Genomic DNA, 53,762 nt, shown 5'->3' on the forward strand with positions numbered 1-53,762 from the left:
CCGAGCGAATCGATGACGCCTCCCTCGAGAAGCGGCGTGTCGGCCGAAAAAGGTGCATAGGCAGGGAAACGGTCCGAAAGATAGGAGTGAATGGTATCAGCAATCTCTATTTCGCTCGTTTTTGCTGCAAGCATGTTCATTCCCCGATCTCCCCGTATATTTTCCATGGCTCCCGCACCGGAACCCCGTTTATCTGTAAAGGCCAGGTTTCGGTCAGGACAACCCCAGCACCACTAAAATACCTATGGTGGCAATAACACCAACTCTGAGTATGTTTCGTTAATAAATTGTGGGTTCCATGCGCCTTTTACTTGTATCGGCGCAGATTTATGTGCAGCGAAGCCGCCCGCGTTTCGTTCACCCTCGAGTGCAGCCATCGTCATGGCAAATCTGCCGTGGCGAAGGAGATGGCGGGCGATCGCGGAAATGTGTCTTTGTACGACTGCGCGGTCCTCGCAATAGATGAGGCGCGCGGAGGGCGCCCTTTTGGTCGCCGTTTTCAGAAAGACCAGCGGGTAATGACGGCCATCCGCCTGCATGATGGCGACGATGCAGCCGAGGCGCGCGTGATCTTCAAGCATCTCACGCGTCTCGCTGGTCAGCGTACCGGGTTGAGCGGAGGCAAGCGTTATGAGGCGGGCGCTCGAGGGGCGCAACGCCTTCAACGGCAGGGGATAAAAAAGCGTGCAATCCGTCACCGTGTGAAAGCCCAGCCTCTCATTCAGCCTGCAGGCTTCGGCCGAGGGGGTGAGGTCGGTGAAGACCTCATCCTCTGAAGACGACGCCATTTGCAGCATGCGCGGCGCGAACCATCTGCAAGCCGGCTCGACATACCAGCTGGACAGATTGACGACGACAGTGCCGGTATCCGGCAGGCGGCTTTTGATTGTCAGCAATACACCGGCGGCGGCGTCACCTTTCATCAGCAATTGCCCGACCGGACCGAGTTGCCGGCGTTCGTGATGTTCGGCGATCAGCGCAAGCCCGCGGGACCAGAAGGCCTCGCTCTTTTCAGGGAAACCTTTCGTCAGAAGACTGATGGCGGCGGCGCGGTTTCCGTTATCGATCGATACGATTTTCAGGGGCGCTCTCCGCTGTCTGGCGTCACTCGGCCTGAGGAAGAGATTTTTCAACCCCACCGCGCGTTATGGGATTACAACGATAGATTTACCGTCCCGTTAATCGCGCTGGCTGCAAGGCCGAAGGAGCGATCACATTTGCATGAATGGGCAGGCGCGCGTGCTGCGCGCCTGCTGATGTTGCCGGCCGATCAGTACACGACGACGCCGCGGATGCTTTCGCCCCTGTGCATCAGGTCGAAGCCCTTGTTGATGTCTTCGAGCGGCATGGTGTGGGTGATCATCGGGTCGATCTGGATTTTGCCTTCCATGTACCAGTCGACGATCTTCGGCACATCCGTGCGGCCGCGCGCGCCGCCGAATGCGGTGCCCATCCAGTTGCGGCCGGTGACGAGCTGGAACGGACGCGTGGAGATTTCCTGGCCAGCACCCGCAACGCCAATGATGACCGACTTGCCCCAGCCGCGATGGGAGGCTTCCAGCGCCTGGCGCATGACCCTGGTATTGCCGGTGCAGTCGAAGGTGTAATCCGCGCCGCCGATCAGGTCGCCGTTGCGCTTCGTCATGTTGACGAGATAGGGCACGATATCGTCGCCGACTTCCTTCGGGTTGACGAAGTGGGTCATGCCGAATTTTTCGCCCCAGGCCTTGCGGTCCGGGTTGATGTCGACACCGATGATCATGTCCGCGCCGGCAAGACGCAGGCCCTGCAGCACGTTGAGGCCGATGCCGCCGAGACCGAAGACGATGGCCGTGGAGCCGATTTCGACCTTGGCGGTGTTGATGACCGCACCGATGCCCGTGGTGACGCCGCAGCCGATGTAGCAGACCTTGTCGAAGGGGGCGTCCGGGTTGATCTTGGCGACGGCGATTTCCGGCAGAACCGTGTAGTTCGAGAAGGTCGAGCAGCCCATGTAGTGATGGATCTTGTCCTTGCCGATCGAGAATCGCGAGGTGCCGTCCGGCATCACGCCCTGGCCCTGCGTGGCGCGGATGGAGGTGCAGAGATTGGTCTTGCGCGAGGTGCACGAATAGCACTCGCGGCATTCCGGCGTGTAGAGCGGAATGACATGATCGCCCTTCTTGACGGAGGTAACGCCCGGTCCGACATCCACGACGATGCCGGCGCCTTCATGGCCGAGAATGGCCGGAAACAGGCCTTCCGGATCGGCGCCGGAAAGGGTGAAGTCATCGGTGTGGCAGATGCCGGTCGCCTTGACCTCGATCAGCACTTCGCCGGCCCGGGGACCTTCGAGCTGAACGGTCATGACCTCGAGCGGTTTTCCTGCCTGAATGGCAACGGCGGCGCGGACGTCCATATCTTATCTCCTGGCATTGTCTCGTGATTGGATGGGGCTGTTTTGCCCGAGCTTGGCTGGAGGGACAAGGGGCAAGCCCAAGTTTGTGTTTACGCATGTCACCGTGGATGCAAATCCTATACCGGCGTCACACGCTCATGCGCTTTTATCGAAGATAGCTAATTTATTAATAAATAAACTAAGCATATGAATTTACGTCATATTTTTCAGTTCCGATTGAGCTTTGATTTACGGTTTGCGTGTTAATTGACCCCTGTATTTTCAGTGCTCAGGCGACGTTGCCCGAAAAGCAGCGCCGCAGGCGGCCAAAGAGCTATTTTCAATCAACCGGCGTTAGCCGGACATATTTAGCGTCGCAGAAAGCCAGGCCAGTCGCTTTTCACAGCGCGCCTTTCCCATGGTGATCAGCGACATGAGACGGTGTTTTGATGACGAGCAGGCCGATAAAAAAAGCAGCACGGGAAAGGGGAGCGTTTTTCTCGCTGCTCAAGGACCGCAAGGGCGCTTTCGCCATTATGACCGCACTGTTGCTGCCCCTCTTCGTCCTTCTGTTAGGGGTGCTTTTCGAAGGCGGCCGGGCGCTGGTCTATTACAACCAGTCAAAGCGCGTCATGGCGCTGGCCTGCGAACGATCGACCAAGCCCACGCGTACCGATACGCCTGAAGATGAGGACCGCCGGGAAGCCGTGCTTACAACCTTCGATTCGATGATCCAGTCTACAAAACAAAAGGTGATCACCCGCGATGTTGTCATTGACTGGCTGCGCACGGATATGAGGGCGGAGTTCGGCTATAATCTGCTGTTTGCCAAGATGCTCAGCCTCGACGAATTCAAGTATCGTTTGAACTACACTTGCCAGGGCATCCCGCCTTATCCCTATGATGGTGAAGTGCTGGTCAATAATGATTTTGAGAAAACGTCACTCGATAAAGAGCGCGTTCTAAAAAACGGGGTCACCGCAAGGACCCCCGGCGGTTGCTGGGGGGTCTATCGCTATACCGAGATCCGCTGGGACGGCGGGACAGACCCCGGTATCGAATTGCAGGACTGGAGCAGCCCCTGCTGCCGCAAGAACCACGACTGGGATGGCTATCCGGACGGGTTTGCGCAGAAAGTTGAGAAAGACAAGGAAACCCTCAACGACAAGGCCTGCGATATCAAAGACACAGACAAGGCGGCCAACACGCCCAGAGATATGGTCGACGACTCCATGGGCAATAATGCGTCCTTGCCGACGCGCTACGTGATCGAACTGGACAGCGACTGGGGCGCGGTGAGGCAGGGAGGTAAAAAGCCCATGAACGCCAACAGCTCCATCTTCAAAAAAGTGGAGCTTCATCCCGGCTACTATGAGATATCCGTGTGGTACAACGGCCGTAAGAGTCATTTCAAGGACCCTTCCAATCCCGGCAAGCTGATTACCGCTGAGCAGACGAACGGCATCGATGTCACCCTGCAGCAGCTTCTGCCACAATTGGGCACTGTAAAACCGGTCTTCAACATGCGGCAGGGACCGGGCATGGAAAATCCCGTCGATCAGGCCATCAAGTGGCGCTATTACCAGAAGAAATTCACGGTCGACACCTACTCCGTATACAAGCTCACCATCGCCGCATCGGGTTTCAGTGACAGCGTCGGCGGCATCATCACCGGGTTCGAACTGAGATATATCGGAAGGTACGGCGATGAGCGCCGGTAACCGCGTCGAAGCTCGACGGCCAAAAAAACGTCCAACGTCCTCTCGTTTCAATAACCGGTGGCTCGGGCATTATCGGCGTTTTGCCGATGACAGGCAGGCGGCAGCAGCGATTGAGGTCGCGATATTGATGCCGTTCTTCCTCATTCTGATCTTCGGGATATTGGAAATCGGTCTGTTGTTCCTTTATCATCTCAACCTGTCGACGGCCACGACTGCAGGCATAGAATATCTTCGTAAAGCGGCGATGCAGCGGGAGCAGGTGACTGCGGACGCGCTTCGGCGTGCGATCGCGGCCAAGTTTATCGGGGCGACGGACACGGAAACCCTGAAGATAACGCTTGTTCCTATAGCCGATGACGACATCGTCGCGACGCCGATCTCCTTCCCCATCGTCAACCGCTTTCAGGCGCCGAACAGTTCTGCCGGTCAATATATACTTGCGATCGGCTACAACTGGAATTTCGTCATGCCGACGACAGATCTGCTTGTGCCCAAGTTCGGAGGCGTTCGTCAGCTGCAGAATGTGTCGCTGGCGGTCACGGCCGTACGGGTGACGGAATGATCGGCATGGGTTCACACCGTATCTTCCGGCTCTTCTCCTGCCGATCCGGCGCCGCTGCCGTCGAGATGGGACTTCTGGCGCCGGTCCTCATTCTTTTTCTGGCAGTCATTGTCGAAGTCGGACGAGGCTGGATCAGTTATGATCGTTTTGTCACCGTGATCGATAATGCGGCCAGATGGTCGGCACGATTTCCGGAGTTCGAGACACGGGTCAGAACCGGTGTGTCCCAATTCGCGATCATCGCGGGCAACGGCATCCTCGCAACGGATAAGCTCAATCTGACTTTGCGAAGCGTTGAGCTGACCGGCGGCACGCCTAAAGAACAATTCAGGCCGTATAATTTCTTTGGATCGGCCGAGGACGTGCGATGGCAAAAGGCAGTGACTGACGGTGGATTTGGCCCCAAGGAAGCGATCATCGTTGTCTCCGGCCGCTACAGCTACCAGCCGCTGTTCTCAATCCTCTTTGGAACGACGATCACCTTCGAGCACGTTGCCGCAGTCAATCCCTTCTTCTCAAGGCATTATCCCTATCAGACCGGCAAATCCGATTTTGGTAAATGGAACGTGATGTAACGACGGCGGTCATGCCAGGTTGCCATGTCTCGGCGTCAGTCAGGTCGCCGCGCCGCCTTTGGGCGTCGCGAGCCACGCCGCACAATCCTTCAACGCCCGCGCCGCGATCAGCTGACGTTTCATGATCGTCTTGTCCTTGCCGCGAAAACGCTTGACGCCTTCTGGCTTGACGATCGAGCCCGGCTCCAGTTCGGGGAAGAGGCCGAAATTGATGTTCATCGGCTGGAAGGAGCGTTTGCCCGGTTCATCATCGGAAGACAGGTGGCCGCCGGTGATGTGGTTGAGCAGCGAACCTAGCGCGGTGGTAGCCGGCGGCAGGCTCGGGGTTTCGCCCTTTTGCTCGGCGGCGGCGAAGCGGCCGGCGAGGAGGCCGACGGAGGCGCTTTCCACATAACCCTCACAACCGGTGATCTGGCCGGCGAAACGCAGGTCCGGCCGGGATTTCAGCTTCAGCGAGCGGTCAAGCAGGGCGGGGGAATCGATATAGGTGTTGCGGTGCAGGCCGCCGAGGCGCGCGAATTCCGCATTTTCGAGGCCGGGTATCATGCGGAACACATCCGCCTGAACGCCGTATTTCAGCTTCGTCTGGAAACCGACCATGTTGTAGAGCGTGCCGAGCGCATTGTCCTGGCGCAGCTGGACGACGGCATAGGCCTTGACGGTGGGGTTGTGGGCATTGGTGAGGCCCATCGGCTTCATGGGGCCATGTCGCAGCGTTTCGCGCCCGCGCTCGGCCATGATTTCGATCGGCAGGCAGCCGTCGAAATAGGGCGTGCCTTCCCATTCCTTGAAACCGACCGTGTCTCCCGCGATCAGCGCGTCGATGAAGGCGTTATATTGCTGCTCATCCAGGGGGCAGTTGATGTAGTCCTTGCCCGTGCCGCCGGGGCCGACCTTGTCGTAACGCGACTGGCACCAGCAGATATCCATGTTGATGCTGTCGCGGTGGACGATCGGGGCGATGGCGTCGAAAAAGGCGAGCGCATCCTCACCCGTCTCGGCCTGGATGGCGGCGGCAAGATCCGGCGAGGTAAGAGGCCCGGTCGCGATGATCGTGTTGCCCCACTCCTTCGGCGGCAGGCCGTTCACCTCTTCGCGGACGATCGTCACCAGTGGGTGACCCTCCAGCGTTTTCGTCACGGCCTCGGAAAATCCGTCGCGGTCAACGGCAAGCGCGCCGCCGGCCGGCACCTGGTGTTTATCGGCGCAGGCCATGATCAGCGAGCCGGCAAGCCGCATTTCCGCATGGATGACACCGACCGCGTTCGCCGTCGCATCGTCGGAGCGGAAGGAGTTGGAACAGACCAGTTCCGCCAGCGTATCGCCCTTATGCGCATCCGTACCGCGCACACCGCGCATTTCGTGCAGGATGACGGGAACGCCGCTCTCCGCAATCTGCCATGCGGCTTCCGAGCCGGCCAGCCCGCCGCCGACGACGTGAATGGGAGAAATGGTCTTGTCTTGCATTTCGGTGTCCATGGGCGGCCGCGGGGCCAAGGCTCCCGTCCGGCGGCCGTCATTCGAGTGAGTGTTCCGCGCGGGTCCTAAAAGGACGCGGCATTGTTTGCCGATGCACTAGCATGCATGGCGGGGGCAGCCAAATGGTTTTGGCGGATGGAGGCTAGTGGGCTACGAAGCTCCCGCCGGGATCGAGGAGCAGGCGCGCATTTTGAAGCGGGCGGATGCTGCCTGCTTCTTCTCCCCGCCGGGGAGAAGGTCGCGGCAGCGGGATGAGGGGGCGAGGTTGGAGATATCAGGGGAGCTGGCCCCCTCGGGGAGAAGAAACAAGCGGCGATCTCGAACCCGATGTATTTGGCCTAACGCCCGTATCCGAAATGCCGGCCGGCCCTGTAAAACCGAATGGTGGCGGAAGCCAGGAGTGCATCTTCGAAAAATAGCTGCTTGCAGCGGAAACTCCAGAATCAAAAACGGCGCCAGAGGCGCCGCTTTCTTAACCTGTCGCTCAATCGTCGCGCCCTGGAGGTCGGGCAGCGGGACGATCGTTTACGCCTTAGCGGAACGAACGGGCTGCTACGTTACGGATGTCGTAACGGGTCAGGCCGATGTCGCTCAGAGCCTGGTTGGAGAGGCTGCCGAGTTCGTTGATCGTGCGGCGGTAGGAGATCCAGTTCTTTGCGATGCGGATAGGGTTCATGGTCGTTTCCTCAATCTATCTCTGTTGATTTCGTCTGCCGGCTCAGCGGTTTCTCTGTGCTCTCGGCTGTTGAGGTTTATATATAGACATGAAGCCATGTTGTGCAGTGCAGAATTTAGGCTACTGCCATGCATTTGTGCAGTATGTCGTCTAAATTTGCGGCTTTGGGTATCATATGGGCAAAATATGAGCGGAAATGCCTGCCTTTGAGGCGGCTTTGAGGATATGGCGGCCTTAGATGGCTTTCGAAAGGGCTCTGCGGCGTGAGAGGGCAATCGGAGCAGGCCCGGACATCATCCTGCCGTACGCCAACACTCGGCATCAATGCATTTATCCGTCGGCCCAGCAGGCGGTACAGACGAATTGCTTGGAGTTGGGGCGCCACCCAAAACGAAAAAAGGCCAGAGGCGGAAGCCTCAGGCCTTTTGGGTAGGTCGTCTCGCATCCGCCGCAGAGCGGCGGGGCGTCCAATTAGAAGCCGACGGCGGTCTTGGCGACGCGGCGGATGTCCTGACGGCCAATGCCGAGGTCATTCAGTTCGCGGTCGGTCATGCGGCCGAGTTCGGTTACGGTCTGACGATACTTGCGCCAGTTGGTGAGCGAGCGTGCAATGTTCATTTTCATCTTCCTCTTCGTGCTGTTCAGTCGCCGCGGCCAGTCTTGGGAGGCTTTGGTCCGGGGCTGAACTCGATGTCTGTATGACCACGAATATAATCGGTTTAATCAAAACAAAAACAGACAAAGCAAGATGCCACCTATGCATTAAACGCAATGCAATCCGGTAAAATGCCCCGATTGCGGCGATTCATGCATAATTTGTGACCAATTTGTGTGCTTTTGATGGAGTTATCCGCTGCAGCCTTGCGGCGGTGCGTCATGCGGCGGCTGCGTGCGGCGGTACCGGCGCCATCATGTGCCCGCCGTGCCATATTATATATAATGTCAATGCGGCCGCGTGTTAGCGTGAAGCGGCCATATGATAGGGGGGTCGGTAATCGGGGAGGACGATGGCGCGCTACGCCGCTTTCGTCCCTGTATCCTGAAGGCTTGCCGGTCTTTCGTGTTCCGAAAATCCGTTGGCCGGTCGCGAAAGCGGGCCGGGCCTCCTTCTGCCCAGGCCGGCTGGCAAGAAAAGTCCGGGCGAAACGAAAGGCAGCGGAACGGCGTGCTTGACCCTTTCTGAACATTGTGACATACCGCCGCCCAACGTGCGGGTATGGCGGAATTGGTAGACGCATTGGTTTTAGGTACCAACGCTTCGGCGTGGGAGTTCGAGTCTCTCTACCCGCACCACAAGCAAGGCATGGCTGTGCCACGCTTGCGCCAGAGTGCATCCTTACAGGATGCGGGGAGCTTCGGGGTTCATTTCTCCCCTTTGGTCTTTGTTCTCCGGTGCAGGCGTAACGGTGTCCGGCAGGCGCTTGTGTAAGAAATAAGGGAAGCCACGGCCGGGGAACGATGTTTCCGGCGCAGTGCTCGAAAGTAAACCAACGGCTGTCTGAGCACCGCCGCCATGATGTGAAGGTTAGGAAAATGCAGGTTATCGAAACGCTCGCTGAAGGGCTGAAGCGCGAACTCAAGGTCGTTATTCCGGCTGCCGACATGAAGGCCCGTCTGGACGAGCGCCTGGTCGACGCCAAGGACAAGGTTCGCATCAACGGTTTCCGTCCCGGCAAGGTGCCGGTTGGCCACCTGAAGAAGATGTACGGCAAGTCCATCATGGCCGACCTCGTCAACGAGCTGGTTCGTGAAAAGCCGTCCGAAATCCTCTCCAGCCGCGGCGAGAAGTCTGCAACGCAGCCTGCGATCTCCATGACCGAAGACGAGCAGGAAGCTGAAAAGATCCTGTCGGCCGAATCCGACTTCGAATTCACCGTTGCCTACGAAATCATTCCGGCCATCGAACTGAAGGCGAATGACGGCATCAAGGTTACCCGCGAAGTTGTGGAAGTGACCGAAGACGAAATCAACGAGCAGATCCTCAAGATCGCCGAAAGCGCCCGCACCTACGAGACCAAGAAGGGCAAGGCCGCTGAAGGCGACCGCGTCACCATGAACTACCTCGGCAAGGTTGACGGCGTTGCCTTCGACGGCGGCGCTGCTGAAGACGCTGAACTGGTTCTCGGTTCGGGCCGCTTCATCCCCGGCTTCGAAGACCAGCTGGTTGGCGTCAAGGCCGGCGACGAAAAGACCATCACCGTGACGTTCCCGGCCGATTACCCGGCGGCGAACCTTGCCGGCAAGGAAGCCAACTTCGACATCACCGTCAAGGAAGTTGCTGCTGCCGCTCCGGTTGAAATCAACGACGAACTGGCCGAAAAGCTTGGCCTCGAATCGGCTGAAAAGCTGAAGGAAATCGTCAAGGGTCAGATCGAAAGCCAGTACGGCAACGTCACCCGTCAGAAGGTCAAGCGGCAGATCCTCGACCAGCTGGACGAGATGTACAAGTTCGACACGCCGGCTGGCCTGGTTGACGCCGAGTTCGACAACATCTGGCGCCAGATCAACACCGATCTCGCCCAGTCCGGCAAGACCTTCGCTGACGAAGACACGACCGAAGAAGAAGCCCGCGAAGAATATCGCAAGCTGGCTGAACGCCGCGTCCGTCTTGGCCTCGTTCTCTCCGAAATCGGCGAAAAGGCCGGCGTCGAAGTGACCGAAGAGGAAATGCAGCGCGCGCTGTTCCAGCAGCTGCAGCAGTTCCCGGGCCAGCAGAAGGAAATCCTCGATTTCTTCCGCAACACCCCCGGCGCTTCCGCTTCGCTGCGCGCTCCGATCTTCGAAGAAAAGGTCATCGACAAGCTGCTCACCGAAATCTCGGTAACGGACAAGACCGTTTCCAAGGAAGAGCTGCTGGCTGACGACGGCGAAGAAGCCACGGAAACCAAGAAGAAGGCGCCTGCCAAGAAAAAGGCTGCTGCCAAGGCTGACGACGCCGCTGAAGGCGAAGAAGCCGCTCCGAAGAAGAAGGCTCCGGCCAAGAAGAAGGCCGCTGAAGGCGACGCCGAATAATCTTCTTCAGCGCAAGCTGATTTGAATGGAAGGGCCGTGGCGAAAGCTGCGGCCTTTTTGTTTGGGAAGATGCGAGTGGTTCCGCCCTGAGCGACGTAGCCAGTGGCACAAATCAGCGCCACTGGCAGGTGCAGAATGCTAGAACTGGTTCCGGCTATCGCTTCTAGGATCGTTATCCACCTGGTGAGGTGCATATAGATCGCCACGCGCTTTTTGCCGCCATGGTCGCGCGGGATGTTCTCGATTGATGATGACGTCCGCCACCGCAATGGCCGGTAAACCACTGACCGGGCATTGCGCCGCCCATTGACCATCCGGCGCTGCTATTGCCGATGGGGCGCCGGGACTTTGGGTAGCAAGTGTGGAATAGCTGGCCCAGTAGGTATTGCTCGCTGCATGCCCCAATATCTCGGCGGCAAATGCAGGGGCATTTGAAGCGTCTTCGCCTGCGGTAGAAAACAGCATGCAATCAACACTGAGCTTCTCATATTCCATGAATATTTCCGGGTAATGCGCCTCCATGCCAAGCGCGCAACCGAAGCGGAACCCATCGACGTCGAACGTCACGGGGAGGTGTCCCGGCGAGTACATGAACGAGATTTTGGTTTTCGACAACAGACGTTCATCATAGCGGGTTATAATCGCGCCACGATCTGAGATGACGTACAGGCTGTTATATGGTCTGTGCGGCGGCGTCAGTCGATGGACGGCACCGAGAACTGTCCAGAGTTTCAGCTTGCGCGCCAGTTTTCTGGTCGCCTCCAGTTCTTTGCGCAGAGTGTCCCATTCAAAGCGTGTCCAGTCGGAAGGGCCTATTTTTCGCGGACCAGTCTCTGACATGATCCGTTTATGCGGCCAGCACGTTGCCCCTTCAGGGAAGTGTATGAGACGTGCGCCAGCAAGATGGGCATCGTTCATAAGACGGCGTATTTCCTGTCCGCAGGTTTTTAGGGCGGAGATATCACGAGGATCGTTGATCAAGGATGTCTGCGCGACCGCCACCCTTATTGAGTTGCTCATAGGAGCGTCCGGTATTCTGCGAATATGCTGGAGAGCAGCTGTATAAGATTCGCCTGTTTTGGCCGCGCGAGCTCTCACCCGACGTTTTAAATTGCTATTTTGCGTCATTGTCAGGCCTTTCACGTCTCAGACGCAGTTCCCCAGCAACCCGCCCGAAACGATCGGACCAAGACAATTGCCTGAGACACTAGTCCCTTTGCCTCCGTGGAAGACCCTGCTGGGGAAGGTCGTGGAGGTTAGGCGCAGGCCACGCGCTCACGAATATCCGTTGGAAAACGCCGATTCGTCAAGCGGCCGGGATACCTGGCCATGTGAAGCTTCCCGATCACAATGCAGTGCAGCATGATTTTTTGCTGCATATGCTCTTGTTCATCTCCCGTTCATCTGGCACCCTGCGCAGCATGATTTGCCTGGTCGTATCAAGCGGCCGTTCGGGCATTGCGCCGCTTGAATGTGGCTTCATCGCAGCCAAACCATTGGCCTTAGCTTTTACCGTGCTTGCCGGGTTCTCCCGGTGCGCCCTTAATTTGCCAGGGGACAAGTATGTCGCTCCGAACGGGTTCTGCCCTTGTATTATTGTTCTTCACCGCAGCCGCGGCCGCCCATGCCGATGAGGCGGGGCTGATCTGGAAGCCGGTCAAGAATTCCGATCGGTCCTATACGGCGCGCATCGGCGCGAAACTGCCGGTCGATACCCCGATCCGGGCCGGGCTGGAAATGGGCATGAATGCCTCAAAGACGGGGCAGGTGGTGGATACGCCGGTGCGGCTGTGGGGTAATGTCACGTTGCTGGCCGAACAGCTGCCGGGCGTCTCGCTTGCGCGGGATGTCGGCGTCATGTTCAACGCCCTGACAGGGTCGAGCAGCGTTTCCATGACCTCGCAGCAGAAGCGCATCGTTACGCCGGAGCTGGATATCGAGGCGAACCGCAATTTCACCGTGCGGTATGACGGCACGGCGCAGCAATGGAACGGGCTTGATGTCTCACAATCGCTGCGCCTGTCCCGCTCGGAAACCGGCACGGCCTTCGTGCTGACGGGGGCGAGCCGCAACAGTTTCAACGAGTTCAGCAGCGGTGTCGCGGTGGAACAGAAGCTGGGCGATCACCTGACGGTGCGCGGGACGCTGGATCAGGGTTATGCGGATCATTTCCGGCCGGGGGTAAGTGCGCGGTACAGTATTCGGTGGTGAGGGGGCGGGCTGGCTGTATACGGTTAGTTCGCAGGTGAGAAAGTCTCTTTAGGGGCGAAAACCTTTCCTCCGTCATGCCGGGCTTGACCCGGCATCCAGTGACGGCGAGTCGGCGCTGTGAAAGAGTCTTTCGCTATCAAAGATTTGATCGCGCTGGATCCCGGCTCAAGGCCGGGATGACGGGATGGGGATGCTGTGCTTTCTCAAAAGGCCGATTACGGCAACTCCGCCGTCTCAAAAGCCGCCCCCGTGCAACCTCAATCCTTCTTGATCTCACCCATGCGGTTCCACGCATCGAGTCCTGCAATCTTGTAGGCTTCCGCCAGTGTCGGGTAGTTGAACGTATTCTCGACGAAATATTCCACCGTGCCTTTGAGGTTCAGCACCGCCTGGCCAATATGCACCAGTTCGGTGGCGCCTTCGCCGACGATGTGGACGCCGAGCAGGCGGCGGGTTTTCAGCGAGAAGATCATCTTCAGGAGGCCGCTGTCGAGACCCATGATGTGGCCGCGGGAGGTCTCGCGAAAATGGGCGATACCGCATTCATAGGGAATGTTGCGTTCGATGACTTCCTCTTCCGTCAGGCCGCAGGTGGAGATCTCCGGCACGGCATAGATGCCGTAAGGGAAGAACTGCGGCGGTTCGCCGGCCGGTGCCCCAACGGCATGGCGGGCGGCGATGCGGCCCTGTTCCATGGACGTGGAGGCAAGGCTCGGGAAGCCGATGATATCGCCGGCGGCATAGATGTTCGGCACGGACGTCTGGAAGGTTTCAGGATCGACTTTCAGGCGACCGCGGCTGTCGGCTTCCAGCCCGCAGGCCGAAAGGTTGAGCGTGTCGGTGGCGCCGACACGGCCGGCGGCGAAGAGGACGGTCTCGGCCTTCAGAACGCGGCCATTGCCGAGCGAGACGAGGCACTTGCCGCTCTCGTCGCGCTCCACCTTTTCCGCCTTCTGCCCGAAGATCAGCTTCATGTTGCGGTCGCGCAGCTGATAGGCGAAATCCTCGACGATTTCCTTGTCGATGAATTCGAGCATGGTTTCGCGCGGTTCCACCACCGTCACCTGCGTATCGAGCGCGCTGAAGATGGTGGCATATTCGATGCCGATGACGCCCGCGCCAACCACGATCATGGAGCGCGGCAGTTCCTTGATTTCGAGAATCTCGTCCGAATCGAGCACCGCTTCGCCATCGAAGGGAATATGCGGCGGCCGGTAGGGGCGGGTGCCGATGGTCAACAGAATGGAAGTGCCGGTGACATTCATGATCTCACCGTCGTTCTTCACCACCTTCATGGTGTTGGCGTCAACGAAGCTTGCCGTGCCGCGAATGTGCTGCACGCGGTTGCGGGCGAACTGGTGTTCCAGCACTTCCACTTCGTGATCCAGGGTGATGAGCAGGCGGCGGCGAAGATCCTCGGCGTCGATCTCCTGCTTGACGCGATAGGAGCGACCGTAAAAACCGCGCTCGCGCCAGCCGGTGAGGTTGAGCGCCGTTTCGCGCAGGGTCTTGGAAGGGATGGTGCCGGTATGCACCGAAACGCCGCCGACGCGGCTGCCTTTCTCGATGACCAGGACCTTCTTTTCGAGCTTGGCGGCCTGAATGGCGGCCCGTCTTCCCGCCGGACCGCTGCCGACAACAATCAGATCGAACTGGTGCATGAAAAACCCCGGAATAGAATGCATTTCGATACCGGATGTCGCATCCGGCATGGCGTAGCCGCGAAATGGTCGTGATGCCATTTTGACGATGGGGAGTGATTCCCCCGTTTGCCTTGCCCGCTAGAGTGCAATGCAACAAACGCCTGCGTCAATCTGTAGCGCAAGAATCTGACGGATTCGTAACTGGGTGGGGATTTTCCGGAGGGTCGCGCGATTCACATCGGACGGAGGTGGGTGTGGCTTACCCCCCTCTGCCCTGCCGGGCATCTCCCCCTCAAGGGGGGAGATCGGCAAGAGGCTCTCCCACGGCTCATTCTCAAACTTCGAGATAGTCGAAACCTAGCCGCATATCGATCTCCCCCCTTGAGGGGGAGATGCCCGGCAGGGCAGAGGGGGGTAAGCCACACCCACCTCCGTCCACTTTTCCTGAACATGCCTCTAAAACCCCAACAGCTTCATCCCGCACGGCACTGCCGAACGGGTGATCGCTAGAGAGGTCGGGCGATTGCCCGGCTGCGCCTCGGATGGGTTTGGTGTGGGTCGGATGCGTTGCGCAGCCGGGTCTTTCACCATGCCGTATCTCGCAAGGGCCGTGCACGGCGCGTTGCGAAATGGTCCTTTCCACGAACGTTGCCAGCGTTCCACCACCAGGACCGTCCTTTGGTTTCCGCCACGTCTGGCGTCCACCCGGCAGGACTGCGACCAATATAACAGCCTGTCGCGGAGCGGGGAAAAGCGGGGGTGAATTTTTCCGGTGTCAGTCTTCCTTGCGGGTGACGTGGCGGTGAAGTGCTGCAAGGTCCTGCCGCAGCGCAGCCAGTTCGGCCAGCACTTTCACATCGATCTTTTCATGCAGTGAAAGCACTTCCAGTTCTGCCTTCAGATTCACCTCATAATCCTTGGCGGCCTCGAAGCGGTCGCGGGCGGCCTGACGATTCTGTGACATCATGATGATTGGCGCCTGAATGGCCGCCAGCATGGAAAGAAGCAGGTTGAGGAAGATGAAGGGGTAGGGATCGAAAGCGCGGGTGGTCAGTACGATGGTGTTGATGATAGCCCAGAAAATCAGGAAAAAGCAGAAGCCGAGGATGAAACTCCAGGAACCGCCGACCCTGGCAATCTTGTCTGCCAGCCTGTCGCCGAAACTGGCGCCGGCGGAAAATTCCGCATTAATATCGCTCGAAACCAGCTTTTTCTGGTGCGCCAGCTCGAGAATGCGCCGTTCCACCTCGCCGATTTCACGAGAGGAGCGCTTGAAATGAGAGACGATATAGTCGGAGATATCTGACACGGGCGTGTCTCCGGTTCTGATTGGCGGTGCGGAGCTTTCCCGAGATAAACCCGCATGATGGCGGAATTCAAACGTTTTCCGCCACCATGCGTTCAGGCGTCCCTCGCCGAAATTCATTACACCGACGGCGCGCCCTCGTGCAGCCAATTGAAGCCGGGGAAAAAGCGCTCTTTTCCATATTGCTTGCCGAACATCATGTCGAATTGCAGCAGGCGATAATTGCGCACCACGTCAGGGACCGCGTTCGGCGCGATCGACCAGTCGGGCAGGGCATCGCCGCCGGCCGTCACGAGCATGTGCCGGTCGATCACGGAAAAGGCCTGCTGAACTTCACCCAGCGTGCCGGTATAGAAAGGATCGGAAAAGCCTGCGGTCTTCAGCACGTGATAGGGCAAAAGCGCCGGGCTGATGGTGCCGATATTCTTACGCACGCCCTTCTTCGAAGACCACACGACGAGCGGCGTCTCGTGCTCCTTCTTCATCACCTCAAGCGGTGCGCGGCGGCTTGCCACCATGCCCGGCATATAGCCGCTTTCCACGAAGGTCTGGCCGAGCGGCGGCAGATGATCGCCGAAGAGGACGATGATTGTCTCACGATCGCGCTTCTTTGCCCAGCGCATCAGCTTCAGCAGCGCTTCGTCCGCTTCCACCACCCCTTGAGAATAGGTGGCGAGCGCCTGCGAGGCCGAAGCCGAGAGTTCGCCCTCAATGCCGATGGTGTTTTCGGCGTAACGGTTTGTCTCATAGGGGCCATGTCCCTGCAGGGTGACGGCAAAGAGGAAGAGCGGGTTCTGCGTCCGGTCCGCCGTCGCCATGATCTCTTCCATCAGCGCGTCGTCGGAGGCAAAATTGCCGCGTTTTTCCATGGCCGGTAGCGTCTCTTCGGAGCGGAATTCCTCGAAGCCAAAATTTTTATAGACCTGCTTGCGGTTCCAGAACCATTCCTGGAACGGATGAACTGCGATGGCGGAATAACCTTCGCCGCGGAAGAAGCTGGCGAGCGAGGGCACCGGGCGGCGGATATATTGCTGGTAGGGAATGCTGCCATAGGGCAGGAAGGCGTTGGAAAACCCGGTCAAGGCCTCGAATTCCACATTTGCCGTCATGCCGCCGAACTCGGGCGAAAACACGTTGCCGGACTGTTTGGCGCGGATGGTCGGCATGGGATCGGCCGAGAGATTCACGTTTTCAAGCTGGGTCGGATCCCACAGGGACTCGCTCATCAGCATGATGACGTCAGGGTAATCACCCTTGTTGGCGGCGAAAGATGCCGGTTCCGAGGTGAGATCGGCGATGCTGTTTTCGCCGTAACCCTCCGGCGCCGAGACATTGGCCATGGGAATATTGAAGGCGAAGGCCATCAGGAAGCCGTTGTGACGGTAGTTTTCCTGCTGATCCCACATCATGGGGATGATGTTGAGGCGATCGCGCACCCAGGAATAATGCGAATAGTCCATCAGCGAGGCGAGGCTGGCGAGAAGCGGCAGCGCCAGCGCAAGGCCGGCGGCGCGCTCACGCCAGCGCAACACCGGCGAATGACGGTGCGCCAGCAGCCAGAGAGCCGCGAGAGAGGCAATTGCGGCGCTGAGGCCGAGACCCACCAGCATCGCCGTAAACGGCTGCGCCTTCAGCATGGTTGGCAAAAGTTCGAGAATCTGCCGCCCGAATAACAGGTCTGAGGGATAAAGCGGATCGGAAAGATAGGTCTGTTTCTGCGCTGAGATCAGCCCCACCAGTGCGCAGAGCGGCGCGACCGCTATCAGCGAAAGATAACGCCGGCCGAGGATCGCATCGAGCGCGACGAGAAGGGCGAGCACGGCGGCAATGGTTGTCATGCCCGGACGCGCGGAGGAGGTGATGAAAGTGCCGACATCCTGAAGCGAGCCGCGGACGACCCATTCCAACGCCACGACCAGCACGACGGACGCGACCGTCAGGTTGGCAAGCGTGTAGGCCGTGCCCGAAAGCTTCGAAAGGCTCCTTGTCCATGCAGGCGAAAAGACAAAACCAGCCTTTTCGGAAGCCGTTGTTTTTGGCGCCGAATCTCTCAAACCCATACTCCGGTATTTCAGGCGCCAGCACCGATCCGGGGAGGTGAATCGGGTGTCGCAAAAGTGTCATGTAACTGTCACATAAGCGCGATGAACGCGACATGAACTTTATGGGATGTGCATATAAGCGCGATAACCTTCGCGTGAGGGCGGCTGTGTCGAGAAGCGCACGAATGAATGCAAGTGGGAATTGCTGCGTTGCGGAGCGATCACGGGCGCGGTATTGAAGGGTTATGAGCGACAGACACGATATAGAGAACCATCTCCGGATTGCCGTCGGGCAGTTCAATCCCACCGTTGGCGACGTGGCGGGCAATCTCGCCAAGGCGCGTGAGGCAAGGGCCGATGCGGCAACGCAGGGCGCCGATCTTCTGCTTCTCACCGAACTCTTCATTTCCGGCTATCCGCCAGAGGATCTGGTGCTGAAACCTGCTTTTTTGAAAGCATGTCTGAAAGCGGTGGAAGAACTGGCTGCGGAAACCGCCGATGGCGGGCCGGGTATCGTTATCGGTTTTCCGCGACAGGGCGAGACGGGTCGGCACAATTCCGTGGCGCTTCTCGATGGCGGCAAGATCATTGCGCTGCGCGACAAGATCGACCTGCCGAATTACGGCGAGTTTGACGAAAAGCGTGTTTTCTCCGAAGGGTCGATTTCCGGGCCCTATAACTTCCGCGGGGTGAGGATCGGCATTCCGATCTGCGAGGAAATCTGGAACGACATGGGCGTCTGCGAGACGCTGGCCGAAAGTGGCGCGGAAATCCTGCTGGTGCCGAACGGCTCGCCCTATTACCGCGGCAAGCTGGATGTGCGCCATCAGGTGGCACTCCGGCAGGTGATCGAAAGCGGCCTGCCGCTGGTTTTCGCCAACCAGCTGGGCGGGCAGGACGAGCTGGTGTTCGATGGTGCGAGCTTTGGCTTCAATGCCGACAAGACGCTCGCCTTCCAGATGAGCCAGTTCGAAGCCACGCTTGCTGTAACCGACTGGAAACGCACAGCGGATGGCTGGCGCTGCGAAAGCGGGCCATTTTCCAAGATTCCCGAGGGTGAGGAGGCGGATTACCGGGCCTGCATGCTGGGCTTTCGCGATTACGTCAACAAGAACGGTTTCAAGAGCGTGGTTCTTGGCCTTTCCGGCGGCATCGATTCGGCGATATGCGCCGCCCTTGCCGTCGATGCGCTGGGCGAGGAGCGGGTACGCTGCATCATGCTGCCTTACCGCTATACCTCGGAAGAATCGCTGAGGGACGCCGCCGATTGCGCCAAGGCGCTCGGCTGCCGTTACGATATCGTGCCGATCGTGGAGCCGGTGGAAGGTTTCCTGTCTGCGCTGTCAGAACTTTTCGAGGGCACCGAAGAGGGCATTACCGAAGAAAACCTGCAGAGCCGCACGCGCGGCACCATCCTGATGGCCGTTTCCAACAAGTTCGGCTCAATGGTGGTGACGACGGGCAACAAGTCGGAGATGTCGGTGGGTTACGCCACGCTTTATGGCGACATGAATGGTGGTTTCAACCCCATCAAGGACCTCTACAAGATGCAGGTCTATGCCATTTCCGCCTGGCGCAACGCCCATGTGCCGCCGGGCGCGCTCGGCCCTTCCGGCGAAGTGATCCCCGCCAACATTATCGCCAAGGCTCCATCGGCCGAATTGCGCCCCAACCAGACCGACCAGGATTCGCTGCCGCCGTACCCGGTGCTGGACGATATTCTCGAGTGCCTTGTCGAGAAGGAAATGTCGGTCGAGGAAATTCTGGCGCGCGGCCATGATTTGGCGACCGTGCATCGGGTGGAGCATCTGCTCTATCTCGCCGAATACAAGCGCCGGCAATCGGCGCCGGGCGTGAAGATCACCAAGAAGAACTTTGGGCGGGACCGGCGTTATCCGATCACAAACCGGTTCCGGGATCGGTAGGGCGTTTTGGGAGGGCGCGTTTAACGCCGTCCCTGCTTGATGAATTGGGCAAGCGCATTGTGAGACGGTGCGGCATATTTCTTCTCCCGCCGGGGAGAAGGTGGCCCGAAGGGTCGGATGAGGGGGCAAGCTCTCCTGATATCTCTAGGCTTGCCCCCTCATCCCGCTGCCGCGGACTTCTCCCCGGGCGGGGAGAAGAAACAAGTGGCATGCGATCGATCCACAACGGAGCGTCTTGATTGGCGCGGAAAACTCCGCGCCGCTCACCTCAAATAACCTGCCCCACATCGATACGATTGCCGTCAGGGTCTTCAAACACAAAGGCCCTCAGACCATAATCCTTGTCCTGCAGCCCTTTGATGATGCGCAGCCCATGGCTTTTGCAAATCGCATGCAGCGCATCGACATCGCTCACCATCATATGCGCCACGTTGAAAGGAGCTGCCCTGTGGGCCGGCTGTAATGTCAGATGCAGCTCGGCATTGCCCTGTTTGAGGATCATGAAGCCGACAGGGTTGCCGTTTTCGAAGGTCTTTTCGAAACCGAGCACGCCGACGTAAAAATCACGGGCCTTTTCGATATTTCTGACAGGAAGCATTGCGGCGATCCGCCCGAAGCGGATGCCGTGATCGGCGATGGTACTCATCGCGGAACCTCGAATCTGGGAGAAACGGGGAGGGTCACGGGCGGTGCCGGAACGCTGGCGTTTTTTCCGATTTGAATTTGCAGGACGGTGCCTGCGGCCATAGGATCATAATCACGGCGGTGGTTAAAGCAAACTGAATGTGCGCGCGTGCCAACGGTCCGAGCCAGACTTTTATAGCCCGGGAGGCAGAATGCGCAGCTCCATCGAAATCTTCAACATCCGTACCCGGCAGATGCGGGTGGTGTGGCAGACGCCTGACCTGTTCGAGGCACCGAACTGGTCGCCGGATGGACAATATCTGCTGTTGAACAGCGAAGGGCTGCTTTATCGCCTGTCCCTTTCCGGTGACGCGTCGCCGGAGAAGGTCGATACCGGCTTTGCCACGCTCTGCAACAACGACCACGGCATTTCGCCTGACGGTTCGCTTTATGCCATTTCCGACAAGGTGGAATTCGGCAAGAGCGCCATCTATCTCCTGTCATCGGCGGGCGGCGCGCCGCGGCTAATGACAAGGAACCTTCCTTCCTACTGGCACGGCTGGTCACCGGATGGGAAAAGCTTCGCCTATTGCGGCATTCGCGATCAGATTTTCGATATCTATTCCATGGACATAGACAGCGGCGTTGAGACACGCCTTACCCATGGTGAGGGCCGCAATGACGGGCCGGATTATTCGCCTGACGGCGCGTGGATCTATTTCAATTCCAGCCGCACCGGACGGATGCAAATCTGGCGGGTGCGGGTGGATGGCTCAGCCGTGGAGCGCATCACCGACAGCTCCTATGGCGACTGGTTTCCGCACCCGTCACCAAGAGGGGACAAGGTTGTCTTCATTTCCTATGACGGCGACGTATTCGATCATCCCCGCGATCTCGACGTGCGGGTGCGGCTGATGGATATGGATGGCGGCAATGTCGAAACGCTTTTCGAGCTGTTTGGCGGGCAGGGCACGATGAACTCTCCCAACTGGTCACCTGATGGCGACGAGTTCGCTTATATCAGATATTTTCCGGTGGAATGATGAAGGTAAGGTGCGGCAGGCCACATTGCCGCACCACCTGCACGGCACTTGTGTTCGCAAGCTTTTTTGCCCATAGCTTCACCCGTCAGGTGCCCGCCCTTCGGCGGGAGAATCGGGAATCCGGTGAAAAACCGGAACGTGCCCAACGCTGTGAGGCGGATGCTCTTTTTCTCATGCCACTGGAGCAATTCGGGAAGGCGAAACGGGGCGGATGAAGCTTAGTCAGAAGACCGGCCTGGCAGGATGGACCGAACCGCGCGGACGGCGGCAGGTTGCTGGAAAGCGAGTTGTCGCTGCAAACCTCCCATGGTTTCGGCACCGGCCCGCCCCGCATTGTTAGGGATAAACGATGCAGACCGAACCGCCCGTCGCCATGCCGCCCGACTCCAACCCGTTCGATCACGCGCTTTCACCCGCCCGCCCGTTTTCCGGCGAGGAGCGTGAGGCCGTCTATCGTGCCATCGAAACCCGCCGCGATGTGCGCGACCAGTTCCTGCCGGACCCGCTGCCGGATGATCTCATCGAGCGCCTTTTGAGGGCGGCGCATTCGGCGCCCTCGGTCGGTTTCATGCAGCCGTGGAACTTCACCCTCGTCACCGATGGCGCCGTGCGCCAGGCGGCATGGGTGGCCTTCAGCCGCGCCAATGAAGAGGCGGCGGCGATGTTTACGGGTGAAAAGCAGGCGCTTTATCGCAGCCTGAAGCTCGAAGGCATCCGCAAGGCGCCGCTCAGCATCTGCGTCACCTGCGATCCGACACGGGGTGGCAAGGTGGTGCTGGGTCGCACCCATAATGCACGCACGGATGTCTATTCCACCGTCTGCGCCATCCAGAACCTCTGGCTCGCGGCCCGCGCCGAAGGCGTCGGCGTCGGCTGGGTCAGTATTTTCCATGACAGCGATATCAGGGCCATTCTGGATATCCCCGATCATATCGAGATTGTCGCCTGGCTGTGCCTCGGTCGTGTCGATACGCTTTATACCGAACCGGAACTGGCGGTGAAGGGCTGGCGGCAGCGCGTGCCGCTGGAAGAGCTTGTGTTTCGTAACCGCTGGGGTGGGGTGTAGACCCGGAGGCCTGCGAACAGGGCGGGACGTTGCCGCGCATTTCTTCTCCCCGCCGGGGAGAAGGTGGCCCGAAGGGTCGGATGAGGGGGCAACGGTAGAGATTTACGGAGAGCTTGCCCCCTCATCCCGCTGCCGCGGACTTCTCCCCGCCGGGGAGAAGAAACAAGGGGCACGCGCTCGCACCATTCCGCGTGCAGAAGAGATTTCACTGCTGTGGCTGGATACCCTTCAGCGCCGGGTTCTTCAGGTCGATCTTGCCGGTCTGGTCCGGCAGGAATTTGGGCCCGATGACGCGTACTTTTGTGTCGTTCGGGTCATAGTCGCGTTCGGGAACAGGTTGTTCCGGCGGCTTTGCGGCCTGCTGCTCGGCGGGCTTCGGGGCCTTGTCACCTTGCGGCGATGGAATGGTGGTGATGCTGGAATAGGGCTTTTCGGCTTCCGGCCGGGACGCCTGTTCCTGCTTTTGCATCTCCTCGTGATAGGCGGCCATGTTGCAGGCGCAGCCGGGCGCTTTCCTTGAGGCATTGCGATAGGCGAAGGCGGTCGGCAGGTCCTTGTAGGGTTTGCCGGTTTCAGCGGACACCATGTCTGCTGTTTCCTGATCCGTCATGGAGTGGAAATAGAGCTCCGTCTCCGTACCCGGGCACATTTTCTGGCACTGCTCGGCCTGCGCGCGAAAATCGAGTGGCGAGGCGTTGGAGGCGATCGGGAAGAATGAGCCGTCGCAGGTGCGCACGCAGAGTGTGCGAAGCCCGCCCTCCGCGGCGTTGGGGTAAGGGGAAAGGCCCGCCTGTCCCGGCTCACCGCCATTCTGCCTGAAGGCATCGGGATAACGCGTCACATCGGGTGCAGGCGATGCTTGACGGTTCATCTCCTCAGCGGGGGTGCAGCCATTGGCATCGAGGGCGGCAAGAATGCGCTCGCGCCTGGTATCGCCGTCGTCGCTCCTCGCCGCCGCCATGGCGTCGTCGCGATCGCGGATGATCGCGTCGCGTTCGGCCTCGGCATCCACAAGCGCATCGCCGATCTCGGCGCAGAGCCCGGCATTGGGATTGCCATAAACGATGACGCTGCCGGACGAGCAGCCAAAGCTGCGCATGTCGTTCCTGATCTTGCGGATGACGATGTTCTGGTGGGCAAGCGCATTGGCGTAACGCCGCACCTCGGCCGTGTTGCCGATGACACGGGGTGGTTCTCGCAACTGTTGATAAAGCGTATCGCACACCTGATCCGCAAGAGCGGCGGCAGGAGCGATGAAAACAAGGGGAAGCAGAAGGCCGATGATGCGGCTGCGCCGGGTCAATTGTGCGATCCGTTTGATGTCCCCGGCCGGTGGCAGGGGTGTTATGCTTCAGGAAATCCGTGTTTCAGGAAGATAACATAAGCTGTTGCCGCATTGCGGCAACAGCATGTTCAAAACTGCGTTAATGCGCCTTCATCACACCGAAGGGTGAGAGGCCTGCACCACGGCGAAGGCCGCCATGTTGACGACGCCGCGCGAGGTGACGCTGGGCGACAGGATATGGGCGGGCAGGGCCGTGCCGAGCAGGATCGGGCCGACATGCAGGCCTTCCGTCAAGGTGCGGGTGACGCCCAGCGTGATGTTGGCCGCATCGAGGTTCGGGAAGACCAGCAGGTTTGCTTCGCCGGTCAGCACGCTGTTGGGCATGGCGCGTTTGCGCAGCGCTTCTGACAGGGCCGAGCCGCCCTGCATTTCGCCGTCCACTTCCAGTTCGGGTGCAGCCTCCTGCACGATCTTCAGCGCGCGGCGCATCTTGCGGGCGCTTTCGGAATCGCGCGAGCCGAAATTGGAATGGCTGGCGAGCGCGATTTTCGGCGTGATGCCGAAGCGGCGGATTTCCTTCGCGGCAAGAATGGCCATTTCGGCCACTTCTTCCGATGTCGGATCGTTGTTGACGAAGGTATCGGTGAGGAACAGCGCACCCTGCTGGGTGATGAGCAGGCTGAGGCCGGCGAAGGAGCGGACGCCGTCCTGCTTGCCGATGATCTGGTTCACGTCGCGCAGATGGCGGTCGTAACGGCCTTCGAGACCGCAGATCAGCGCATCGGCTTCGCCACGCTTGACCGACAGCGCACCGATGACAGTCGTGTTGGTGCGCACGATGGTGCGTGCCGCTTCCGGGTTGATGCCGGCGCGGCCGACCAGGGCGAAATAATCATCCACGTAGTCGCGGTAGCGCGGATCGTCTTCCGGGTTCACCACGGCGAAATCCGTATTCGGGCGGATGCGCAGACCGAAACGCTTGAGGCGCGTTTCGATGATCTGCGGACGGCCGATGAGGATCGGGATGCCGGTGCCTTCTTCCAAGAGCACCTGGGCGGCGCGCAGCACGCGCTCGTCTTCGCCTTCGGCAAAGATGATGCGCTTCTTTTCGGCGGCCTTTGCGGCGTTGAAGACAGGCTTCATGATGAAACCCGAGCGCCAGACGAAGCGGTTCAGCTGGTCGAGATAGGCTTCGAAATCGGTGATCGGCCGGGCGGCAACGCCGCTTGCGGCGGCAGCGCGGGCAACGGCCGGGGCAATGCGCAGGATAAGGCGCGGATCGAAGGGCGAGGGGATGAGGTAGGTCGGGCCGAAGATCGGCGTTTCGCCGCTGTAAGCCTTGGCGGCCACTTCGGAGACTTCCTCACGCGCGAGTTCCGCGATGGCCTGCACGGCGGCCATCTTCATTTCCTCGTTGATCGTCGTCGCGCCGCAATCGAGCGCGCCGCGGAAGATATAGGGGAAGCAGAGCACGTTGTTGACCTGGTTCGGGAAATCCGAACGGCCGGTGCAGATCATCGCGTCCGGGCGGGCGGCACGCGCCTCTTCCGGCATGATTTCTGGCTTGGGGTTGGCAAGCGCGAGGATCAGCGGGTTCTCCGCCATGCGCTCCAGCAGTTCCGGCTTCAGAACGCCTGCCGCCGACAGGCCGAGGAAGACATCGGCGCCGTCGATCGTTTCGGCCAGCACGCGCTTGTCGGTCTTCTGGGCGTAAACTTCCTTCCACTCGTCCATCAGCGTATTGCGGCCGTCATAAACGAGGCCCTCGATGTCGTGGACCCAGATGTTTTCTTTCTTCGCGCCCATCGCAACGAGGAGGTTGAGGCAGGCAAGGGCTGCCGCACCGGCGCCCGAGGCAACGATCTTGACGCTGGACAGGGACTTTCCGGCCAGTTCCAGAGCGTTGGTGACAGCGGCGGCGACGATGATCGCGGTGCCGTGCTGGTCGTCGTGGAAGACGGGAATGTTCATCTTCTCGCGCAGCTGGCGCTCCACCTCGAAACACTCCGGCGCCTTGATGTCTTCAAGGTTGATGCCGCCGAAGGTGGGTTCCAGCGCCGCGATGGTGGAAACCATGTCGTTAATGCCGGGCGCGTCGATCTCGATATCGAACACGTCGATACCGGCGAATTTCTTGAAAAGGACGGCCTTGCCTTCCATCACAGGCTTGGAGGCGAGCGGGCCGATATTGCCGAGGCCAAGCACGGCCGTGCCGTTGGAGATGACGGCGACGAGATTGGCGCGGGCGGTGTAATCCGCCGCCATTTCCGGATTTTCATGGATGGCGAGGCAGGGTGCGGCGACACCCGGCGAATAGGCGAGCGCCAGATCGCGCTGGTTGCCGAGCGGCTTGGTGGCCTGGATCTCCAGCTTGCCGGGGCGCGGATAGCGGTGGAAAAAGAGCGCCTGTTCTTCGATGTCGGCCTTTGCCGTGTTGGCGGGCGTGTTGTTCTTATCGTGAGAGGTCATGTCTTCCACCGTCGTATCTGGTTTTATTTCGGACCCCTGAATACAACAAACTTCCCCGTGGTACAGCCGTTATTTACGGGCGTCTCATGCAAATGCGGCCACGGCTTATTCGCGTTTTCGTGAAGCGTTTCGTCATATTCCCTGCAAAAAACGGCCGCTGTCATGTTGCTGAAACACGAGTCTGGTTCTGAGAGGGAAGAAAGCCGCAGGGACGCAACCGAACAGGGGGATGAAATCCGTGGCCGGTCAAATCGAAACCAGACAGTTCAGAACGCTTTTCATTTCGGATGTTCATCTTGGTTCCAAGGCGGCCAAGACTGACTATCTGCTGGACTTCCTCAGACATCACGAGGCCGAAACGATCATTCTCGTCGGTGACATTGTCGACGGCTGGCGCCTGCGCCGCAGCTGGTACTGGCCGCAGGGTTGCAACGACGTGGTGCAAAAGCTGCTGCGCAAGGCCCGCAAGGGAACCCGCATCGTGTATATTCCCGGCAATCACGATGAATTCCTGCGGGAGTTCCCCGGCATGCATTTCGGCGGCATCGAAGTGGCCGAACGCATGATCCATGAGGCGGCCGACGGCAGGAAATATCTCATCATCCATGGCGACGAGTTCGACGTGGTGGTGCGCAACGCCCGCCTGCTCGCCTATCTCGGCGACTGGGCCTATGACGCAGCAATCGCCATCAATATCGCCATCGCCGCCGTACGCCGCCGCATCGGCCTGCCTTACTGGTCGTTTTCGGCCTGGGCCAAGCTGCAGGTGAAACACGCCGTCAACTTCATCGGTGAATTCCAGCGTGTGGTGGCGGATGAAGCCCGGCGCAACAATGTCGACGGCGTGATCTGTGGCCATATTCACCACGCCGTCATGGAAGACATGGACGGCATACGTTACATCAACACCGGCGACTGGGTGGAAAGCTGCACGGCGATTGCCGAGAACGCCGATGGCAGCTTCGAGCTGATCACCTGGATGCAGACGAGCGAAGTGGTTGCCGAGCAGACATCGGACGAAATGGAGCCGGTGAATATTCCGGGGCTGATTGGCAAGCACGCGGCGTGATTGGAGCGTTTGACGGGCGCTGATGGTAGGCTCACCTGTAAACGAGTGTTGGTTGAAATTGTAGCATCCGCATACCGTCATCCCGGCCCTGAGCCGGGATCCAGTGCGATCAAGTCTTTGATCGCGTAAGACTTATTTCTCACGGCGCAGACGCGCCGTGGCTGGATGCCGGATCAGGTCCGGCATGACCGAGGTGAGGCTTTAGAGGCTTCTCAGTAACCTTCCGGTGACGCACCGGAGAGAGGGTGCGAATGCAGCCTCTAGGCACCAACCCAGTCCGGACCCTTAGCGAGAGCTCTACCCCCACAATTCCGGCCGCGCCGGATAAACAAGCGACCCTTCATAAACCAGCCCAGGCTCCCGATCCTCGGCCAAAAGCAGCGGGCCGTCGAGATCGGCAAAGGCTGTGCCCTGCGCGGCAAGCACGGCAGGTGCCATGCCCAGCGAGGTGCCGAGCATGCAGCCGACCATGATGGTGAAACCGAGCCTTTCGGCCTCCGCCTTCATGACAAGCGCCTCCGTCAGGCCGCCGGTCTTGTCGAGCTTGATGTTGATCGCGTCGTAGCGGTCGCGCAGGCCGGTGAGGTCCTTGGTGGAATGCACGCTTTCATCGGCGCAGATCAGCACCGGATGGTCGATACGGGAGAGAATGGCGTCCTTGCCGGCGGGCAGGGGCTGTTCGATCAGCGATATCTTCAGCTCTGCCGCAAGCCTCAGATAATATTCGATATTATCGTCATTCCAGCCTTCGTTGGCATCGATGATGATGCGCGCCTCGGGTGCGGCTGCGCGGACGGCCCGCAGGCGGGCTTCATCGTCGGCTGTGCCGGTCTTGATCTTCAGAAGCGGACGTCCGGCGTTCTCCGCGGTCTTTGCGGCCATGGTCTCAGGGTCTGCAAGCGAAATCGTATAGGCTGTGACGAGCGGCTCTGCCTCCTGTCCGAGGACCTGCTCGGCGACGCTCTGGCCGCTCATCTTCGCCTGGAGATCCCAAAGCGCGCAATCCACCGCATTACGGGCCGCACCCGGTTCCATCGCCTGCTGCAACTCCTGCCGCGTCAGGCCTGCGGCGATCCGCTCCGCCATCGCCTCGATATCGGCAATGACGCCTTCGATGCTTTCGCCATATCGCGGATAGGGCACACATTCACCTCTGCCGGTGAAGGAACCATCGCGGATGGTGCACGTTACGACATCCGCATGCGTCCGGGTGCCGCGTGAAATGGTGAAGCTGCCAGCAACGGCGAAACGTTCTGTTGTGGCTTGAAGGTAACGGGGCATGTTTTTTCACTTCCGATTGGGCGTCAAATGACACATGACGCCAAATTTATCACGAATTGTCGGCTGCCACTGTGGCTTGCCGGAGGCCGAAACGTTATGAAACCTTTAAGAATCTCGTGACGGCTGCATTCGCTCGGAGCATTATGCAAGAACAGGACACACGGCAACAGGCGACCCCGGCCGCAATCACCGAAGACGGCACCGTCTCCGGCGGCGGCCTGCGCTATGTCATGAGCGGCTCCTGGCGCAACAGTAATCTCTCCGCCGTTTTACCTGATCTCGATAAGATCGAAAAAAGCAGACCCGCCGGCCCGGTGGAGATCGAGCTTTCCTCCGTCGAGTCCATCGATACGACCGGCGCCTGGATCATCCAGCGCCTGCGCAAGGACCTCGAGGCGAATGGTGCGACCGTCACGCTCAGCGGCAACGACCGTATCGAGCAGGTGATCGGGCAGCTGCCCGACAAGGCGGAGATGGAGGCGGAGCCGGTCGCGCGTGAGGGACTGGTGGAGCGCATCTTTTCTCCGATCGGCAAGGCCGTGGTCCAGAATGGCGCGGATTTCCTGGCGGGCATGTATATTCTGGGTTCGGCAGTGCGCGGTGCGCAGATGAAGCTCGGACGCGGGCGCGGCGTCTCGCCGGCGGCAATCGTCAACCAGATTGACCATATGGGCGTGCGCGCCGTGCCGATCATCATGCTGATGTCGTTCCTGATCGGTGCCATCATCGCCCAGCAAGGCGCGTTCCAGCTCAGATATTTCGGGGCTGAGGTCTTCGTCGTCGATCTGGTCGGCATTCTCCAGCTGCGTGAAATCGGTGTGCTGCTGACTGCGATCATGATCGCCGGCCGCTCCGGCAGCGCCATCACCGCCGAAATTGGCTCCATGAAGATGCGCGAGGAAATCGACGCGCTGAAGGTGATTGGCCTCAATCCCGTGGGCGTGCTGGTGTTTCCGCGGCTGGTGGCGCTCACCATTGCGCTGCCGCTTCTGACCATTCTCGCCAATTTTGCCGCGCTTTTTGGTGCTGCCATCGTGGCGCTGCTTTATTCCGGCATCACTTTTGAGGTGTTCCTCTCGCGTCTGCATGGCGCGGTGGAGGAATCGACCATCGCAGCGGGTATGATCAAGGCGCCGTTCATGGCGCTCATCATCGGCATCGTCGCAGCGGTGGAGGGCATGAAAGTAGGCGGCTCGGCGGAATCGCTCGGCCAGCACGTCACCTCCTCGGTGGTGAAGTCGATCTTCGTCGTCATTCTGGTGGATGGTCTTTTTGCCATCTTCTACGCAGCCATCGATTTCTAGGGAGGGCGCGTTGGAAACACTGGACCAGAAACCGCAGCAGCAGACAAAGACCGGAAAAGACGGCCGCGAGGTGGTGCTTTCCGTCGAGGGCGTGACAGTCGGCTTTAACGGCCGGAACGTGCTGGAAGATCTCAATCTCGATGTCTATCGCGGCGAAATCCTGGGTTTCATCGGTCCCTCCGGGGCCGGAAAATCCGTGTTGATGCGCACGGTCCTGCGGCTTTTGCCACGGCAGGCGGGCACGATCAGCATTCTCGGCTCTGATTATGACAAGGCGGGCGAGGACGAGCGCATGAGGCTCGACCAGCGGCTTGGGGTGCTGTTCCAGCAGGGCGCGCTGTTTTCCGGCCTGACGGTGAAGGAAAACATCCAGCTGCCGATGCGCGAATATCTCGATCTGCCGAAGAAACTGATGGACGAGCTTGCCTATCTCAAGATCGAGATGGTGGGGCTGAAGCCCGATGCGGGCGACAAATACCCGTCGGAACTGTCAGGCGGCATGATCAAGCGCGCAGCGCTTGCCCGGGCGCTGTCGCTCGATCCCGACCTCGTCTTCCTTGATGAGCCGACATCCGGCCTCGATCCCATCGGGGCGGCGGAATTTGATATGCTGATCGCGCGGCTGCGCGATTCGCTCGGCCTGACCGTTTATATGGTGACGCACGATCTCGACAGCCTGTTCTCCGTCTGTGACCGCATTGCGGTTCTCGGCCAGAAGAAGGTGCTGGTGGAAGGGACGCTGCAGGACATGTTTGCCTGCGACGACCCGTGGGTGCAGTCCTATTTCCGCGGTAAACGGGCGCGCTCTGTCGTTCTTCCGGACGACAGGCAGGAACATCCGGTGGAGTAACGAGAAGCATGGAAACCAAGGCGAACTACACCATAGTCGGAATTTTCACGCTGATCGTGATCGCCGCTGCATTTGGCTTCGTTTACTGGATGGCGGAATTCGGCCGCGGTGGCCCGACAGCACAGCTTGTGGTGCGTATTCCGGGCTCCGCCAATGGCCTTTCGGTCGGCTCTCCGGTGCGTTTCAACGGTATTCCCGTCGGCACGGTGCGCGGGCTTGCAATCGACCGCGACGACCCGGCCTATTCCATCGCCTTTACAGAGGTACAGGCGGATGCGCCGGTTTTCCCTTCCACACGCGCCGTGCTTGAAATTCAGGGCCTGACCGGAGCGGCGTATATCGAGCTTTCCGGCGGCAACAAGGATGGCGAGCGCATTCTGCAGAAAGCCGTCGAAAGCGGTGTTCCGGCCGAGCTGACGGCCGATCTTTCCAGCGTCACCAACCTGCTTGCCACCGCCGACAAGATACTGAAGCGCGCCGATGGCGCCATCGGCGAATTGCAGGGCTTCGTGCAGGATGCGCGCGGCCCGCTGACGCAGACGGTTCGCAATGCCGAAAAATTCTCCGATGCGCTGGCGGCAAACTCCGATGGCATCAAGAATTTCATTGCCAGCCTCAGCTCGCTTTCCACCACCGTACAGTCGGTCTCGGTGCGCCTCGACGGCACGCTGAGCGCCATCGAAGATCTGGTGAAGGCAGTGGATGCTGGCAAGATCGATTCCATCCTGTCCAATGTCGACAAGGTGACGAAGGATGTCGCGTCGGCTTCGAGCGATATTCAGGGCATCATGGAAACGGTGCAGAGCACGGCGCGCAATTTCGAGGCGGCAAGCACGGAAGTGCAGACGGTCGTCAAGCGCGCGGATGAGCTTCTCGCCTCCGTCGATCCCGCCAAGGTGGGCACCGTGGTTGACGACGTTTCCTCTGCGACCGCCGATGCGCGCGATGCTGTCGCGAACTTCAAGCGGATCGCCGATGATGTGGGCGCACGGCGCGCCGATATCGATCAGGCGGTTTCCGATTTCACCGAGATGGGCCGCAAGCTGAACCTGGCCTCCAGCCGCGTTGATGGGATTCTCGCCAAGGTGGACGGCATGCTCGGCACTGACGACGCCAATTCGCTGTTTGCCAAGGCGCGTGAGACGCTCACCTCCTTCAAGGCGGTGGCCGACAATCTCAATGCCCGCATCGGACCGATCGCCGACAATCTGACCCGCTTCTCGAGCTCGGGCCTGAAAGATTTCCAGGCATTGATCGGCAGCACGCGACAGACGGTGGACAATCTCAACAATGCCATCACCAATATCGACCGCGATCCGCAACGGTTGATTTTCGGCGGCGAAACCGTGAAACAATATGACGGCAGAACAAGGCGCTAAGAGGGGTATGGGCCAATGAGACTATCGATGAACGGCCAACGCCGCGCCCTCCTTCTGGCTCCGCTGCTTGCTGCAATGATGGCGGGCTGCGCGGGCGCGCCGAAGAACGATACGTTCGATCTCTCCGTCTCGCCGGCGGCGGTGACACAGGGGCCGTCGCTGAAAAGCCGCCAGCTGCTGATTGCCGATCCGACCGCCCTGAAGGCGCTGGACAGCGAAAACATCGTGGTGCGGCTTTCTGGCTCGGAAGTGCAATATCTCGGTAACTCGCAATGGAGCGACCGCCTGCCGCGTATGGTGCAATCCAAGCTCGTGGAAGCGTTCGAGGATACCGGCAAACTCGGCGGCGTCGGCCGGCCGGGGCAGGGGCTGGCGATCGATTATCAGGTCGTGAGCGATATCCGTGCCTTCGAGATCGATACGGCGAAGAACCTCGCCAATATCGAAATCTCGGTGAAGCTCCTCAACGACCGCAACGGCACGGTGAAGGCGCAGGAGGTGTTCCGTTCCAGCGCCCGCGTCAGCGGCTCAGGCAACGCCAATTTCGTGAAAGCACTCGACCAGGCCTTTGCCGCCGCGACGCGTGAGATTGTGGCCTGGACGCTGAAGTCTCTCTGACGGTTGGTCCGTGCAGGCGCGGTGCCGGCACGGACGCTATCGGTATTTTCCCGATCGTTTCAGGCGGCGTCCTGCTGCGACTTCCATTCCGGCAATGGGAAGACGCGGTCGTAGCTCCAGTTGAAGACAAAAGCATAGACCACGTAAAAAAGCGCGAACGAGATATCCATCACCAGCGCGTGGGCAAGGCTGATATTCAGATACCAGGCGATGAAGGGCATCAGGACGATAAGCAGGCCGAGTTCGAACAGCACCGCGTGCCCGACCCGAATGGCGGGTGTCTTGAGCGTCGTGCCCTTCAGGCGCTGCATGGCGTGGTCGAAGCCGAGATTATAGACGTAATTCCAGATGGTCGCGAGCGTGGCGCTGACGAGGCCCACGACGCCGATATCCTCCATGGGCATGCCAAACAGCAATGCGCCGAGTGGAATGACCAGCAGAAGCCCGATGATCTCGAAACTGAGGGCGTGGCGGATACGATCTTGCAGGGAGCGCATTCTATTCTCCGGTTTGTGACCGGGCCGTCCCGCATGCTGTCGCCGATGTGGCCGAGGTCGTCCTCGCGCCTGGTCATATATAGCTTTCGGGCGGATTTTTCAAGCATGGGGGACTTGGGGAGTGTTCCGCCTGCTTCGTCTCGCCGCCGCGGAAGAAAAAACAGGCGGCGACACGTTCATTCTTTCGACTGCACCAACGAAACCGTGATCGGAACAAGACCAGTGCATTTTCGTTATCGCTTACGGAAGGAGTCGTGCAATGCAGCAGAATTCCCTCGAAGGAAGAACGATCAAGGCCGCCAACCAGGCGAAGGTTTCGACTTACACGCCAAGCCTGATTTCCCTCAAGGGAAGTTACGTGGCGATGATATTTCGCAGACCGCTTTGCAGAAATCCGCTGGATCTGCGGAAGAAATAAACAAAGCACGGCCAGTTCTGGCGCACCATTCGCATATCGAAACGACGACTGCCGACGTGAAGTTTATAAGGTGTCTCTAAAGTGTGATTTTCAATCCGGTTCGTCTCCACCTAGACTGGAGATTGCCATAAAAGCGAAGGGAGAATGACATGAAATCAGTTCTCATTATCGCCGCTGTCTTTGGTTTTTCCGCCAGCGCAGCGCTTGCGGAATGCGCGGGTCATGAAAAGATCAACGCTTCCGTCCCTGCCGTCGACCGCGAATTCAAAACCGCAAGCATCGTTCCGCCGACGGAACCGGCTGACAAGCCCGTCGTCATCCTGAAAAAGACCGATCGCCTTCCCGCCGCGGCGGTTGCCACGACCGGCGAGCCCGAAGCCGCAATGCAACGCATGCAATAAGACAGAACCATGATCTCTTCATTCTGAAAATCCCGTGCGCGATGTGATCCGCACGGGATTTTTCATTGTCTGGCTGCGTCGCGCCGCCGTTTTGCAGGCGTTTGAACGTCACCAGAAAGGCAGACAGCCTCAGCTGTCGAGCTTCAGCGACAATTGCCGCGGTCCTTCGCTCTTCTTGAGCACGTAAAGCGGCCTGGTGATGATGACCTCGGTGCGCCGCTGCAATTCGCGCCGGCGTTCCAGCGCGCGCTCGCGCATGTCACGGGAACGGGCCACGACGGTGAGGGCATTTTCTATGGTTGCGTCTGCTGTGTTCATCGCTGACCTCCATAATGTTCACTATATGTTCTCATTATTGGCTGCTTGTGTCAACACTAAGGCAGGCTGTCAGCGCCATTCCGACATTGCTGGGTAAACAGGGGCGTATGACGTGGCAGCGGGCGTGGGGCCCGGCACGGCTCCGCAAGGCGCATCATGCGCCTGCGGTGGAGGCGTTTAGCCTACGCCAGCCTGGGGATCGGTGTGTGGGGATGGATATCAAGATTGCCCGGGCGCTGATCCGCCCCGGCGGCAGGGTGCATTCAGGAGTGGGGGCGTTGGTCCGGCGCTGCGAGCGTCGATAACATATCGGTGAGATGTTCGCTGGCGAGCGCCACGATGGCGAGTGCGGCCTGCTGGCGGTTCCAGCCGGCATGTTCGGCTTTTTCAATGAGCCCCTGAATGGAGGGTTCCAGTGCGAACTGGCACTCGGCCTGATAGTCCATGGTGTCGATCGAAAGCGACGGGGAATTGATTGCGGCCCGCATCGTTTGGTCTCCCTGTTTTCCGTCATGTCCTTCAAACGCGAAACGCAAATTGGAACATGCACATTCAGAGGCCGGTGATACCGCATCTGCCCCGCAGGGCCCGATATCACTGGCAGCGAATCCCCCAGCAGGCGGGAGTTAACGGCAAGTGCCCGTCGCTGTCAACGAATGCCCGGTAGCGATGAGGCGGGGATGCGCTTTTTCAGAGGCTTCGGTTGCGGAAGGGTTTTCGTCTCCAGATCAGCAGAGCCATGACATAAAGCGCGAAAAGGACGAACCATGTGACCGGAAGCACCATGAAAAGCGCCGCAAAAGCACAGCTTCCCTCGAAACAGGAGCCGAGGAGCCCGGAATCGGCAAGGGCTGCCGATAATAAAAACGCACATACCCCGCTCCCGACCGCGCCGAGGACGAACAGCAATATGGTGATGAGTAATCTCATAATCTCGATCATAGGGATGATTGAGACAGCTTTGCGGAAGTAACGTCACCGCAACGCCGAGAATCGCGCTTTCGTCCGCTTCATCGCAAGAATTTGAAGAGGCATCCCGGGATCGTTGGGTGCCTCGACGCAGCATGACTGAAAAACCGCCCGGGGGTTATGTCAATTTCCTTTCTGGGGCGCGGTTTTAATGTATATCTTACTTCATTGCGGTATATTGTGAAATATATTTTGTAATATAAATATTTTTGTGAGAGATTTTAGAAAGTTCATAAGTATTTTTTCTTCATCGTTTTGTATCTAGGTTAGGCGATAAATCCGAGTGTTATTTCATTGATATTTTAGCCATCACTTACTGACAAGCGGCGCGGATTCACCATCCTGCGGCTGTGTCGCGAGGAAAGGATAGCAGATTTGTTCATTCTTTCATTCCCGGCTTGCCCGACCGGCAAGCTCTCGGGCCTTGTGGCCTGCGCCATCGTGCTGACAGGTTTCCTGACGCAGGCTTCCGCTCAGTCGCGCGCCTGCAACGACCCTACGCCTGTCGGCAATCTCGACGAAATGTTCGATGCCATCTTCGCCTGCTGGGTGCCGCCGGAGGACACGGAGGGACTGGTGGTGACGCTGCAGTTCATTTTGCACAAGGACGGAAGGATAAGGGACAAGGTGGTGGTGATTGCCGCGCGCCCGCAGGAGGATAGTCCAAGACGCAGGGCCTTCATCGAATCCGCCATCGAGGCGGTAAGGCGGGCGGCACCTGTTCTCTTTACCGAGCAGTTTGGAAGCCGTATCGCCGGCCGGCCGCTGGCGCCGCGTTTTGTCGGTGTAAAAGAGCCTGTGCCGACGCTGGAACTTTAGAGGCCAGGCGAAAACACGCGACGCTTCGAGCGCTGGCGTCGTGACTGCCGGCAGCAAATTTACTGCGATCGGAATGCCCGACCTAAAACGAGGCTTCCGAAGCTCACGCGATGCTTCAAACCGGCATCGCAACGTCTTGTCCTTTATGGAGAAATTTGGTGGGTGATGTAGGGCTCGAACCTACGACCCGCTGATTAAGAGTCAGCTATTTATTAATATAAAAACAAAGCCATAAAAACAAACTGCGTATAATCCAGTATGGCAAATTTCAATAACTTACAGTCCATTTGAAAACTAAAAAGCCCGCTCATTTGGCGGGCTTTTGTACAGCTGTTTTTGCTTATTTGTCCAGTGACCGCGGCACCTTTGTCACCAACCCTTACCTTCCAGCTTCAGAATCGCTTGCTCTGCGAGCTCTACCTTACCGCCCAGATAATGCGCGTCCAGGATCTGCTCGACGTCCTTCATGCTATGGCCGGTGATCGATGCGATCTGCGCCGTGTTGCAGCCTGACAGCGCCAGCCGCGTGACTGCCGTGCCGCGCAGGTCGTGGAATGTCAGGCCCTTGACGCCAGCAGCCTGCACCGCCTTGCGCCATGAAGTCCGAAAGCCATCACTGGTCCAGCTGTTGCCGTGCGCGTTGGTGAGGATCGTCGTAGCCTTGCGCGGCATTGCGTCTAGCATCTTCCGCACGGGAGCAGAGAGCGGAATGACGACGCGCGCTCCGGTCTTCCCTTGCCGAACGCGCAGAGCCGAGCCGTCGTAGTTGGTCCAGGCGGCGGCGAGGATGTCGCCTTGACGCTGGCCGGTCCACAACGCCAGCAACAACGCAGCGCTGATGTCCGGCTTGTGAAGCGACAGGACGGCAGCCACGTCCGCCTCCGTCCAGATTTTTTCTGTTCGATCGGCTTCATAAAGCCTGCCGCCGCGTTCACACACGTTGACCGTGATCAAGCCCCGGTCTTTGGCGAACGACAGCACCCGTGCAAGCGTGGTCCAAGCGTAATCGGCGGCTCGAGGTCGGTATTGATCTTTCGTCTTGCCCCCGGTCCTGGCGATGGTGTCGCGCCACTCCTTGAATTCTCCGCGCGCTTCCTTGCTCTGGATTTCATTGAACGACATGTCTCCAAATTCATCGCGGATCATGTCGAGGTAACGGCTATAAGCGCGGCGCGTTTTATCCGATGTGCCAGTAAACTCAGACGCCCCTTTGAAGTCCGTTATCAATTTGCCGAGCGTCTCCGATGGATCCGTGAACCGACCTTCTGTTGCGTCCGAAAAGGCGCGAACAAGCAGAGGGTCGCCCGGTTGAATCGGGGAGCCGTTCTTGTGCTTCAGCAGCGGGCCGCCGCGCCAGGCGTAGCAGTAGTAAATCGTCTTGCCTGTGGCCAGCGTCTTCTTAACCTTCATTAGCCCTTTGAGCTTTACGCGCGTCACGACGGCGCCTCCAATCGCTTAGGCCAGTGTCGGCCGTCTCATTCCCGCTCTTAGCAAGCCCGCTGATCTCGTTGAGCTTCGCGTCTATTGCCGCCTTGTCCCACCGTCGCGTTCCGAAGATCGCGGCCGGCATCTTGTGGCTTGCCACCCACATTGAAAATGTGGATTCAGCGATACCGCAATATTCTGCTGCCTGCCGCCTCGAAAGGAGCCGCGGCCCGTTGTCGTTGTCGTGTTTCATGCGACACCTCCCGCAACTGAATTTGGCTTCGTCGCCTCGATGATTACGTCGAGCGCGTCGATCGTGCCTGAGAGCTTTGCGGCTCTAAGCCCTTCGTTCACTCCTATTTGCCTAGCATCCATGCGCAAAAATGCCCGCAATTCGGCCAACTTTTCATCCCGTCTCCTAATCAGGATATCAGTATCGATCGTAGCCCAGCTGGTCACGGCTTCTCCTTCAGGGCGTTGCGTCCTGCCTCGGTGATCACCCATCTGCGAGGGTTCATCACGCATTCGGCCAGCCCATTGCGGCGGCAGAACTGCCGGACTTTATCTGCTGCATTATCTGCAATCCCTGGATGCTGCCCATTGGCGAGGCGGATCAGGAACTGCAAGTGTTCGTCTCTGAGCTTCATGGCTTGCCCTCCATCTTCGGTTGGGATGATGGGGCTTGGCAGTTGCCGCAGATCGTTGACAGCCCGCCCTCGAAGAACGGCCCCACCCGGCCAGCCCCGCCACACGTCGGGCACCCGCCTCGTTCTAATTTCATGGGCGGCGAAGTGCTCCAAGTCTTCCAATGCCGGAATTCAAGATCCATCCTGGCCGGTGTTATCGAGTGCGGCCCGTTGATCCTGATTAGGTCGCTTTGCGGGCGCGCCTGATCCTGCCAACTCTTGGCATTCCGATCATAATCCTCATGGGTGAGGTGGCGGATTTCCAGCGTCTCGCCCGGGCGCATGTAGATGACCTTATCAGCCATTGTCCTTGCCCTCCGTAGCGAGGGCGGAGTTGGCGTATTTTCCCGCAGATGTTTCAGGCCATTGGCTAGCGATGTAACGAAGCTGCGCCTGAAGCGTAATTACCTCGTTCTCGGCGGCTAACGTGCGCTCCAGCATCGTGCCGACGTATTCGCGGGCTTCGGGGTAATCCTGCCCTTCGATGCCAGCCTCGTTCAACGCTGCCACTAGCGGATAGATGTGCTCCGACCAGTTCATCTTCTGGCAGCCGATGATGCTGTTGCGGATGTCGTTGATCTTGGCGAGCGCCTTTTCGAGCACCTCCACATGTGATGAGGGCGAGGGGGTGGCCGCCTGGCGCGCGCGGTCGGCAAGAATGGCCTCTGCGATCCAGAGCGTGCGCTGGCCAAGCGTTTTTGCGTTGTGAAGGCGCATATTCAAAGCGCGAGCAATCGTCTCGACGTCATCAGGAATTTCCGTCATCTCTTCGCTCCTCGCGGCATTCACGCCGCGGCCCTCCGCCTGCCGTTGTCGTTTGCCGGGCGCCTCCGACGCGACTCGCGCGCTGCTGTCACGGCGCCGGGGATCTGCAGCGGCTGGCCTGTCTTGTCAGCGACTTGCCGAGCAATCGCGGTAAGCTCTTGGCTGGCTGCCGGGTTCGCGACAGCGATAGACATGATCGCGCCGGCAGTCGTGCCCTGCGCAATAAACTCGTCGGCCGTGAGAACATGAATTCTTCTGGTGCTGTTGGTCATGGTGGTCTCCTTTGGTGGCGCGCGGTTGGTAGCCGCGCTTTGGTGGTTGGCTGCTGCTAAACTCTTCTCTCGATGGCAATGCGCCTGTCCGTGTCTGCCAGGGCCGTCACGGCGGACAGCCCGAACAGGCAAATGCTGACAATTGCGGCGGCGCGCACCAGGATTAGGTGCGAAGCCACGATGTGATGCCCGACAGGCGTGTCGACGATGGGGATGATGCGGATGTGGCGGGAGGTGGTCACGGCAGCCACCACCAGACAGCGGCGATTGCCAGAAGTTCGACGAGGACCACAATACCGACAGCGCCGTACAGGTAGCTGTGGCTATCGCGCACTGGCTTGTCGTAGTCCATCACGCGTCACCGTGGACGACTGCTGGCGCCATGTCCCAGTCGTCGCCGGCATCGACGCCGTCGATGACTGCCGAAGTTGAGAAAACTTCGTAGCGGCCACCGTAGAGGCCATGGAGGCGTTCAGCTTCGGCCACCGCCGATTCGATGCTGGGATGCTCGAACGGCATGCGACCTGACATGATCGCGCCGGTCTTGATGCGGCCAGTCCGGCGACCGCGCCTAAACACGAAATGCCCGCCCCCAACTTTTTCGTTGCGGCGCGGACGCGGGTGCTTCTTGCTCTTGTGGTCGGGCTTGTGGAAAGGCTCCACGCTGCCTGCGGGATTGATCGGCGTGTAGTCGCCGAGTTCAAGGTCAGCAACGGGTCTTCTGGAATCGTGAAACATCGACAGTCTCCTCTTGGTGGTTCCGCTTTGGTTGGCGGCAGCAGATAGACGCGAGTGGGCTTCTTCATGCTGTGAGGGGAGTTGTATGCGCATTCGCCTTTTTTGTCAACCTACAAAAAGGCGCGAACGCATTTTCCTTCGCCGATTGACTTGGGTTGCATTGGCTATAGTCTTACACCAGTGAGGGCGGGGGAAGATATGATCAGGTACGCAATCCTTGGAATCATTTGCGCGACTGCCGTGCCGTCTGCCGCGGTCGCGCAGCAAGCGCACAGGCTTAAGCCCCTCGACGGGATGAGCAGCATAATCGTCTGGAAGTCTTCAGACGCTCAATCGGAGGCTAACCAGATCATCAATTCTGGCCTGGCCGGACAAGACCCGTCAATCTTGGCGCCCTACGTCGCATGCATCGTGCCCCCCGGCACCCAGGTCATTGTGACAGATATGGGAATAGTCACCCACGACATCATGATTCCCGTGGGCAAGAACAAAGGCTGTCGCGGCAACATCCCCGCCGAGAATCTGAACTAGCGTCGGCGCGACCGCCTCGGCTTTACGATAGCCGCCTGGACAATGCCCAGGATCACAACGTCGGTAGATTTATCGCGCTTGTGGTTGATCGAAAGTGGCGACTGATGTTCTGGATCGAACGACCTAGGCCAAAGCCACTTCCTGCCGTTCTCGTCGATCACGAGCTCCTTGAGGGTGGCCTCATACAGGCCTGCCTCGTCTTGCCGTTGCACGACAACCACATCACCGTCGACGGGCGAGATGGGGTTGTCATGCAGGCCCGCGACGAAAACGATGCTGCCATCGGGGTAGAGTTCGTCCATGGACGTCCCTCGAACCAGAAACGCCCTCATCTTGTACGGAGCAACATTCGCCGCGTAGGGCAGTGATACTAGGGGCGCCTCGTGCTCGTCGAACGGCATAGCCTCTCGCCAGACCCCCGCCTGAATTTCGCCGATCAACGGGAAGGCCTGAGCATCGTCGATCCCGTCTTGGTCAACTGGCGCCAACCCCGAAAAGTACACCGTGCTCTTGCCAGACTTTTGTGCCAGCCTTGATGTATATTTAGACCCCGGCAACTGCTTCGCGCGTTCCCATTTGGAAATTGTAGATTGCCCGCCTTCACCCATTTCCAGGAATTCAGCGAATTCCTCCTGATCAAGCCCCAGCGACTCGCGAAACGCTTTTATGCGTTCGGCCGCAGACTTTTTTTGCTCTTCAATATCCATAAAAATCTCATTGCTAATTAAAGACGTATGCGCATAGGGCTAAAAAAAATCGCCGTCAAAGGCGGACTCGCCTTTTTCCGCTTGACGTCGTATGCGAATGCGCATATGCCTATCGATGTCACCGGGTCAGGAAGGGCAACCCAGACTGGAGGCGAGACATGAAAAACGAACGAGGCGAATATTTCAGAAGAAGATTTGTCGCTAGGGAGCGGCAAAGAAGAGGATTTTTGCAGGAGCGGGGTCCACCCGCATTTTAGGCCGTTAGGCCACTATAAATTTTCCATCACCAGAGGAGACCTGAGACATGCGGCACGAAACTGGCACTGGCAGAAGAATAACGGAGCAACAAGGCGGCAGGAGAAGAATCTGAGGCGACGCAAGGCCACCCGATTGGGTGGCTTTTCCTTTTTGTAGGGACCAAACTTACGCCACCAAGGAGACCACCATGCAACTCAGACCGTACCAGTCGGACATCATCGAGAGAACGCGCAAGGCGATCGCGCAGCACGGCAGTGTCGTCCTACATATGCCAACTGGCGGCGGCAAGACGAGAGTGGCAGCGGAGATCGTGTCGACGTCAGAAGGGCCGGTATGGTTCATCTGTCATCGCCAGGAAATTGAAAGGCAGGCAGCAGCCGCCTTTGAGGCAGCAGGCATAGACTTCGGCGTTGTGTCGCCGCGCGGAGAGCCGCAGTACGAAAGACCGGTTCAGATTGTTTCTGTCGGCACGCTTGCCCGTCGAATGGGCGACCTCCCATCACCTAAGCTCGCAATTTGGGATGAGTGCCACCACGTTGCCGCGAAATCTTGGGCGGCAATCCGCGAGCAACTTCATTCAACAGTACACGTCGGACTTACTGCCACGCCCGAACGACTCGACGGCAAAGGCCTGAAGGAGTGGTTCTCTGACTTGATCGTTGGGCCATCCACCCGCGAACTCATCGACGGCGGCTACCTTTCCGACTTCCGCTATTTTGCGCCGTCAGATCCGGATCTCGCCGCCGCCAAGTTGCAGGCGGGCGACTATCGAAAGAAGGATGCTTCGGCGATTATGAATACGCCGGTCCTCATCGGCGACGCGATAGCTGAATACAAGGCTAAGGCGAACGGCAAGCGGGCGCTGGTGTTTGCAGCATCTGTCGAGGCCAGCATCGCAATAGTTGACCGCTTTACTGCTGAAGGCATTGCGGCACAGCATATTGACGGCACGACGCCGACGGCGGAGCGTGACGAGGCGGTCAACGCGCTGGCCGCCGGATCGATCAAGGTTCTGAGCAACGTCGAGGTGTTCACGGAAGGCTTCGACCTTCCGGCCATTGATGCTGTTATCCTTATGCGCCCCACGAGAAGCCTAGCTCTGTTTCTCCAGATGATCGGCCGCGCTCTTCGCACTGCAGACGGCAAGGACGAGGCGCTGATATTCGACCATGCTGGCTTGTGGCTCGATCACGGATGGTTCGACGCGCCGCTGCCATGGTCGATCGAGGGTGGCGCACGCAAGCGGCGAATTGCGTCTATGGGCGAAGGGCGCTTGCGCCGGTGCCCCGAGTGCAAAGAAGTCCGGCTCGAGATGGTTGAGACGTGTCGCTGTGGTTACGATTTCCCGACCGGCCGCGAGATTGGCGAATACGACGGCGTATTGCGCGAGGTGCGGGGTGTGGTGCCGGAGGGGGTGGTGTCGCGAGCGGCGTTTGAAGGCATCCACCGAGTCTCTAACCGCACCGTTATTTCGTGGATCGATAGGGGTATGCCGTACACACAGCTTGGCGTACCATTGGAGGACGCGAACAAGTGGGTGGCTGCGAATGTGGACTTTAGCAAAATAGCCGCGAGCGCATCTGCGCATGCTCCACCGCCTGGGTACGCAAATCTTCGCGGTTTTGCTCGGAGGCACGGCTTCTCGTCCGAGCACTTTACAAAAAAAGCGATTGGCATGGGGTTGCCGAGCCAAGGGGGGCTTGTTCCAATATTGGAGGGCGATGATTGGGTAGCCGCTAATCGTGAATTCGTTGACCGCTCACTTGCTAGCTCTGTCCAGAAGCAGAAGAAACACTCGAGCAGGGTGTCGCTGGTTGAGTTTTCGGGAATGGTTGGAGTGAAAAGGAAAACACTGGATTCGTGGGCAAAAAAACGCGGCTTCCCGTATGATCCGCATCTAGGCGTCGATGTCCAAAAGGGAGTGGATTGGCTCAAGTCCAACAGAGACAAGGTAAGAAATTTGGATAAGCCTTCTGGCGCTGAGAGCATGAACGAGTTTGCGAGGCGCAACAATCGCGCCACCGGCACAATTAAGAATTGGATAGGATTGGGCCTGCCATTTGATGGAAAGTACATCCCATCGGGCGAAGGCGATGAGTGGGTTAGTAGAAACGCTGTGTTGATCTGGTCGAGAGACAGACGGGCAGCGCGGGCGAGGCCTCCAGGCCATTCAAACATATCCGACTTCGCTCGCCTTGTGGACGTCGCCAAACACAAAGTTAGGCACGACTTGGTCGAGTCCGGCCTCCCCTACGACCACAAACTCGGCATCCCCATCCAGGCTGCCCTTGAATGGGTGCGCGAGAACCGCCCCGACATAATCATCCCGCCGGAGGCATGGCCAAGCGCCAACGACAACGGCGCCTCGAAGGACGAGGCCGCCGCATGACCAATCTCACACCTTCCCACAGAAAGCTGCTCCGCAAAGCCCAAGGCGGCAAGTGCTGCTACTGCGGCATCAAGATGCGCAACCCCCAGGCTGGCGGCCAGCAATTCCCCGACAGTGAAACAATTGAGCACCTCCGCCGCAGGGCGGATGGAGGAGACAACAGCCTGAACAACAAGGCTCTCGCTTGCTTTCGCTGCAATGTCGAGCGCGGCGAGATCGATTGGCTGACATACAAATCATTCCGGATGGGAGAGGTTTTCTTCTGCCATCCTCACGAGACGCCCGCTGACCCACCACGTCAGCGGGTAGCGGCCTAGCCGCGCACCACCAGAGGAGATCGCCGGTTAGCCCGGTGCGCAAATGCACCGGGAAACCAACCCTAAAAGCAAAAGGCGCGGCGTTATGGAGACCGGCACCACCCGTTAACTCCCGCCGCGCCTTTGAATGCGGATCATAGCCCCACCAAGAGCTCCCCGTATTCTGAGGAGACCAGCCCGCTGAGAGCTGGAAACAGCCGCTCTCTAAAACATTTCCGCCGCCATGTCAACTTTTCCACTTGCGCGTCGGCAATGTAACCATCATCCATACATCGTCCGCCACCAACGGACACCACCAAGAGGAGACCAGAATGAGAACAAGACGTCTGAATGAAGACGAAATCGAAACCTTGCGCGCGCTCCGCAGCGGCGGCGCATCCTACCAGAGCTTGGCGGATATCCAGGGCTGCGGCAAGAAGACCGTTTACGACGCATTGAACGGCCGCAGACCGCCCCGACCCGCGAACGACAATTTCGCGGATCGCGTCACCCGCTTTTCCCCACATAACGGCGGATGCAGCACCACGTCCGGTATGGTGCCGGTGACTCTCGCTCGTGTTCCGTCGATCGACGGCGACTACCGTGGGGTGGCGGCATGAAGCACACGGGGTTCAACGAACACAAGGCGTTCTATCGCGGCGATTTGGTTCGCGTTCGCATGACGCAGGAAATCGTGGGCCAGGTGGTCAACGAGCGCGACTGGGGCAAGTCCTATGCCGTGAGGCTCGGCGGCTCCACCGACGTGGAGTGGTTCGAGGACGTCGAACTTGAACCGTACAAGGCCAAGGGCAATGCCGGCGGTGGCCACGATGAGGAGCCCGAAAAGGGCGTTCCTCCGCACCTCGACAACATCATCAATCTTCGTCCTGCAGGGAGGGCATGATGGCTAAATTGAAAGTTGAGCAATGGGTGCGGTTTAAGATGAAGACCCCATCGTTTGGGGCGGTATACCACAACAAACTTATGAAGGTTGAGCACCTGGACGGCGGGATGGCTGTCGTGAAATTCCCGCCTGAGGATTTCGCGCAGGTTATAGCGCTTGCCGACATTGAGCCCTGGGACCCGCGCGTCGGCGATCGGGTGAAGATGATCAAGGAAGTGGATGGGCTCAAGGCCAACTGCGGCGCGACGGTCGTGCACAACGGCGGCGGCTCGGATCAGGACATCGTGATCGAGTTCGATAAAAAACAATTGCGTGGCCACTTCGCAAGCGGCCGCACGAAAGACGGCTTCGGCTGGTGGGTCGGCGTCAACGACATCGAGCCATTGGACGTTGCCGCGGAAGCCCAACCGGCAGCAGAAGCGGAACCCCTGAAGCTCAAGATCGAAGCCGGAAAGTTCTACAAGACCCGCGACGGCCGGAAGATTGGGCCGATGGAGCGTTACTACGATGCTTGGCACACCAGCTTCGAAGACGGCCGCATGTGGCGTGACGATGGCCTCCGTTGGTTCGAAACAAGCCGCGGTGATACCGACCTCGTCGCCGAGTGGGTCGAACCCGCCAGCGACGAAAACGCGCATGTTGCCAAGCAGCCGGTTGAAAAGCCGAAGTTCAAGGTCGGCGACCGGGTGAGGGTGGTTAAGCACCGCAACCTAGATGGCCACGCTATCTCAATGGATGCGCCGCTTGGAACTTCGGCATCCAGCGCCTCGACGAGGCGATCAATCCGCTGATCGAGCAGACGCAGCAGTCGCTCGCAACCCTTCAGGCGGCGGTGGCAACGGCACAGCAGGAGCTGTCCGACACGGTCGAAGATGCCAATGCCGCATTCGCTGCCGCACTGGCGGCCGCCAGCCAGAGCATCGCCGATCTGCAGGAGACGCTGGACCAGATGCTGGCAGGCGGCGTGCCGGCGGCGAACGTTGCCATCACCGCGATCGACGGTCTGACCGCGACGAACAGCCAGGCGGCGTTCGCTGAGCTGGTGGCGGATCTGGAAGCGCTGGCAAATAGTCTAACGGATGCTTTGAACCTCAAGGCGGATGCATCTGCGCTCGCAGCGGTGGCGGCCGGACTGGGGTCGGTTGTCACGGCGAACACGCAGGCGGTTGCCGGTGGCGAATATTATGCCAAAACGGCCGGAGGCGCCGTCACAGTCACGCTGCCGCTCACTCCCGCTGATGGCAACATCATCACGATATGGCGCTACGGCGCGAATGCCGTGACCATCGCTCGCAACGGCAAGACGATCAACTTCGTGGCCGACGACATCCAGATCGATACAGACCGAATCTTTGTGCAGTTGAAATATTTCGACGGCAACTGGTCGGCAATTCCGGGGAAATTCTGATGCAGCTGGTTTCAAATCTTCTCGGTTCGGGTGGAGGCTCCGGCACTCCCATCATGTGGCTGCGCATGCCATCTCAAGTGTTCACTCCTGAGCAGGATCTTGATTGCGTCGCTCATTTGTTTGGTCCCGGCGGCAGCGGTGGTGCGGCAAAGGGCGACAGTGTCATCGCGACAGGGGGAGGCGCCGGTGGCTATGCGAAGAAGCGGGTGCTCTTTAGGGCAGGAGTGGCCTACACGTTTACCGTAGGAGCAGGTGTTGCTGTCAGCACCTCTACCACATTGGTAAATGGGACCGACGGCGGGAACACGTCCATTGTTGGCGGCGGGTACAACATCATCGCTTACGGGGGCAAGGGTGGAAAAACCGGCGTCCAAGGCGCGGCCGTATTAGGCGGCGCGGGAGGTGCGGCTTCCGGTGGAGATGTAAATCGAACAGGCGGTAGAGGTGGGAATTGTGCGGCCGCCGTGAATTCCAGCACTCTTCAGGTGGCAAAATCCACCGGCGGCGGCGCGGTCAACTCCGACGCGGTGCGCTTCCGTAACACGGTCAACAGCGGCCGGATCATGATCATTGATCCGCAGGGCATCAAGAACGTCGACGGCGCCCCCGTCACCGTACCGATTGCCCCGGTCTTTGCCGGCATCCGTGCGCGTGTCGTTGCGTCCGATGAGGGCGTTTCCGGCTCGGTCTCGAACAAGACGATCCGCACGCTCGATGGTGTGGCGCGCTCGGTCAACTACCCGACCGACAGCAACTACCTGAACGAGAAGCAGATCGCGACCGTCATCAACGAAGACGGCCGGCGCACCTGGGGTTCGCGTCTCGCGACAGACGACGCCGCATGGCAGTTCGACAGCGTCCGCGCGACGGCTGACATGATCAACGAGAGCCTCGAAAAGATCTACTTCAAGTGGGTCGATAAGAAGCTCACCAAGGCCAACCTGAAGATGATGATCGAAGACGGCAACGCCGCGCTTCGCGTGTTCGCCAAGAACAACGACATCATCGGCGGCAAGGTCTGGCTGTCGGACCTGAACGAGCCGACCGTCAATGCGAATGGCCAGGTTTACCTGAACGTCGAGTTCGAGCCGGTCGGCCTGATGGAACAGATCAAGATCACCACGTACCGCAACATTCTCTACTACCAGATCCTTCTGGATCAGGTGCGCGGCGCGATCGACAACGGCCCGCTGACGGTTGCGGCGTAAGGAGCATCACACATGGCGACTAATCTTCCGCGCTTCCTGATGCGCAACTGCACCTTGTGGGCCGACAGCGAATCCAAGCTTGGCCAGATCGGCGACATCACGCCGCCGGTCCCGCAGGTCAAGGTCGAAGAAATGCGAAACGCGGGGATGGTAAAGCCCCGCGAGATCAACATGGGTTACGAGAAGCTGGAGTTCAGCTTCAAGATGCCTGGATTTGATCCGCAGGTTCTGAAGCTTTTCGGTCTCCGTCCCGGCACAGAGAACCCGTTCATGATCACCGGCGCACTGGTCGACGAGGACGGCACGGACCACTCCGCCGTCATGACCATCCGCGGCTTCCTGAAGCAGGCGGACGCCGGCTCCTGGAAAGCGGGTGACCAGGCCGAGAACGACTACATGGTCAGCGTCAACTATTACAAGCTCGAGGTGGATGGCGCGCCGATCTACGAGATGGACGACTTTGACGTCCTTATCGGCGGCGTCAGCCAGGTCAGCGGCCAGCGCAATTCGATGCTTCTCTGATCTAAGAGGGGCGGTCTGATGCCGCCCTTCCACCACCCACCAAATCTTGAGGAGTTTTCATGACGACCGTTACCCTTTCCACGCCGGTTGAACACGGCGGCAAGACCTATTCAGCCCTGACCTTCCGCGAAGCCGAGATCGGTGACCTGATGGTATCGGGCCACTTCAAGGACGAGCTTTCGCAGTCGATCGCCGTTCTGGCGTCGATCAGCGACACGCCGCTGCCGGCCTTCAAGAAGATCAAGGCGCGCGATCTCACCAGGATCATGACGGCGACGAAGGATCTCCTGGGAAACTCGCCGGAGCCCACGACTGGCGACTAGTCGCGGGCTATGTCGCTCACGTTCTGCACACGCCGGTCGACGTGATCGAGAAGTGGTCGCCTGACAAAGCGCTGGCCTACTTCGAAACCGCTACCGTGATCATGAAGGCGAAGGATTCCTGATGGCCACCTTACAGTCACAGCTTCGCCTGTCGCTTCTCGATCAGGTGTCCGGCCCAATCCGCCGCATTTCTGGCGTCTTGTCCAACTTTCAGCGGCAGACGGTCATGCCGCTGGGCGGAACGATCGGCAGGCTCGCCGCTCTCGGCGCCGGCTATGTCGGCGTCACGCAGGGCGTGCAGGGCACCGTCGGCGCAGCAATGCAATTCGAAACCGCCTTTGCCGACGTCCGCAAGGTGGTAAACGGCACGTCGACGCAGCTGGAGAGCTTCCGCCGCGACATCCTTGGCCTGTCCAAGGACATGCCTATCACCGCGAGCGGCTTCGCTGAAATCTATGCAGCGGCCGGTCAGTCCGGTATCGCGAACGATGAGCTGAAGACCTTCGCCAAGACCGTCGCGCAGGTTTCGACCGCATGGGACGTTCCTGTTCGCGAGACGGGCCAGGCTCTTGCCGAGATCAAGACGCAGCTGAAACTCGGTGTGTCTGAAGTCGGGCTGTTTGCCGACGCGCTCAACCACCTGTCGAACAATAGCGCGGCGAACGCGCCAAAGCTCCTGGAGTTCACCAACCGCGTTGCGTCGCAAGGCGAAATGTTCGGCTTCACGGCCCAGCAGTCGCTGGCGTTCGGCGGCGCGATGATTGCCGCCGGCGCTGAATCGGAAGTAGCAGCAACGTCGTTCCGCAATATGGGCAATGCGCTCACCGCGGCGGGTCGGGCGTCGAAGGAGAAGCGGGAGGCATTCAAGCGACTTGGCCTTGACTCGACCAAGACCGCCAAGGCGATGCAGAAGGACGCGCTCAAGACGACACTGGATACGATCGATCGGATCCAGCAGCTGACGCCGGCGCACCGGCACGTCCTCGACGCGGACAGCCGACTGCATAAGGTCGTGCGCGTTGTCATCCGGACACTGAGGCGGGTGATCGACATGCTCCTGCAGAAGCACAAGCACGTCCACATCGTTATGGCGTCCGGCAACCATGATCCGGCTTCGTCCGTGTGGGTTCGCGAACTTCTGGCGGCGATCTACGAGAACGAGCCTCGGGTGACCGTCGACACAAGCCCGATGCTCTACTACGCGTACCTGATCAACGAGGCCGTCGCACATTGGCGGCTTCCAATAACCGTCTGGCTCTGCATGCCGGACGACCCCTCGCTGGCTGCTTGTAGCCGGCGAGATTACTGACACCACCCTGCCGTCACCAGCGGCAGGACACCACCAAGAGGAGATTGAAGAATGGAAATCAACGGGGTTTTGAGGAACGCGCGCCTCGTCACGAGCAAAATCGTAGACCCGCGCGCGCCGTGTCTTCGCGGCCAGGTCTACGGTGACACCAAGGGCCGATTCCGCGATGGCGAACACATCACGACCAGCAGTATCGTGAGCGAGAAGGGTGACGTATTCAAGACGCGATATAGCGCCTACCGTGTCGAGAGCTGGGCGCCAGGTCAAGAGCCGAAACCGGATGACGCCGCCAAAGTCGCCGACATTGCCATCCGGCTTGCCGTGGCTGACCTGATGGACGACGCGCGCCCCGCCAACGACAACCATTCGCATGCATCGGCCATCAACCTGTTTGCAGCTGACTGCCACGCAGCAAGCCGCAGGGCAGGGTGGTACACCGACCTGAATACCGGCAAGGCACTGGATCGGAATGTGCCGGAAATGCTCATGCTGATCGTGAGTGAGATCGCCGAAGCCATGGAAGGCTTTCGCAAGAAACTCCAGGACGACAAGCTGCCGCACCGACCGATGATCGAGGTCGAACTTGCCGACGCCATGATCCGAATCGGCGACCTTGCGTCATTCCTCGGCTTGGATCTCGGCGGCGCGATCGTCGAGAAGATGAAGTTCAACGCCACGCGGAAGGATCACACGATTGAAGGCCGCAAAGCTGCCGGCGGAAAGGCGTTCTGATCATGCTGGCACACAGAGAACAGTGGTTCGACGGCCTGCCGGTGTCGCAGGCTGCCGCAGAAGAGTTCGTGCCGCACCACGGCGCGCTGGATCGCGAGTATATTGCGGCCAACGACAACGTCGCGCTGGCAGATCCTGCTGACGCAAACCAGGCAACGTGGGCAGGCTTGGATCCGGAACTTGCAGCCGAAATATACGCGCCGCTGGAGAAGTTGCGGGATGCGCGGATCGAAGTCCTCGCTAAGCTGCCGGGCTTCATCTATCTCGGCTCGCCTTACGCGAAATATCATGCTGGCCTAGACGAGGCGGCGCGCGTCGTTACCGAATGCGCCGGCAAGCTCATGGCTCGCGGCGTCCGCATCTATTGCCCGATCGCGCACGGCCATACGGTGACGCGCCTCCAGGAGCTCCCACGGACGTGGGATTACTGGAAGGATCAGGACCAGCCGCTGATCGATGCGGCGTCCGCGCTGATTGTCCTTGAGATGCGTGGATGGTGGGAATCTGTCGGGCTCAAGTATGAGTTTGAAAGCTTCCTGCTGGCGGGAAAGCCGATCATCTATCTCAAGCCGGAAGATCTTGGCGTGATGGAGCCGCAGACGGGGAGGGCCGCTAGATGCGATACGTCCTGCTAAAACGTGACCTCTACGAACGGCCCGGCCACATGGGTTACACTGGCATCCGTGACAATGCCGGCACATGGACGGCGGAGGAGTTCGCCAGCCACGATATTCCCATCAAGGCGAAATACACGCCGAAAGAGCGTGATAGTTATGCTTTGCCACTAGACCGGGCGCCGGAGTTCACCAGCGAGTGCTTTCACGACCTGTCGCTCGCGCACCTGCGTGGGAAGGTGGAACGGCTGCAGGAGGCCCTGACGCCAAGCGGCGACACAAAGGCCGCTTACATCGGCGAGTTCAGCTTTAGTGTCGAGGACCGCAACGAAGATGGCGAGGAGTGCTCGCGGAACGTCGTGGTGCCGTGGACGACAGTCAAAGAGATTATGGCCACCATCCGCGCGCGGGCAGAGATGAAGGAGGCATCATGAACGGCTGGCTTTTCGCAGTAGTGTTTATGATTGGCGTTTTCGTCAGCGCGGACCCGATTAGGTCTCAGGTCAGTTGCGCTCTTGGCGTGCAGGCCGCGTGCAGCCATCTGGCGAAGGACTATAAATGAACCCCATCAAGCCAGGCGATCCCGTCATCTGCGTCGACGACCGGACGCTCCCCGAACAGTACCTCGGCATTCGTGCCGGGGAGACATACGTCTGCCGGTGGATAGGGCAGTGCCGCACCTACCTTGGCGGCGACTATCTCGGCATCAGGCTGGAAGGCATCCACCGCGGCGTCTGCCCTCAATTCGGCGAAGAGGATCCGCCGTTTGCGGCAAGCCGCTTCCGACCCGTCGTAGGGCCGGGCGCGAAGGGGAAAGTTAGAGAGGAGGAATTGGTATGAAGGTGCATCGGATACGCATCAGGCAACTGCCGATGGGCAGCTATGCCGTCGAGTATCGCCGCTGGCCGTGGAGTTTCTGGCGGGAGGAGACCACGTACCCTTTTCGCGCGGCGACGGCAAAGGTAGCGATGGAGCGTGCGAAGATTCTTCTGATCGGCGGGAAGGTCATTTCGCACGATGCCATAGTAGCGGCCGCGAAGGGAGAGACCACATGACGAGGGAAGGAAAGGCTGTCGCGTCAGGGGGCGCCGTAGGCTTGCTGATTGGCTTGGCAATGTGCCTAGCCTTCGGCGTGTTCGACATCCAGTGCCGCGGTACTGGCAAGCCTTCGTGGAACGCGGAAAGGCAGGTGTGCGAGTGACCAACCGAAATTGGACAAGCTGGAACGGCGGGAAATTCCTGCCGGTTCCGGAAGACGCGATCGGCGCTGTTATGCTTCGCTGCGGCCGAGTGATCGAGGACGTGCGCGCCAAGGACGTTCTTTGGGGACGGGCGAAGCGCGAGGTAGCCGCGAACGACAACGACAGCAACGGCGGCAAGATCGTCGCATATCACTTCACGGGAGAAGCCGCATGACGACCCTGGTTGAACGGATCGCCTCTTTCCTGAAAGACCGTGACGAGAACGTCTTGCCCGAGGAGGCCACCGACGAGGAGCGCAAGGCCAGCGCAGAGAGCATTTTGAAACTGATGCGGAAGCCGACGCCCACCTTGCATGCGGCCGCAAACAAGATCGCCGTCTACTACGACGACTTTTCCTGCGGCGACGGGAATGTGACGCTCGGCACGCCGTCATACCCTGAGAAGTTCAATGATGTCTGGGCCAGCCTGATCGAAGCTGAATTGAGAGGAGCAAAACAGTGACCGCACTTGCACCTATGATCAAATCCGAAGACGCCGGCTGCCTTGCCGCTGTGCCGCAGGGTGTGGCGCTGTGGACGCCTTGGGGCGACCTCACCGGCATTCCCGCCAACGACAATCGCGTTCCCCCTTGCTCGGGGCACGCGGACGACAACCTGCCGCCCGTGGTAGCGTTCACCGGCTTGGCCGGAGCCGGCAAGTCCACGGCGAGCCGTTATCTGGTCGAACGCTACGGCTACAAGCTCGTGAAGTTCGCCGGACCGCTGAAGGATATGTGCCGCGCGATCGGACTGGTGGAGGAGCAGATCGAGGGCCACCTGAAGGAAACTCCTTCGCCCATGATCCAGGGCAAAACGCCGCGTCAGTTCATGCAGCTCCTCGGAACTCAATTTGGCCGAGACCTTATCGGCAAAAGCTTCTGGGTGTCGCTGTGGGGGCAGCGAGTGTTAGAACTGACGGGTCAGGGCCACCGCGTCGTCGTCGATGACTGCAGATTCCCAAATGAAGCTGCCGCCATCCGCGCTCTCGGTGGCGACATCATCGCGATCGCCGCACGTGGCGGGATCGAGAGCACGCACGAAAGCGAATCGGGCATCGGTACGGATCCTGATGCAGTCCTGGCGAACAGCGGCTCGATAGAGGATCTGCATCAGAAGATCGAGGAAGTGATCAGGCGCTGGGGTTAACGCTTCTTCGGCCCTGGCTTCTCATCTTGACCGAGCGCAGACGCGGACACTTTGCGGGTTTCGGCGGCCGTCAGCTTTCCGGTCTTCAACCCCTTCGATGCTATAGAGGATACAGACTGGCTAGTTTGCTTCTTCGCTCCGCCGCCCTTGCCTGTTGTTGATTTTGCCATGGTCGCCTTCCGCGGATGTTGCGTTGAAAGCATACATGCAACCGCCCAAGAATGGAAGTGAAAACAAGCCCGCTTGCTGACCGCAGGCGGGCCTTTTTTGTTTCCTGCGCATTCTCCGCCCCATTGACTCTCTCCGTCGATGGGAACAAAATAGGAACATGAGACACGCACGCAGCATCG

Annotated in this window: 63 protein-coding genes, 1 tRNA gene, 1 riboswitch and 1 other annotated feature; of the genes, 36 read left to right on the forward strand and 28 right to left on the reverse strand. The window is 59.4% G+C overall.

The genetic code is table 11. The features are described from left to right. Positions 1-242: 242 nt before the first annotated feature. Both DOU54_RS06210 and DOU54_RS06215 read right to left on the reverse strand, forming a co-directional pair. The gene (locus tag DOU54_RS06210) at positions 243-1,133 is read right to left on the reverse strand and encodes a hypothetical protein (RefSeq protein WP_113380574.1); all 891 of its coding nucleotides are present in this window, start codon (positions 1,131-1,133) and stop codon (positions 243-245) included. Between the two features lie 137 nt (positions 1,134-1,270). Beyond that, positions 1,271-2,398, reverse strand: coding sequence for an S-(hydroxymethyl)glutathione dehydrogenase/class III alcohol dehydrogenase (locus DOU54_RS06215; RefSeq protein ID WP_022556250.1), 1,128 nt, complete (start codon positions 2,396-2,398; stop codon positions 1,271-1,273). A 428-nt stretch (positions 2,399-2,826) separates the two neighbouring features. Here DOU54_RS06215 and DOU54_RS06220 point away from each other — a divergent pair, with 428 nt between their 5' ends. The 3 genes from DOU54_RS06220 to DOU54_RS06230 are packed head-to-tail and all read left to right on the forward strand — an operon-like array spanning position 2,827 to position 5,235. Then, a complete protein-coding gene (locus DOU54_RS06220) occupies positions 2,827-4,098 on the forward strand; it encodes a pilus assembly protein (protein ID WP_113730945.1) in 1,272 nt (423 codons plus the stop codon). Then, positions 4,085-4,660 carry a TadE/TadG family type IV pilus assembly protein gene (locus tag DOU54_RS06225; protein ID WP_113380576.1) on the forward strand — a complete coding sequence of 192 codons (576 nt, stop codon included), beginning with the start codon at positions 4,085-4,087 and terminating at the stop codon, positions 4,658-4,660. Before DOU54_RS06220 ends, DOU54_RS06225 begins: the two co-directional genes overlap by 14 nt. Before the next feature lie 5 nt (positions 4,661-4,665). Next, positions 4,666-5,235: a TadE family protein gene (locus DOU54_RS06230; protein WP_004442066.1), complete on the forward strand. Its 570-nt coding sequence runs from the start codon at positions 4,666-4,668 to the stop codon at positions 5,233-5,235. A gap of 39 nt (positions 5,236-5,274) precedes the next feature. Here DOU54_RS06230 and trmFO read toward each other — a convergent pair whose 3' ends face one another. The 3 genes from trmFO to DOU54_RS06245 all read right to left on the reverse strand — a co-directional run bounded on the left by trmFO (position 5,275) and on the right by DOU54_RS06245 (position 8,008). Continuing rightward, on the reverse strand, positions 5,275-6,714 hold the full coding sequence (gene trmFO / locus DOU54_RS06235) for a methylenetetrahydrofolate--tRNA-(uracil(54)-C(5))-methyltransferase (FADH(2)-oxidizing) TrmFO (RefSeq protein ID WP_162749516.1): 1,440 nt from the start codon (positions 6,712-6,714) through the stop codon (positions 5,275-5,277). A gap of 532 nt (positions 6,715-7,246) precedes the next feature. Next, the gene (locus DOU54_RS28375) at positions 7,247-7,390 is read right to left on the reverse strand and encodes a DUF1127 domain-containing protein (protein ID WP_003495735.1); all 144 of its coding nucleotides are present in this window, start codon (positions 7,388-7,390) and stop codon (positions 7,247-7,249) included. Between the two features lie 471 nt (positions 7,391-7,861). Next, positions 7,862-8,008, reverse strand: a complete 147-nt coding sequence (locus DOU54_RS06245; protein WP_004442060.1) for a DUF1127 domain-containing protein — start codon at positions 8,006-8,008, stop codon at positions 7,862-7,864. A 592-nt stretch (positions 8,009-8,600) separates the two neighbouring features. Between DOU54_RS06245 and DOU54_RS06255 the strand changes: the two genes are divergently transcribed. Beyond that, a tRNA-Leu gene (locus DOU54_RS06255) sits at positions 8,601-8,683 on the forward strand. Between the two features lie 240 nt (positions 8,684-8,923). Then, complete coding sequence (gene tig, locus DOU54_RS06260) at positions 8,924-10,402, forward strand: trigger factor (protein WP_004442056.1); 1,479 nt, start codon at positions 8,924-8,926, stop codon at positions 10,400-10,402. Positions 10,403-10,540: 138 nt separating this feature from the next. Here the strand turns inward: tig and DOU54_RS06265 are convergent, their stop codons facing one another. Next, positions 10,541-11,530 carry a carbon-nitrogen hydrolase family protein gene (locus DOU54_RS06265; protein ID WP_113380577.1) on the reverse strand — a complete coding sequence of 330 codons (990 nt, stop codon included), beginning with the start codon at positions 11,528-11,530 and terminating at the stop codon, positions 10,541-10,543. 435 nt (positions 11,531-11,965) lie between these two features. Between DOU54_RS06265 and DOU54_RS06270 the strand changes: the two genes are divergently transcribed. Then, a complete protein-coding gene (locus tag DOU54_RS06270) occupies positions 11,966-12,613 on the forward strand; it encodes a hypothetical protein (RefSeq protein WP_004442052.1) in 648 nt (215 codons plus the stop codon). A 257-nt stretch (positions 12,614-12,870) separates the two neighbouring features. On the opposite strand, the gene sthA is transcribed toward DOU54_RS06270, so the two are convergent. The 3 genes from sthA to DOU54_RS06285 all read right to left on the reverse strand — a co-directional run bounded on the left by sthA (position 12,871) and on the right by DOU54_RS06285 (position 17,622). Next, a complete protein-coding gene (gene sthA, locus DOU54_RS06275; protein WP_004442050.1) occupies positions 12,871-14,274 on the reverse strand; it encodes a Si-specific NAD(P)(+) transhydrogenase in 1,404 nt (467 codons plus the stop codon). A 757-nt stretch (positions 14,275-15,031) separates the two neighbouring features. Then, positions 15,032-15,565, reverse strand: coding sequence for a DUF1003 domain-containing protein (locus DOU54_RS06280; protein WP_035210951.1), 534 nt, complete (start codon positions 15,563-15,565; stop codon positions 15,032-15,034). A 116-nt stretch (positions 15,566-15,681) separates the two neighbouring features. Next, positions 15,682-17,622, reverse strand: coding sequence for an LTA synthase family protein (locus DOU54_RS06285; protein ID WP_162749517.1), 1,941 nt, complete (start codon positions 17,620-17,622; stop codon positions 15,682-15,684). Between the two features lie 227 nt (positions 17,623-17,849). Between DOU54_RS06285 and DOU54_RS06290 the strand changes: the two genes are divergently transcribed. After that, positions 17,850-19,529 (forward strand): NAD+ synthase, encoded by a 1,680-nt coding sequence (locus DOU54_RS06290; protein ID WP_113380578.1) that lies wholly within the window; start codon positions 17,850-17,852, stop codon positions 19,527-19,529. A gap of 268 nt (positions 19,530-19,797) precedes the next feature. Here DOU54_RS06290 and DOU54_RS06295 read toward each other — a convergent pair whose 3' ends face one another. Continuing rightward, entirely contained in the window at positions 19,798-20,175 is a 378-nt protein-coding gene (locus DOU54_RS06295) for a bleomycin resistance protein (RefSeq protein ID WP_113380579.1), read from the reverse strand. Between the two features lie 190 nt (positions 20,176-20,365). On the opposite strand from DOU54_RS06295, the gene DOU54_RS06300 reads away from it, so the two are divergent. Beyond that, complete coding sequence (locus DOU54_RS06300; RefSeq protein WP_113380580.1) at positions 20,366-21,196, forward strand: TolB family protein; 831 nt, start codon at positions 20,366-20,368, stop codon at positions 21,194-21,196. A 70-nt stretch (positions 21,197-21,266) separates the two neighbouring features. Then, positions 21,267-21,449, forward strand: a riboswitch (cobalamin riboswitch). A gap of 120 nt (positions 21,450-21,569) precedes the next feature. Then, entirely contained in the window at positions 21,570-22,262 is a 693-nt protein-coding gene (gene bluB, locus DOU54_RS06305; RefSeq protein ID WP_092651278.1) for a 5,6-dimethylbenzimidazole synthase, read from the forward strand. A gap of 205 nt (positions 22,263-22,467) precedes the next feature. Here the strand turns inward: bluB and DOU54_RS06310 are convergent, their stop codons facing one another. Together DOU54_RS06310 and DOU54_RS06315 are read right to left on the reverse strand one after the other, a co-directional pair. Beyond that, the gene (locus tag DOU54_RS06310; RefSeq protein ID WP_162749518.1) at positions 22,468-23,565 is read right to left on the reverse strand and encodes a DUF2865 domain-containing protein; all 1,098 of its coding nucleotides are present in this window, start codon (positions 23,563-23,565) and stop codon (positions 22,468-22,470) included. A 135-nt stretch (positions 23,566-23,700) separates the two neighbouring features. Then, positions 23,701-26,016 carry an NADP-dependent malic enzyme gene (locus DOU54_RS06315; RefSeq protein ID WP_045533665.1) on the reverse strand — a complete coding sequence of 772 codons (2,316 nt, stop codon included), beginning with the start codon at positions 26,014-26,016 and terminating at the stop codon, positions 23,701-23,703. Positions 26,017-26,245: 229 nt separating this feature from the next. Here DOU54_RS06315 and DOU54_RS06320 point away from each other — a divergent pair, with 229 nt between their 5' ends. Next, positions 26,246-27,085 (forward strand): UDP-2,3-diacylglucosamine diphosphatase, encoded by an 840-nt coding sequence (locus tag DOU54_RS06320; protein WP_006697377.1) that lies wholly within the window; start codon positions 26,246-26,248, stop codon positions 27,083-27,085. Between the two features lie 297 nt (positions 27,086-27,382). Here the strand turns inward: DOU54_RS06320 and dgcA are convergent, their stop codons facing one another. Beyond that, a complete protein-coding gene (gene dgcA, locus DOU54_RS06325; RefSeq protein WP_113730947.1) occupies positions 27,383-28,366 on the reverse strand; it encodes an N-acetyl-D-Glu racemase DgcA in 984 nt (327 codons plus the stop codon). A gap of 143 nt (positions 28,367-28,509) precedes the next feature. Between dgcA and DOU54_RS06330 the strand changes: the two genes are divergently transcribed. From DOU54_RS06330 to DOU54_RS06345, 4 genes are read left to right on the forward strand one after another with little or no spacing between them, the layout of a single operon-like run. Continuing rightward, positions 28,510-29,670, forward strand: a complete 1,161-nt coding sequence (locus tag DOU54_RS06330) for an ABC transporter permease (protein ID WP_004442030.1) — start codon at positions 28,510-28,512, stop codon at positions 29,668-29,670. A 10-nt stretch (positions 29,671-29,680) separates the two neighbouring features. Continuing rightward, entirely contained in the window at positions 29,681-30,520 is an 840-nt protein-coding gene (locus DOU54_RS06335) for an ABC transporter ATP-binding protein (protein WP_004442028.1), read from the forward strand. Positions 30,521-30,528: 8 nt separating this feature from the next. Next, positions 30,529-31,899, forward strand: coding sequence for an MlaD family protein (locus tag DOU54_RS06340; RefSeq protein WP_004442026.1), 1,371 nt, complete (start codon positions 30,529-30,531; stop codon positions 31,897-31,899). Positions 31,900-31,914: 15 nt separating this feature from the next. After that, the gene (locus DOU54_RS06345; protein WP_113380581.1) at positions 31,915-32,517 is read left to right on the forward strand and encodes an ABC-type transport auxiliary lipoprotein family protein; all 603 of its coding nucleotides are present in this window, start codon (positions 31,915-31,917) and stop codon (positions 32,515-32,517) included. 59 nt (positions 32,518-32,576) lie between these two features. On the opposite strand, the gene DOU54_RS06350 is transcribed toward DOU54_RS06345, so the two are convergent. Then, entirely contained in the window at positions 32,577-33,014 is a 438-nt protein-coding gene (locus DOU54_RS06350) for a PACE efflux transporter (RefSeq protein ID WP_004442023.1), read from the reverse strand. A gap of 259 nt (positions 33,015-33,273) precedes the next feature. On the opposite strand from DOU54_RS06350, the gene DOU54_RS27355 reads away from it, so the two are divergent. Together DOU54_RS27355 and DOU54_RS06360 are read left to right on the forward strand one after the other, a co-directional pair. Beyond that, positions 33,274-33,432, forward strand: coding sequence for a hypothetical protein (locus tag DOU54_RS27355; protein WP_167378188.1), 159 nt, complete (start codon positions 33,274-33,276; stop codon positions 33,430-33,432). A gap of 149 nt (positions 33,433-33,581) precedes the next feature. Then, positions 33,582-33,833 (forward strand): hypothetical protein, encoded by a 252-nt coding sequence (locus DOU54_RS06360; protein WP_004442021.1) that lies wholly within the window; start codon positions 33,582-33,584, stop codon positions 33,831-33,833. A 129-nt stretch (positions 33,834-33,962) separates the two neighbouring features. Here DOU54_RS06360 and DOU54_RS06365 read toward each other — a convergent pair whose 3' ends face one another. The 3 genes from DOU54_RS06365 to DOU54_RS06375 all read right to left on the reverse strand — a co-directional run bounded on the left by DOU54_RS06365 (position 33,963) and on the right by DOU54_RS06375 (position 35,093). After that, positions 33,963-34,151 (reverse strand): hypothetical protein, encoded by a 189-nt coding sequence (locus DOU54_RS06365; RefSeq protein ID WP_004442020.1) that lies wholly within the window; start codon positions 34,149-34,151, stop codon positions 33,963-33,965. 263 nt (positions 34,152-34,414) lie between these two features. Next, entirely contained in the window at positions 34,415-34,639 is a 225-nt protein-coding gene (locus tag DOU54_RS06370) for a hypothetical protein (protein ID WP_004442019.1), read from the reverse strand. A 202-nt stretch (positions 34,640-34,841) separates the two neighbouring features. Then, the gene (locus tag DOU54_RS06375) at positions 34,842-35,093 is read right to left on the reverse strand and encodes a hypothetical protein (RefSeq protein ID WP_004442017.1); all 252 of its coding nucleotides are present in this window, start codon (positions 35,091-35,093) and stop codon (positions 34,842-34,844) included. Positions 35,094-35,495: 402 nt separating this feature from the next. Between DOU54_RS06375 and tolA the strand changes: the two genes are divergently transcribed. Beyond that, a complete protein-coding gene (gene tolA, locus DOU54_RS06380; protein ID WP_286079864.1) occupies positions 35,496-35,939 on the forward strand; it encodes a cell envelope integrity protein TolA in 444 nt (147 codons plus the stop codon). A gap of 293 nt (positions 35,940-36,232) precedes the next feature. Continuing rightward, positions 36,233-36,320 (reverse strand) — a sequence feature (Trp leader region). On the opposite strand, the gene DOU54_RS06390 is transcribed toward tolA, so the two are convergent. From DOU54_RS06390 to DOU54_RS06430, 9 genes are all read right to left on the reverse strand, one after another. Continuing rightward, positions 36,309-37,376 (reverse strand): tyrosine-type recombinase/integrase, encoded by a 1,068-nt coding sequence (locus DOU54_RS06390; protein ID WP_286079865.1) that lies wholly within the window; start codon positions 37,374-37,376, stop codon positions 36,309-36,311. (Overlaps the previous feature by 12 nt.) Next, positions 37,339-37,617 (reverse strand): helix-turn-helix transcriptional regulator, encoded by a 279-nt coding sequence (locus DOU54_RS06395; protein WP_113730951.1) that lies wholly within the window; start codon positions 37,615-37,617, stop codon positions 37,339-37,341. Before DOU54_RS06395 ends, DOU54_RS06390 begins: the two co-directional genes overlap by 38 nt. Beyond that, positions 37,614-37,823, reverse strand: coding sequence for a hypothetical protein (locus DOU54_RS06400; protein ID WP_113730953.1), 210 nt, complete (start codon positions 37,821-37,823; stop codon positions 37,614-37,616). The genes DOU54_RS06395 and DOU54_RS06400 overlap by 4 nt, the downstream gene beginning before the upstream one ends. Beyond that, complete coding sequence (locus DOU54_RS06405; RefSeq protein ID WP_113730954.1) at positions 37,820-38,011, reverse strand: hypothetical protein; 192 nt, start codon at positions 38,009-38,011, stop codon at positions 37,820-37,822. The genes DOU54_RS06400 and DOU54_RS06405 overlap by 4 nt, the downstream gene beginning before the upstream one ends. Beyond that, the gene (locus DOU54_RS06410) at positions 38,008-38,355 is read right to left on the reverse strand and encodes a hypothetical protein (RefSeq protein ID WP_113730956.1); all 348 of its coding nucleotides are present in this window, start codon (positions 38,353-38,355) and stop codon (positions 38,008-38,010) included. Before DOU54_RS06410 ends, DOU54_RS06405 begins: the two co-directional genes overlap by 4 nt. Beyond that, on the reverse strand, positions 38,348-38,815 hold the full coding sequence (locus DOU54_RS06415; RefSeq protein WP_146617333.1) for a hypothetical protein: 468 nt from the start codon (positions 38,813-38,815) through the stop codon (positions 38,348-38,350). Before DOU54_RS06415 ends, DOU54_RS06410 begins: the two co-directional genes overlap by 8 nt. A gap of 20 nt (positions 38,816-38,835) precedes the next feature. Further along, entirely contained in the window at positions 38,836-39,087 is a 252-nt protein-coding gene (locus DOU54_RS06420; RefSeq protein ID WP_113730960.1) for a hypothetical protein, read from the reverse strand. 56 nt (positions 39,088-39,143) lie between these two features. Further along, positions 39,144-39,329: a hypothetical protein gene (locus tag DOU54_RS06425; protein ID WP_146617334.1), complete on the reverse strand. Its 186-nt coding sequence runs from the start codon at positions 39,327-39,329 to the stop codon at positions 39,144-39,146. A gap of 109 nt (positions 39,330-39,438) precedes the next feature. After that, positions 39,439-39,825, reverse strand: coding sequence for a hypothetical protein (locus DOU54_RS06430; RefSeq protein ID WP_286079866.1), 387 nt, complete (start codon positions 39,823-39,825; stop codon positions 39,439-39,441). Positions 39,826-40,023: 198 nt separating this feature from the next. Between DOU54_RS06430 and DOU54_RS06435 the strand changes: the two genes are divergently transcribed. Continuing rightward, complete coding sequence (locus tag DOU54_RS06435; protein ID WP_113730963.1) at positions 40,024-40,356, forward strand: hypothetical protein; 333 nt, start codon at positions 40,024-40,026, stop codon at positions 40,354-40,356. Here the strand turns inward: DOU54_RS06435 and DOU54_RS06440 are convergent. After that, complete coding sequence (locus DOU54_RS06440; protein WP_113730965.1) at positions 40,353-41,063, reverse strand: XRE family transcriptional regulator; 711 nt, start codon at positions 41,061-41,063, stop codon at positions 40,353-40,355. The genes DOU54_RS06435 and DOU54_RS06440 overlap by 4 nt on opposite strands. A 445-nt stretch (positions 41,064-41,508) precedes the next feature. Here DOU54_RS06440 and DOU54_RS06445 point away from each other — a divergent pair, with 445 nt between their 5' ends. The 18 genes from DOU54_RS06445 (at position 41,509) to DOU54_RS06530 (ending at position 53,412) form a co-directional block, all read left to right on the forward strand. Beyond that, positions 41,509-43,710 carry a DEAD/DEAH box helicase gene (locus tag DOU54_RS06445; RefSeq protein WP_146617335.1) on the forward strand — a complete coding sequence of 734 codons (2,202 nt, stop codon included), beginning with the start codon at positions 41,509-41,511 and terminating at the stop codon, positions 43,708-43,710. Next, complete coding sequence (locus tag DOU54_RS06450; RefSeq protein WP_113730969.1) at positions 43,707-44,027, forward strand: HNH endonuclease; 321 nt, start codon at positions 43,707-43,709, stop codon at positions 44,025-44,027. The genes DOU54_RS06445 and DOU54_RS06450 overlap by 4 nt, the downstream gene beginning before the upstream one ends. A 311-nt stretch (positions 44,028-44,338) precedes the next feature. Beyond that, the gene (locus tag DOU54_RS06455; protein WP_113730971.1) at positions 44,339-44,626 is read left to right on the forward strand and encodes a helix-turn-helix domain-containing protein; all 288 of its coding nucleotides are present in this window, start codon (positions 44,339-44,341) and stop codon (positions 44,624-44,626) included. Beyond that, positions 44,623-44,910, forward strand: a complete 288-nt coding sequence (locus DOU54_RS06460; RefSeq protein WP_113730973.1) for a hypothetical protein — start codon at positions 44,623-44,625, stop codon at positions 44,908-44,910. Before DOU54_RS06455 ends, DOU54_RS06460 begins: the two co-directional genes overlap by 4 nt. After that, positions 44,910-45,701: a hypothetical protein gene (locus tag DOU54_RS06465; protein WP_146617337.1), complete on the forward strand. Its 792-nt coding sequence runs from the start codon at positions 44,910-44,912 to the stop codon at positions 45,699-45,701. The genes DOU54_RS06460 and DOU54_RS06465 overlap by 1 nt, the downstream gene beginning before the upstream one ends. A gap of 41 nt (positions 45,702-45,742) precedes the next feature. Continuing rightward, positions 45,743-46,318, forward strand: a complete 576-nt coding sequence (locus tag DOU54_RS27925) for a hypothetical protein (protein ID WP_286079867.1) — start codon at positions 45,743-45,745, stop codon at positions 46,316-46,318. Next, positions 46,318-47,526, forward strand: coding sequence for a phage tail sheath C-terminal domain-containing protein (locus DOU54_RS06475; protein ID WP_286079868.1), 1,209 nt, complete (start codon positions 46,318-46,320; stop codon positions 47,524-47,526). The genes DOU54_RS27925 and DOU54_RS06475 overlap by 1 nt, the downstream gene beginning before the upstream one ends. A 12-nt stretch (positions 47,527-47,538) precedes the next feature. Then, positions 47,539-48,048: a phage major tail tube protein gene (locus tag DOU54_RS06480; RefSeq protein ID WP_113730981.1), complete on the forward strand. Its 510-nt coding sequence runs from the start codon at positions 47,539-47,541 to the stop codon at positions 48,046-48,048. A 59-nt stretch (positions 48,049-48,107) separates the two neighbouring features. Further along, positions 48,108-48,371, forward strand: coding sequence for a phage tail assembly protein (locus DOU54_RS06485; RefSeq protein WP_113730983.1), 264 nt, complete (start codon positions 48,108-48,110; stop codon positions 48,369-48,371). 121 nt (positions 48,372-48,492) lie between these two features. Further along, the gene (locus DOU54_RS06490; RefSeq protein WP_193603303.1) at positions 48,493-49,680 is read left to right on the forward strand and encodes a phage tail tape measure protein; all 1,188 of its coding nucleotides are present in this window, start codon (positions 48,493-48,495) and stop codon (positions 49,678-49,680) included. A gap of 51 nt (positions 49,681-49,731) precedes the next feature. After that, positions 49,732-50,412, forward strand: coding sequence for a nucleoside triphosphate pyrophosphohydrolase family protein (locus tag DOU54_RS27930; RefSeq protein WP_286079869.1), 681 nt, complete (start codon positions 49,732-49,734; stop codon positions 50,410-50,412). 2 nt (positions 50,413-50,414) lie between these two features. Beyond that, positions 50,415-51,047, forward strand: a complete 633-nt coding sequence (locus tag DOU54_RS06500) for a DUF1937 family protein (protein ID WP_113730985.1) — start codon at positions 50,415-50,417, stop codon at positions 51,045-51,047. Continuing rightward, entirely contained in the window at positions 51,029-51,460 is a 432-nt protein-coding gene (locus DOU54_RS06505; RefSeq protein ID WP_113730987.1) for a hypothetical protein, read from the forward strand. Before DOU54_RS06500 ends, DOU54_RS06505 begins: the two co-directional genes overlap by 19 nt. 124 nt (positions 51,461-51,584) lie before the next feature. After that, a complete protein-coding gene (locus DOU54_RS06510; RefSeq protein ID WP_113730989.1) occupies positions 51,585-51,866 on the forward strand; it encodes a hypothetical protein in 282 nt (93 codons plus the stop codon). Next, the gene (locus DOU54_RS06515; RefSeq protein ID WP_113730991.1) at positions 51,863-52,081 is read left to right on the forward strand and encodes a hypothetical protein; all 219 of its coding nucleotides are present in this window, start codon (positions 51,863-51,865) and stop codon (positions 52,079-52,081) included. Before DOU54_RS06510 ends, DOU54_RS06515 begins: the two co-directional genes overlap by 4 nt. Positions 52,082-52,223: 142 nt before the next feature. Further along, positions 52,224-52,442, forward strand: a complete 219-nt coding sequence (locus tag DOU54_RS06520) for a hypothetical protein (protein WP_113730993.1) — start codon at positions 52,224-52,226, stop codon at positions 52,440-52,442. After that, positions 52,439-52,729 (forward strand): hypothetical protein, encoded by a 291-nt coding sequence (locus DOU54_RS06525; protein WP_113730995.1) that lies wholly within the window; start codon positions 52,439-52,441, stop codon positions 52,727-52,729. Before DOU54_RS06520 ends, DOU54_RS06525 begins: the two co-directional genes overlap by 4 nt. Further along, positions 52,726-53,412, forward strand: coding sequence for a deoxynucleotide monophosphate kinase family protein (locus DOU54_RS06530; RefSeq protein WP_146617338.1), 687 nt, complete (start codon positions 52,726-52,728; stop codon positions 53,410-53,412). Before DOU54_RS06525 ends, DOU54_RS06530 begins: the two co-directional genes overlap by 4 nt. On the opposite strand, the gene DOU54_RS27360 is transcribed toward DOU54_RS06530, so the two are convergent. Beyond that, the gene (locus tag DOU54_RS27360; protein WP_193603304.1) at positions 53,409-53,582 is read right to left on the reverse strand and encodes a hypothetical protein; all 174 of its coding nucleotides are present in this window, start codon (positions 53,580-53,582) and stop codon (positions 53,409-53,411) included. The genes DOU54_RS06530 and DOU54_RS27360 overlap by 4 nt on opposite strands. Positions 53,583-53,762: the final 180 nt, after the last annotated feature.

This window comes from Agrobacterium sp. MS2, assembly GCF_003261015.1.
GTDB classification, from domain to species: Bacteria; Pseudomonadota; Alphaproteobacteria; order Rhizobiales; family Rhizobiaceae; genus Agrobacterium; species Agrobacterium pusense.

What these genes read in the sequence shown, in the direction of transcription:
- DOU54_RS06500 (WP_113730985.1), top strand. Translation starts at nt 50,415, where the DNA reads ATGCTGGCACACAGAGAACAGTGGTTCGACGGCCTGCCGGTGTCGCAG.
- DOU54_RS06420 (WP_113730960.1), bottom strand. Translation starts at nt 39,087, where the DNA reads ATGACCAACAGCACCAGAAGAATTCATGTTCTCACGGCCGACGAGTTT.
- DOU54_RS06370 (WP_004442019.1), bottom strand. Translation starts at nt 34,639, where the DNA reads ATGCGGGCCGCAATCAATTCCCCGTCGCTTTCGATCGACACCATGGAC.
- DOU54_RS06365 (WP_004442020.1), bottom strand. Translation starts at nt 34,151, where the DNA reads ATGAACACAGCAGACGCAACCATAGAAAATGCCCTCACCGTCGTGGCC.
- DOU54_RS06485 (WP_113730983.1), top strand. Translation starts at nt 48,108, where the DNA reads ATGACGACCGTTACCCTTTCCACGCCGGTTGAACACGGCGGCAAGACC.
- DOU54_RS27355 (WP_167378188.1), top strand. Translation starts at nt 33,274, where the DNA reads ATGCAGCAGAATTCCCTCGAAGGAAGAACGATCAAGGCCGCCAACCAG.
- DOU54_RS06475 (WP_286079868.1), top strand. Translation starts at nt 46,318, where the DNA reads ATGCAGCTGGTTTCAAATCTTCTCGGTTCGGGTGGAGGCTCCGGCACT.
- DOU54_RS06415 (WP_146617333.1), bottom strand. Translation starts at nt 38,815, where the DNA reads ATGACGGAAATTCCTGATGACGTCGAGACGATTGCTCGCGCTTTGAAT.
- DOU54_RS06360 (WP_004442021.1), top strand. Translation starts at nt 33,582, where the DNA reads ATGAAATCAGTTCTCATTATCGCCGCTGTCTTTGGTTTTTCCGCCAGC.
- bluB (WP_092651278.1), top strand. Translation starts at nt 21,570, where the DNA reads ATGCCGCCCGACTCCAACCCGTTCGATCACGCGCTTTCACCCGCCCGC.
- DOU54_RS06220 (WP_113730945.1), top strand. Translation starts at nt 2,827, where the DNA reads ATGACGAGCAGGCCGATAAAAAAAGCAGCACGGGAAAGGGGAGCGTTT.
- DOU54_RS06295 (WP_113380579.1), bottom strand. Translation starts at nt 20,175, where the DNA reads ATGAGTACCATCGCCGATCACGGCATCCGCTTCGGGCGGATCGCCGCA.
- DOU54_RS06440 (WP_113730965.1), bottom strand. Translation starts at nt 41,063, where the DNA reads ATGGATATTGAAGAGCAAAAAAAGTCTGCGGCCGAACGCATAAAAGCG.
- DOU54_RS06510 (WP_113730989.1), top strand. Translation starts at nt 51,585, where the DNA reads ATGAACCCCATCAAGCCAGGCGATCCCGTCATCTGCGTCGACGACCGG.
- DOU54_RS06450 (WP_113730969.1), top strand. Translation starts at nt 43,707, where the DNA reads ATGACCAATCTCACACCTTCCCACAGAAAGCTGCTCCGCAAAGCCCAA.
- DOU54_RS06270 (WP_004442052.1), top strand. Translation starts at nt 11,966, where the DNA reads ATGTCGCTCCGAACGGGTTCTGCCCTTGTATTATTGTTCTTCACCGCA.
- DOU54_RS06445 (WP_146617335.1), top strand. Translation starts at nt 41,509, where the DNA reads ATGCAACTCAGACCGTACCAGTCGGACATCATCGAGAGAACGCGCAAG.
- DOU54_RS06435 (WP_113730963.1), top strand. Translation starts at nt 40,024, where the DNA reads ATGATCAGGTACGCAATCCTTGGAATCATTTGCGCGACTGCCGTGCCG.
- DOU54_RS06300 (WP_113380580.1), top strand. Translation starts at nt 20,366, where the DNA reads ATGCGCAGCTCCATCGAAATCTTCAACATCCGTACCCGGCAGATGCGG.
- DOU54_RS06285 (WP_162749517.1), bottom strand. Translation starts at nt 17,622, where the DNA reads ATGGGTTTGAGAGATTCGGCGCCAAAAACAACGGCTTCCGAAAAGGCT.
- DOU54_RS06290 (WP_113380578.1), top strand. Translation starts at nt 17,850, where the DNA reads ATGAGCGACAGACACGATATAGAGAACCATCTCCGGATTGCCGTCGGG.
- DOU54_RS06460 (WP_113730973.1), top strand. Translation starts at nt 44,623, where the DNA reads ATGAAGCACACGGGGTTCAACGAACACAAGGCGTTCTATCGCGGCGAT.
- DOU54_RS06405 (WP_113730954.1), bottom strand. Translation starts at nt 38,011, where the DNA reads ATGAAGCTCAGAGACGAACACTTGCAGTTCCTGATCCGCCTCGCCAAT.
- DOU54_RS06490 (WP_193603303.1), top strand. Translation starts at nt 48,493, where the DNA reads ATGGCCACCTTACAGTCACAGCTTCGCCTGTCGCTTCTCGATCAGGTG.
- DOU54_RS06320 (WP_006697377.1), top strand. Translation starts at nt 26,246, where the DNA reads ATGAAATCCGTGGCCGGTCAAATCGAAACCAGACAGTTCAGAACGCTT.
- trmFO (WP_162749516.1), bottom strand. Translation starts at nt 6,714, where the DNA reads ATGGACACCGAAATGCAAGACAAGACCATTTCTCCCATTCACGTCGTC.
- DOU54_RS06345 (WP_113380581.1), top strand. Translation starts at nt 31,915, where the DNA reads ATGAGACTATCGATGAACGGCCAACGCCGCGCCCTCCTTCTGGCTCCG.
- sthA (WP_004442050.1), bottom strand. Translation starts at nt 14,274, where the DNA reads ATGCACCAGTTCGATCTGATTGTTGTCGGCAGCGGTCCGGCGGGAAGA.
- DOU54_RS06315 (WP_045533665.1), bottom strand. Translation starts at nt 26,016, where the DNA reads ATGACCTCTCACGATAAGAACAACACGCCCGCCAACACGGCAAAGGCC.
- DOU54_RS06375 (WP_004442017.1), bottom strand. Translation starts at nt 35,093, where the DNA reads ATGATCGAGATTATGAGATTACTCATCACCATATTGCTGTTCGTCCTC.
- DOU54_RS06265 (WP_113380577.1), bottom strand. Translation starts at nt 11,530, where the DNA reads ATGACGCAAAATAGCAATTTAAAACGTCGGGTGAGAGCTCGCGCGGCC.
- DOU54_RS27360 (WP_193603304.1), bottom strand. Translation starts at nt 53,582, where the DNA reads ATGGCAAAATCAACAACAGGCAAGGGCGGCGGAGCGAAGAAGCAAACT.
- dgcA (WP_113730947.1), bottom strand. Translation starts at nt 28,366, where the DNA reads ATGCCCCGTTACCTTCAAGCCACAACAGAACGTTTCGCCGTTGCTGGC.
- DOU54_RS06525 (WP_113730995.1), top strand. Translation starts at nt 52,439, where the DNA reads ATGACGACCCTGGTTGAACGGATCGCCTCTTTCCTGAAAGACCGTGAC.
- DOU54_RS06515 (WP_113730991.1), top strand. Translation starts at nt 51,863, where the DNA reads ATGAAGGTGCATCGGATACGCATCAGGCAACTGCCGATGGGCAGCTAT.
- DOU54_RS06230 (WP_004442066.1), top strand. Translation starts at nt 4,666, where the DNA reads ATGGGTTCACACCGTATCTTCCGGCTCTTCTCCTGCCGATCCGGCGCC.
- DOU54_RS06215 (WP_022556250.1), bottom strand. Translation starts at nt 2,398, where the DNA reads ATGGACGTCCGCGCCGCCGTTGCCATTCAGGCAGGAAAACCGCTCGAG.
- DOU54_RS06245 (WP_004442060.1), bottom strand. Translation starts at nt 8,008, where the DNA reads ATGAACATTGCACGCTCGCTCACCAACTGGCGCAAGTATCGTCAGACC.
- DOU54_RS06505 (WP_113730987.1), top strand. Translation starts at nt 51,029, where the DNA reads ATGCGATACGTCCTGCTAAAACGTGACCTCTACGAACGGCCCGGCCAC.
- DOU54_RS06350 (WP_004442023.1), bottom strand. Translation starts at nt 33,014, where the DNA reads ATGCGCTCCCTGCAAGATCGTATCCGCCACGCCCTCAGTTTCGAGATC.
- tig (WP_004442056.1), top strand. Translation starts at nt 8,924, where the DNA reads ATGCAGGTTATCGAAACGCTCGCTGAAGGGCTGAAGCGCGAACTCAAG.
- DOU54_RS06430 (WP_286079866.1), bottom strand. Translation starts at nt 39,825, where the DNA reads ATGTTTCACGATTCCAGAAGACCCGTTGCTGACCTTGAACTCGGCGAC.
- DOU54_RS06395 (WP_113730951.1), bottom strand. Translation starts at nt 37,617, where the DNA reads ATGAAACACGACAACGACAACGGGCCGCGGCTCCTTTCGAGGCGGCAG.
- DOU54_RS06225 (WP_113380576.1), top strand. Translation starts at nt 4,085, where the DNA reads ATGAGCGCCGGTAACCGCGTCGAAGCTCGACGGCCAAAAAAACGTCCA.
- DOU54_RS27930 (WP_286079869.1), top strand. Translation starts at nt 49,732, where the DNA reads ATGGAAATCAACGGGGTTTTGAGGAACGCGCGCCTCGTCACGAGCAAA.
- DOU54_RS06340 (WP_004442026.1), top strand. Translation starts at nt 30,529, where the DNA reads ATGGAAACCAAGGCGAACTACACCATAGTCGGAATTTTCACGCTGATC.
- DOU54_RS06455 (WP_113730971.1), top strand. Translation starts at nt 44,339, where the DNA reads ATGAGAACAAGACGTCTGAATGAAGACGAAATCGAAACCTTGCGCGCG.
- DOU54_RS06330 (WP_004442030.1), top strand. Translation starts at nt 28,510, where the DNA reads ATGCAAGAACAGGACACACGGCAACAGGCGACCCCGGCCGCAATCACC.
- DOU54_RS28375 (WP_003495735.1), bottom strand. Translation starts at nt 7,390, where the DNA reads ATGAACCCTATCCGCATCGCAAAGAACTGGATCTCCTACCGCCGCACG.
- DOU54_RS06480 (WP_113730981.1), top strand. Translation starts at nt 47,539, where the DNA reads ATGGCGACTAATCTTCCGCGCTTCCTGATGCGCAACTGCACCTTGTGG.
- DOU54_RS06465 (WP_146617337.1), top strand. Translation starts at nt 44,910, where the DNA reads ATGGCTAAATTGAAAGTTGAGCAATGGGTGCGGTTTAAGATGAAGACC.
- DOU54_RS06410 (WP_113730956.1), bottom strand. Translation starts at nt 38,355, where the DNA reads ATGGCTGATAAGGTCATCTACATGCGCCCGGGCGAGACGCTGGAAATC.